36 protein-coding genes and 2 tRNA genes are annotated in these 54,182 nt (G+C 73.8%); 26 read left to right on the top strand and 12 right to left on the bottom strand.

Translation table 11 applies throughout. From position 1 onward, the window contains the following. Positions 1 to 145: 145 nt before the first annotated feature. Positions 146 to 1,015, bottom strand: coding sequence for an alpha/beta hydrolase (locus AB0B83_RS13120; RefSeq protein WP_357578359.1), 870 nt, complete (start codon positions 1,013 to 1,015; stop codon positions 146 to 148). Between the two features lie 282 nt (positions 1,016 to 1,297). Between AB0B83_RS13120 and AB0B83_RS13115 the strand changes: the two genes are divergently transcribed. From AB0B83_RS13115 to AB0B83_RS13105, 3 genes are all read left to right on the top strand, one after another. Then, positions 1,298 to 2,761: an amidase gene (locus AB0B83_RS13115; RefSeq protein ID WP_357578343.1), complete on the top strand. Its 1,464-nt coding sequence runs from the start codon at positions 1,298 to 1,300 to the stop codon at positions 2,759 to 2,761. A gap of 73 nt (positions 2,762 to 2,834) precedes the next feature. After that, the gene (locus tag AB0B83_RS13110; protein ID WP_132239469.1) at positions 2,835 to 3,122 is read left to right on the top strand and encodes a hypothetical protein; all 288 of its coding nucleotides are present in this window, start codon (positions 2,835 to 2,837) and stop codon (positions 3,120 to 3,122) included. Beyond that, entirely contained in the window at positions 3,109 to 3,516 is a 408-nt protein-coding gene (locus AB0B83_RS13105; RefSeq protein WP_357578342.1) for a DUF5130 family protein, read from the top strand. Before AB0B83_RS13110 ends, AB0B83_RS13105 begins: the two co-directional genes overlap by 14 nt. Positions 3,517 to 3,594: 78 nt before the next feature. Here the strand turns inward: AB0B83_RS13105 and pepN are convergent, their stop codons facing one another. Beyond that, positions 3,595 to 6,147, bottom strand: coding sequence for an aminopeptidase N (gene pepN / locus AB0B83_RS13100; RefSeq protein ID WP_357578341.1), 2,553 nt, complete (start codon positions 6,145 to 6,147; stop codon positions 3,595 to 3,597). Positions 6,148 to 6,359: 212 nt separating this feature from the next. Between pepN and AB0B83_RS13095 the strand changes: the two genes are divergently transcribed. From AB0B83_RS13095 to AB0B83_RS13080, 4 genes are all read left to right on the top strand, one after another. Further along, positions 6,360 to 6,983, top strand: a complete 624-nt coding sequence (locus AB0B83_RS13095; RefSeq protein WP_357578340.1) for a disulfide bond formation protein DsbA — start codon at positions 6,360 to 6,362, stop codon at positions 6,981 to 6,983. A 203-nt stretch (positions 6,984 to 7,186) separates the two neighbouring features. Next, the gene (locus AB0B83_RS13090) at positions 7,187 to 7,540 is read left to right on the top strand and encodes a hypothetical protein (protein ID WP_357578339.1); all 354 of its coding nucleotides are present in this window, start codon (positions 7,187 to 7,189) and stop codon (positions 7,538 to 7,540) included. A 93-nt stretch (positions 7,541 to 7,633) separates the two neighbouring features. Further along, entirely contained in the window at positions 7,634 to 8,833 is a 1,200-nt protein-coding gene (locus AB0B83_RS13085) for a DUF1015 family protein (RefSeq protein ID WP_357578338.1), read from the top strand. A 73-nt stretch (positions 8,834 to 8,906) separates the two neighbouring features. Next, positions 8,907 to 9,374, top strand: a complete 468-nt coding sequence (locus AB0B83_RS13080) for a ribose-5-phosphate isomerase (RefSeq protein ID WP_357578337.1) — start codon at positions 8,907 to 8,909, stop codon at positions 9,372 to 9,374. A gap of 48 nt (positions 9,375 to 9,422) precedes the next feature. Here AB0B83_RS13080 and AB0B83_RS13075 read toward each other — a convergent pair whose 3' ends face one another. Further along, positions 9,423 to 9,743, bottom strand: coding sequence for a hypothetical protein (locus AB0B83_RS13075; RefSeq protein WP_357578336.1), 321 nt, complete (start codon positions 9,741 to 9,743; stop codon positions 9,423 to 9,425). Between the two features lie 351 nt (positions 9,744 to 10,094). On the opposite strand from AB0B83_RS13075, the gene AB0B83_RS13070 reads away from it, so the two are divergent. Beyond that, on the top strand, positions 10,095 to 10,640 hold the full coding sequence (locus AB0B83_RS13070; protein ID WP_151457190.1) for a hypothetical protein: 546 nt from the start codon (positions 10,095 to 10,097) through the stop codon (positions 10,638 to 10,640). Between the two features lie 145 nt (positions 10,641 to 10,785). Here the strand turns inward: AB0B83_RS13070 and AB0B83_RS13065 are convergent, their stop codons facing one another. Beyond that, on the bottom strand, positions 10,786 to 11,052 hold the full coding sequence (locus AB0B83_RS13065; protein WP_357578335.1) for a hypothetical protein: 267 nt from the start codon (positions 11,050 to 11,052) through the stop codon (positions 10,786 to 10,788). 193 nt (positions 11,053 to 11,245) lie between these two features. On the opposite strand from AB0B83_RS13065, the gene AB0B83_RS13060 reads away from it, so the two are divergent. Both AB0B83_RS13060 and AB0B83_RS13055 read left to right on the top strand, forming a co-directional pair. Next, a complete protein-coding gene (locus AB0B83_RS13060) occupies positions 11,246 to 12,043 on the top strand; it encodes a serine protease (RefSeq protein ID WP_132239275.1) in 798 nt (265 codons plus the stop codon). Positions 12,044 to 12,591: 548 nt separating this feature from the next. Beyond that, positions 12,592 to 13,413 carry an FG-GAP-like repeat-containing protein gene (locus tag AB0B83_RS13055; RefSeq protein WP_357578334.1) on the top strand — a complete coding sequence of 274 codons (822 nt, stop codon included), beginning with the start codon at positions 12,592 to 12,594 and terminating at the stop codon, positions 13,411 to 13,413. A gap of 831 nt (positions 13,414 to 14,244) precedes the next feature. Here the strand turns inward: AB0B83_RS13055 and AB0B83_RS13050 are convergent. Beyond that, on the bottom strand, positions 14,245 to 27,216 hold the full coding sequence (locus tag AB0B83_RS13050; RefSeq protein ID WP_357578333.1) for an SDR family NAD(P)-dependent oxidoreductase: 12,972 nt from the start codon (positions 27,214 to 27,216) through the stop codon (positions 14,245 to 14,247). A 547-nt stretch (positions 27,217 to 27,763) separates the two neighbouring features. Between AB0B83_RS13050 and AB0B83_RS13045 the strand changes: the two genes are divergently transcribed. From AB0B83_RS13045 to AB0B83_RS13015, 7 genes are all read left to right on the top strand, one after another. Beyond that, positions 27,764 to 27,946, top strand: coding sequence for a hypothetical protein (locus tag AB0B83_RS13045; RefSeq protein ID WP_357578332.1), 183 nt, complete (start codon positions 27,764 to 27,766; stop codon positions 27,944 to 27,946). Between the two features lie 37 nt (positions 27,947 to 27,983). Then, positions 27,984 to 29,552, top strand: coding sequence for a fatty acid--CoA ligase (locus tag AB0B83_RS13040; RefSeq protein WP_357578331.1), 1,569 nt, complete (start codon positions 27,984 to 27,986; stop codon positions 29,550 to 29,552). Positions 29,553 to 30,000: 448 nt separating this feature from the next. Next, positions 30,001 to 33,126 carry a non-ribosomal peptide synthetase gene (locus tag AB0B83_RS13035; protein WP_357578330.1) on the top strand — a complete coding sequence of 1,042 codons (3,126 nt, stop codon included), beginning with the start codon at positions 30,001 to 30,003 and terminating at the stop codon, positions 33,124 to 33,126. 44 nt (positions 33,127 to 33,170) lie between these two features. Beyond that, on the top strand, positions 33,171 to 34,154 hold the full coding sequence (locus AB0B83_RS13030; protein ID WP_357578329.1) for an aldo/keto reductase: 984 nt from the start codon (positions 33,171 to 33,173) through the stop codon (positions 34,152 to 34,154). Positions 34,155 to 34,212: 58 nt separating this feature from the next. Then, positions 34,213 to 34,950 carry a hypothetical protein gene (locus tag AB0B83_RS13025; RefSeq protein WP_357578328.1) on the top strand — a complete coding sequence of 246 codons (738 nt, stop codon included), beginning with the start codon at positions 34,213 to 34,215 and terminating at the stop codon, positions 34,948 to 34,950. Beyond that, positions 34,947 to 35,804 carry a family 3 encapsulin nanocompartment shell protein gene (locus AB0B83_RS13020; RefSeq protein ID WP_357578327.1) on the top strand — a complete coding sequence of 286 codons (858 nt, stop codon included), beginning with the start codon at positions 34,947 to 34,949 and terminating at the stop codon, positions 35,802 to 35,804. Before AB0B83_RS13025 ends, AB0B83_RS13020 begins: the two co-directional genes overlap by 4 nt. A 585-nt stretch (positions 35,805 to 36,389) precedes the next feature. Further along, on the top strand, positions 36,390 to 37,559 hold the full coding sequence (locus tag AB0B83_RS13015) for an MFS transporter (protein WP_357578326.1): 1,170 nt from the start codon (positions 36,390 to 36,392) through the stop codon (positions 37,557 to 37,559). A 126-nt stretch (positions 37,560 to 37,685) separates the two neighbouring features. Here the strand turns inward: AB0B83_RS13015 and AB0B83_RS13010 are convergent, their stop codons facing one another. From AB0B83_RS13010 to AB0B83_RS12995, 4 genes are all read right to left on the bottom strand, one after another. Beyond that, on the bottom strand, positions 37,686 to 38,783 hold the full coding sequence (locus AB0B83_RS13010; RefSeq protein ID WP_357578325.1) for an FAD-binding oxidoreductase: 1,098 nt from the start codon (positions 38,781 to 38,783) through the stop codon (positions 37,686 to 37,688). Between the two features lie 173 nt (positions 38,784 to 38,956). Beyond that, a complete protein-coding gene (locus AB0B83_RS13005) occupies positions 38,957 to 40,180 on the bottom strand; it encodes a S8 family peptidase (RefSeq protein WP_357578324.1) in 1,224 nt (407 codons plus the stop codon). 118 nt (positions 40,181 to 40,298) lie between these two features. Continuing rightward, positions 40,299 to 43,301, bottom strand: a complete 3,003-nt coding sequence (locus AB0B83_RS13000; RefSeq protein ID WP_357578323.1) for a hsp70 family protein — start codon at positions 43,299 to 43,301, stop codon at positions 40,299 to 40,301. Positions 43,302 to 43,407: 106 nt separating this feature from the next. After that, positions 43,408 to 44,274: a sigma-70 family RNA polymerase sigma factor gene (locus AB0B83_RS12995; RefSeq protein WP_357578322.1), complete on the bottom strand. Its 867-nt coding sequence runs from the start codon at positions 44,272 to 44,274 to the stop codon at positions 43,408 to 43,410. A 146-nt stretch (positions 44,275 to 44,420) separates the two neighbouring features. Here AB0B83_RS12995 and AB0B83_RS12990 point away from each other — a divergent pair, with 146 nt between their 5' ends. Next, positions 44,421 to 44,885, top strand: a complete 465-nt coding sequence (locus AB0B83_RS12990; RefSeq protein WP_225852341.1) for a carboxymuconolactone decarboxylase family protein — start codon at positions 44,421 to 44,423, stop codon at positions 44,883 to 44,885. 70 nt (positions 44,886 to 44,955) lie between these two features. Here AB0B83_RS12990 and AB0B83_RS12985 read toward each other — a convergent pair whose 3' ends face one another. Continuing rightward, on the bottom strand, positions 44,956 to 45,375 hold the full coding sequence (locus AB0B83_RS12985; RefSeq protein WP_357578321.1) for an ASCH domain-containing protein: 420 nt from the start codon (positions 45,373 to 45,375) through the stop codon (positions 44,956 to 44,958). A gap of 98 nt (positions 45,376 to 45,473) precedes the next feature. Between AB0B83_RS12985 and AB0B83_RS12980 the strand changes: the two genes are divergently transcribed. Next, entirely contained in the window at positions 45,474 to 46,706 is a 1,233-nt protein-coding gene (locus AB0B83_RS12980; protein WP_357578320.1) for a hypothetical protein, read from the top strand. A 56-nt stretch (positions 46,707 to 46,762) separates the two neighbouring features. After that, positions 46,763 to 47,353 carry an AAA family ATPase gene (locus tag AB0B83_RS12975; protein ID WP_357578319.1) on the top strand — a complete coding sequence of 197 codons (591 nt, stop codon included), beginning with the start codon at positions 46,763 to 46,765 and terminating at the stop codon, positions 47,351 to 47,353. Between the two features lie 163 nt (positions 47,354 to 47,516). Here the strand turns inward: AB0B83_RS12975 and AB0B83_RS12970 are convergent. Beyond that, positions 47,517 to 47,590: transfer RNA gene (locus AB0B83_RS12970), tRNA-Gly, on the bottom strand. A 180-nt stretch (positions 47,591 to 47,770) separates the two neighbouring features. Between AB0B83_RS12970 and AB0B83_RS12965 the strand changes: the two genes are divergently transcribed. From AB0B83_RS12965 to AB0B83_RS12940, 6 genes are all read left to right on the top strand, one after another. Beyond that, positions 47,771 to 47,844: transfer RNA gene (locus AB0B83_RS12965), tRNA-Pro, on the top strand. A gap of 136 nt (positions 47,845 to 47,980) precedes the next feature. Beyond that, positions 47,981 to 49,327 (top strand): trigger factor, encoded by a 1,347-nt coding sequence (gene tig / locus AB0B83_RS12960; RefSeq protein ID WP_132239241.1) that lies wholly within the window; start codon positions 47,981 to 47,983, stop codon positions 49,325 to 49,327. A 169-nt stretch (positions 49,328 to 49,496) separates the two neighbouring features. Beyond that, on the top strand, positions 49,497 to 50,138 hold the full coding sequence (locus tag AB0B83_RS12955) for an ATP-dependent Clp protease proteolytic subunit (RefSeq protein WP_091628855.1): 642 nt from the start codon (positions 49,497 to 49,499) through the stop codon (positions 50,136 to 50,138). 10 nt (positions 50,139 to 50,148) lie between these two features. Beyond that, on the top strand, positions 50,149 to 50,811 hold the full coding sequence (locus tag AB0B83_RS12950; RefSeq protein WP_132239239.1) for an ATP-dependent Clp protease proteolytic subunit: 663 nt from the start codon (positions 50,149 to 50,151) through the stop codon (positions 50,809 to 50,811). A gap of 218 nt (positions 50,812 to 51,029) precedes the next feature. Then, complete coding sequence (gene clpX, locus AB0B83_RS12945) at positions 51,030 to 52,325, top strand: ATP-dependent Clp protease ATP-binding subunit ClpX (RefSeq protein WP_151455911.1); 1,296 nt, start codon at positions 51,030 to 51,032, stop codon at positions 52,323 to 52,325. 148 nt (positions 52,326 to 52,473) lie between these two features. Next, positions 52,474 to 53,271: a carbon-nitrogen hydrolase family protein gene (locus AB0B83_RS12940; protein ID WP_357578318.1), complete on the top strand. Its 798-nt coding sequence runs from the start codon at positions 52,474 to 52,476 to the stop codon at positions 53,269 to 53,271. A 3-nt stretch (positions 53,272 to 53,274) separates the two neighbouring features. Here AB0B83_RS12940 and AB0B83_RS12935 read toward each other — a convergent pair whose 3' ends face one another. Continuing rightward, entirely contained in the window at positions 53,275 to 53,502 is a 228-nt protein-coding gene (locus AB0B83_RS12935; protein ID WP_121399376.1) for a hypothetical protein, read from the bottom strand. Positions 53,503 to 54,182 lie beyond the last annotated feature (680 nt).

Genomic DNA, 54,182 nt, shown 5'->3' with positions numbered 1-54,182 from the left:
GGGGCCACCGGGGGGCGAGCCCGCGCCCCCCCCCCCTCCCGGGCGCGGGGGGGGCGCGGTCCCCGCGGGCCCCCGCGCCGCCCGGCGGGTGGAATCCGGAGCCGTCGCGGCCCCCAGTGCGCGCGACGGCCCCGGAGCATGGGGTTCAGGAGTGCGGGCAGGTGTCCCGGTACTCCTCGATCGCCGAGCCCCGCGGGGCCGGGCAGAGGAACTGCTCGTAGCGGGTGTCGTCGTCGACGAACCGCTTGAGCCAGGAGATGCTGTACTTCGCCACCGTCACGTTCGCCGAGGTGGGCGCGGAGTGGCTCGCCGCGTTCAGCTCCAGGTACGCCTTGTCCAGAGTGGCCGGCAGGCTGGTGTAGAACGGCTCCGAGTGCGACGAGACCGGGGCCACGGTGTCGTTCTCGGCCCCGATGACCAGGGTCGGTACGCGCACCGTGGACCAGCTCTTCTGGGTGTGCCAGCCGGTCAGCGGGATCGCCGCCTGCAACGCGGGCCGGGTGCTGGCCGCCGACAGGCTGCCTCCGCCGCCCATCGAGTGACCCATCACGGCGAGCCGGTTCCTGTCGATCCGGGTGCGGACGGTGCTGGTGTTGGTCAGGTAGTCCAGGGCGGCCAGCAACTGGGTGCCCCGGCTGGCCGGCTGGTCGTAGACGGACCGGGTGTCGATGGTGATGACGACGAAGCCCTGCGAGGCCAGGCGCGGGCCGAGCCACGCGACCGACGTCTGGCGCGCGGTGAAGCCGGGGGAGATGGCGACCGCGCCGAAGGTGCCCTCGGCGGTGCTCGTCGGGTAGTAGATCGTCCCGCCGCCGAAGCCGCTGACGCTGCTGGCGCCCACTGTGGTCTGTGCGGTGGCGAACGGGCCCCGGGTGGCCTCGATGCTGGCCACGGTGGGCGCGGGGCCGCGCTCGTAGGGGTTGGCGGCGAGTGGCGCGGCCGTAGGCAGGTCCCGGGCGCCGGCGGGTGCGGCGGGTGCGGCGGCCAGGCTCGCGCCGACCAGGGCGAGGGCCAGCAGCGGACGGGTGGCGCGCGAGGACCAGCGGCGGCGGGGGACGGGGTGCAGAGCGGGTAGAGGTTGCACGGCGACGCTCCTGCGGGGGTGGGGGTCGGTGGCGGCGTTGCGGGGGGGCCACCGGGTGGACGGTGATCGCCATCGATCGGGTCCATCCTGCGTGCCGGGTGCCGGTGGCCGGTCATCCCGATGTGGTCATGTCCGGGGGGATATGGCGCTCGTCGCACCTCCGGCCGGCCGTGTCGTACGGCACAGTGGCGGCCGGGCGGGCAGGATGAGGGGATGGCCGAGCCGCACGACCTGACCGCGCTGGAGCAGGCCGCCGCGATCGCCCGGGGCGAGCTGTCCAGCGTCGAACTGGTCGAGCACCACCTGACCCGGGTCGACGCGCTCGGCGACACCGTCGGCGCGTTCGTCACGGTCACCGGCGAGCGGGCCCGCGCGGCGGCCCGCGCCGCCGACGCCGTCCCCGCCGACGAGCGCGGCCCGTTGCACGGCGTGCCGACCGCGATCAAGGACCTGACCCTCACCGCCGGGGTGCGCACCACCTTCGGCTCGGCGGCGTTCGCCGACTTCGTGCCGCCCGTGGACGCCGACGTGGTCCGGTTCATGGCGGAGGCCGGGCTGGTGAGCCTGGGCAAGACCACCACCTCCGAGCTGGGCTGTTCGCTCTACTCGGAGGGGCTTGTCGCGCCGCCGGCCCGCAACCCGTGGGACCTGGCGTACACCGCCGGCGGCTCCAGCGGAGGGGCGGCGGCGGCCGTCGCGGCCGGGCTGGTGCCGGTCGCCCAGGGCTCCGACGGCGGCGGCTCGCTGCGCATCCCGGCGTCGCTGTGCGGCCTGGTCGGCTACAAGCCGAGCCGGGGGCTGGTCTCCGGGGGGCCGGTCGGCTCCGGCGCCTTCGGCCTGCCCACCAACGGCCCGATCGGGCGTACGGTCGCCGACGTGGCGGCGCTGCTCGACGTGCTGGCCCGGCCGGTGCCCGGCGAGCCCTACCTGGCGCCCGTCCCGCCCCCGGGCGGCTGGCTCGGCGCGGCCCGCGCGGCCGACCCGGGGCGGCTGCGCGTCGGGCGGTTCACCGCCCCGATGCTCGCCGACGAGCCGGTGCACCCCGACTGCCTCGCCGCCGTGGACCGGGCGGCGGCGCTGCTCACCGCCGCCGGCCACGAGGTGGTCGACGTCCCCGCGCCCCTCGGGCCCGCCGTGTGGCCGCTGTTCGAGATCGTCTGGTACGTGCTGGCGCTCGCGCCCGTGCCGCGCGGGCGGGAGAGCGCGCTGCTGCCGCTGACCCGCCACCTGCGGGCCCGGGGCGCGGAGATCTCCGCCGGCACCCTCACCGCCACGCTCGGCGAACTCCAGGCGCAGGTACGCCTCGGGGTGCGCCGCACCGCCGGCTGCGACCTGCTGCTCTGCCCGACCCTCGCCGCGCCGCAGGCGCCGCTGGGCTGGTTCGCCGAGGGGGGCGACCCGGCCGAGGACTTCGACCGGCAACGCCGGTTCTCGCCGTACTGCGCCGTGTTCAACGTCACGGGTGATCCGTCCGTGTCCCTGCCGGTGGGCGTCACCGCCGAGGGGCTGCCAGTGGGGGTCCTGCTGACCGGCCGGTACGGCGACGACGCGAGGTTGATCGCCACGGCTGCGCAACTGGAGCACTCCAGTGGCGGATGGGATCGCCACCCCGCAATCTGGCGGGCCGTGGGCTCCGCTAACGTGAATGGCAGCGGTGTCGGGAGGTCGGCGCCATGATCGTCCACCCGACCCGGATCCTTGAGGTCTCTTCTTCCGCCTGGGGGCGTTGGGATTGTCTGTAACCGAGACGTTGCTGGTCTTCGTCGGCATCCCGGCGGCCGCGGTGCTGGTGATCGCCGGTCTGGCGTACGCCGGTAGCCGTGGCGGCGGCGGTGGCGGCGCCAAGCGCTACCGGCCGGGCCGGTCCTTCGACTTCACTCCGGTCTGGTTCCTGGGCCGGCCGGAGCAGCTGGCCGACTCGGCCGGCACCGCCCTGGCAGCGGGCGCGCAGGCGCCGGCGCTGACCAGCCGCAAGCAGGAGCAGGCCGGCATCGAGGCGCCGGCCGGTGGAACCGGAGGCGCAAGTGACCGTTGGTGAGAAGCAGGCCGGGACGGGGAATCCGCCCGAGGTGCTGGACGGGCCGTTCTCGACCCGCCAGCTGCTGCGCATCGACGAGGCCCTGCGCCTGGCGGACCAGGGCACCGGCCTGGTCTTCTCGGTCTTCGTCGGCGGCCTCGACGAGCCGGTCCGGGAGCACGCGGAGCGGCTGCACCGCCAGCTCGCCGAGCCCGACCGGTCGGTCCTGATCGCGGTGTCGCCCAACCAGCGGCAGCTGGAGATCGTCACCGGCCGGCACGCCCGCAAGCGCATCCCCGACACCTACGCCCGGCTCGCCGCGCTGTCGATGGTGGCGGCGTTCGGCGGCGGCGACCTGGCCGGCGGCATCATCAACGGCCTCGACCAGCTCGCCAGCCACGCCGGCAAGGGCTGACCGACTCGAGCCCACCCGACGTCCAACGGTGAAGCCCGGTCCGCACCGCGGACCGGGCTTCACCGTGTCGGGCGTACGTCAGGCGCTGCGCGCGTCCCGCTCGCGGGCCCGCAGGGCGCGGACGACGCCGTCGCGGCCCTCGCCCACCAGCCGGCGCAGCGGGGCCGAGTGGCCGTCGCCGGCCAGCCACGCGTCGGTGGCCGCCACGGTCTCGTCGTCCACCAGGTACGCCGGGTACGCCAGCTGCGCGAACTCCTGCGCCGGCTCGCTGTCCCGGCTGCCCCAGACCTGGTCCACCGTGGCGAAGTACGCGTCGCGGTAGGGCACCGTCAGCTCGACCTGCGCCGGGTGGATGAGGCCCTGCAACAGCGCCCGGTTGCGCCAGTTCGGCAGCGACTCCGGGCCGGTCAGCTGAGCCCAGACGGCGGCCTTGTTCTCCGCCGTCGGCACCAGCGCGTGCGCGTACGCGGCCTCGCGCTCGCCACTGGCCGTGCGGTCCCCGGCCAGCTCGGCCTCGATCTCGGCGGGACCGGCCGCGCCGTTGGCGACCAGCGCGTCCAGCACAGCCCAGCGCAGCTCGGTGTCGATGGACAGACCGGCCGGAACGTCGGTGCCGGCCAGCCAGCCCCGCAGGGTGGCCAGGTCCTCGGCCGAGCGGGCCGCCGTGGCGTACGCGCGGGCCCAGGTCAGCTGGAAGCCGCTGCCCGGTTCCGCCGCCGCCAGCGTCGTCCGCGCGGTGCGGGCCAGCTCCGCCCAGCCGGTCGGCGCCCAGGCCGGGTCGGCGTAGAAGGTGAGCGCCGTCTTGGCCTGGCGCAGCGCGGCGTTGACCAGGTTGATGTCGGTCTCGGCGGGCAGCCCCGCCAGCACCAGCGCCACGTAGTCGCGGGCGGCCAACTCGGCGTCGCGGGTCATGTCCCAGGCGGCGGTCCAGCACAGCGCGCGGGCCAGCGACGACTCGAAGCCGGCGATGTGCTGCACCACGGTGGCCATCGACCGCTCGTCGAGGCGCAGCTTGGTGTAGGTGAGGTCGTCGTCGTTGAGCAGCAGCACGTCGGCGGCGGGCACGCCGCGCAGCGCGGTCAGCTCGGTCCGCTCGCCGGCGACGTCGATCTCGTGCCGCTCGCGGCGGACCAGCCGGCCGTCGGTCAGGTCGTAGAGGCCCACGCCGATCCGGTGGGTACGCAGCGTCGGGTGCGCGGTGGGCGCCTCCTGGAGCACGACGACCTGCTCGTAGGTGCCGTCCGCGCCGATCGTCAGCTCCGGCCGCAGGGTGTTGACCTGCGCCGTCTCCAGCCACTGGGCGGCGAACTTGCGCAGCTCCCGGCCGGAGGCCGTCTCCAGCTCGGAGAGCAGGTCGTCGAAGGTGGCGTTGCCCCAGGCGTGCTTGGCGAAGTAGGCCCGCAGGCCGGCCAGGAACGGCTCCTCACCGACGTACGCGACGAGCTGCTTGAGCACGCTCGCGCCCTTGGCGTAGGTGATGCCGTCGAAGTTGACCTCGACCGCCTCCAGGTCCGGCATCTCGCAGTAGACCGGGTGGGTGGAGGAGAGCTGGTCCTGCCGGTAGCCCCAGTTCTTCCGGATGGACAGGAACGTCGTCCAGGCCTCGGTGAAGCGGGTGGCGTGGGTGTTGCACCAGTGGCTGGCCCACTCGGCGAACGACTCGTTGAGCCACAGGTCGTTCCACCAGCGCATGGTGACCAGGTCACCGAACCACATGTGCGCCAGCTCGTGCAGGATCGTGTTGGCCCGCTGCTCGTACTCGTAGTCGGTCACCTGCGAGCGGAAGAGGTAGTGCGACTCGGCGTGCGTGACGCAGCCGAAGTTCTCCATGGCGCCGGCGTTGAAGTCGGGCACCCACAGCTGGTCGTACTTGGGCAGCGGGTAGCGCACGCCGAACTGCTCGTGGAAGAAGTCGAAGCCCTGCTTGGTGACCAGGAAGAGGTCGTCCGAGTCGAGGTGCGGCGCCATCGAGGCCCGGCAGAACGCGCCCAGGTCGATGCCGTCGTGGCTGTCCCGCACCTCGTGGTACGGCCCGGCGCAGAGGGCGGTGATGTAGGTGCTCATCCGCACCGAGGTGGTGAGGTGGACCGTCTTCAGCCCCTCGCCCGCCGCCTCCTCCCGCTCCACCGGCATGTTCGAGACCACCTTCCAGTGGTCCGGGACGGTGGCGTGCCAGGTGTAGACGCTCTTCAGGTCGGGCTGGTCGAAGCAGGCGAAGACCCGCTGGGCGTCGGCCGTCTCGAACTGGCTGTAGAGGTAGGTCTCGCCGTCGACCGGGTCGACGGTGCGGTGCAGGCCCTGCCCGCTGTTCGAGTACGCGAAGTCCGCCTCGACGACGAGCGTGTTCTCGCTGTCCAGTCCCGACAGGGTCAGGCCCTTCTCGGCCGACCAGTCGCCCAGGTCCACCGGGGTCCCGTTCAGCGTCGCGGAGCGCACCGAGTCGGCGGCCAGCTCGATGAAGGTGCTCGCGCCGGGTTCCGCGCACCGGAACCGCACCTCGGTCCTCGAACGGAAGGTGCGAGCCTCGGCCGCCGCCCGTACGGCGGACGAGAGGTCCAGACTGATGTCGTATCCGGTCACGTCGAGCAGGCGGGCCCGCTCGGTGGCCTCGACCTGCGTCAGGTTGCGCACTCCCGGCACTTTTCGTCTCCATCCCGTTTCGCCGCACGCCTTGGTGGCGCCGTCATCGACCGCTCGTGACGGCCGGATTCGAGTCTTCCATGCACGAACACCCTGTGGTGGGCGAGGTCACGCTCTCATTCCGCTGTCGGTCGATACCCGCTGGGGTGAAGATCGCAGGAGGCACCGGGAAGCCGGCGCACCCCGTTTCGAAGGGACCAGCCGTGAGCGAGCGTGCCGCCGTAGACATGTTCTTCGACCCCCTCTGCCCGTGGGCGTGGATCACCTCCCGTTGGCTGCTGGAGGTGGAGCAGGTCCGGGACGTGGACGTCCGGTTCCGTGTGATGAGCCTCTCGGTGCTCAACGAGGGCCGGGACCTGCCGGAGCAGTACCAGGAGCTGATGCGGACCGGCTGGGGCCCGGTGCGGGTCTGCATCGCCGTCGAGCAGCGGTACGGCCAGGACGCCGTCCGGAAGCTCTACACCGCCCTCGGCACCCGGATCCACCTCGGGCAGGAGAAGCTCACGCGGGAGCTGTTCGTCGCCGCGCTGACCGACGTCGGGCTCGACCCGGAGCTGGCCGACGTCGCCGAGGGCACCGCCCACGACGAGGCGCTGCGGGCCAGCCACGAGGCCGGCATGCGTCCGGTCGGCACCGACGTCGGCACCCCGGTGATCCACGCGCCCGGCCCGGACGGCGGCACGGTCGCCTTCTTCGGCCCGGTGGTCACCCCGGCGCCGAAGGGCGAGGCCGCCGGCCGGCTCTGGGACGGCGTCCTGCTGGTCGCCGGCACCCCCGGCTTCTACGAGCTGAAGCGCTCCCGCGACCTCGACCCCATCTTCGACTGACTCCGCTCCTTCGCTTCGGCCCCACCGTGGGCACCTCCCGGGCCGATCAGGGGGTTCGCGTCGTGAACCCCCTGATCGGCGGCGGGCGACGCGGGGCCCGGGGGAGGGCGGGGGCGTCACCGGGGTGGCGGCGGGATCGTTGGCCCGGGTGTCCGCCGCAGCGACCCGCAGGGCCGCACCCGCAGCTCGTGGAGGCAGTTCCGATGGCCAAGCACCGTGTGCCCGGTGACGACCCGTCGACCCGGGAGGGGGTGACCGAGCGCCCGGACGCGGCGTACTGGTCGGTCGACGACTCCCGCTGGCCGGCGGTCCGCCCCGACCTTCCCGCCCACATGGTGGACCTGCTCGCTCCGCCGATCGTGGTCGGCGTCGCCCGCGTGCCGGCCACCTCCCGCCTCACCCCGCCGACCGAGCACCGGCCGGTACCGGCCGCGCCGGGCGGGACCCGGCGGATCGTGCCCGCCGTACCGGGCGTGCCGGGCCGGCGACCGGCGGGCGGCCCCACGCCGGGCGGCCGGCACCGCAGGACTGCGGGACAGTCCGACCGCACCGCCTGAATCCGGCGCCCCGCCCCGGTAGCTCTTTCATCTGGTGGACCCCGCGCGGGTCCCGCGCCGGCGGGACTCGCGTCGCCGGTAGCGTCTCCGCACATGACGGTCGTGCATCCGATCGCCCGGGCCTGGATCACCACTGGCGGCACCGGCGCGCAGAACTACGACGAGTTCGCCGACGACGCGGAGATCACCGCGATCATCGAGGCGAACCCGCACAGTGCCCTCGGCATCGAGATGCCGCACCGGGCCCCGGAGAGCCTGGGCAGGTCCTTCCTCGACGCCCTGCCGGACGCGGTGACCCGGCTCGCCGAGGCCAAGGCCGACGGCAGCTACACGCCGGCCGAGCAGGTCGTGGTCCTCTACCGGATCAGCGCGCCGGGGGAGGAGAACGCGTACGGGCTCTTCGCCATGGTGGACACCGACCAGATCTCCACCCGCGCCGACGAGCCCGGGCTGGTCATCCGCAACGAGGACGTCTTCATCGCGAAGGTGCGGGAGCGGGTGGCGCTCGCCGAGGCGCTGGGGCACCTGCTGTCGCCCGTACTCCTGCTCCAGACCGGGCGCGGCGACGAGCTGCACGCCGCCCTCGCGGCGGCGACCGACGCGGCCGGCGCGCCGGCGGCGACCGACACCGACCAGGCCGGGCGCACCCACGCCATCTGGCTGCTCGGGCCGGGCCCGCGCCAGGACGAGCTGACCGCCCTGGCGGGCGGCGGCGAGCTGGTCGTGGCCGACGGCAACCACCGCAGCCTGGCCGCACAGACCGGCGGGCTGCCGCGCTTCCTGTCCGTGATCACGACGCCGGCCTCGGTGGCGATCCAGCCCTACAACCGGCTGGTCAGCGAGCTGACCACCAGCGCCGACGACCTGCTCGACCGGCTCCGCGCCGCCGGCGCGGAGGTCAGCCCGATCGACGGCCCGGTCGAGGTCCCGGCGACCGGCGGCACCGTGCACCTCCGCCTCGCCGGCCAGGGGTACGCGGTCACCCTGCCGCACGTCGGCGAGAACCGGCTGGAGAACCTGGACCACGCCCTGGTCGAGCGGCTGCTCCTGCGCGACGCGCTCGGGCTCGACCCGGGCGACAAGCGGATCACCTACGTCGGCGGCGACTACCCGGCGAGCTGGCTGACCGGCGAGGTCGACGCGGGCCGGGCCGAGCTGGCGGTGCTGGTCGCCCCGGTGACGGTGGACGACTTCGTCGCGGTCAACCTGGCCCGGGAGAAGATGCCGCGCAAGAGCACCTGGTTCACCCCGAAGGCCCGCGGCGGCCTGGTGGTCGCCGAGCTGTCCCGCTGACCCCTGTGACGAATCCGCCTCCGGGACGCCGCCCGCGCGTCGTCCCGGAGGCGCGCCTGACAGACTGCGCGGTATGCGCGTCTACCTGGGATCCGACCACGCCGGTTTCGAGTTGAAGGTGCACCTGGTCAACCACCTGACCAAGGAGGGGCACGACGTGGTCGACGTCGGCCCGCACGCCTTCGACCCGGACGACGACTACCCGGCCTTCTGCCTGCACACCGGTGACCGGGTGGTGGCTGACGAGGGCAGCCTCGGGGTGGTCATCGGCGGCTCGGGCAACGGCGAGCAGATCGCCGCGAACAAGGTGGCCGGCGTCCGGGCGGCCCTCGCCTGGAGCATCGACACCGCCCAGTTGGCCCGCGAGCACAACGACGCGAACATCGTCGCGGTCGGCGCCCGCCAGCACACGCTGGACGAGGCCACCGCCATCGTCGAGGCTTTCCTGACGACCCCGTTCTCGGGCAACGAGCGGCACGCCCGCCGGATCGCCCAGGTGGCCGACTACGAGAGCACCCGCCAGCTCCCCGCGCTGCCCTGACCGCGTGACTGCCTGATCGCCTGGCCGCCTTCCCGCCAGGGCCGGGGGTCAGCGGCGGGGGAGGTCCTCGCGGGGCGTCCAGTTGCGGCGGATGATCACCACGCGTTCCTCGGCCGCGGCCAGGTCCTCGTCCGTGGGGCGGGAGGCGTCGCGGGCCCGCATCGCGGCGGTCACGCTCACCTGGGAGGAGCCGGGGCCGACGAGACCCCGCAGGCCGCGGTCACCCTCGTCACCCGGGCCGCCCCGGCGGGCACGCGGCGGCTCGGGGCCGTCGTGCACCCCGGCGGTCGTCGCGTTGGGGCCCCCGGTCGCGCCCGCGTCACCGCTCGGGTGCCGTATCCGGCGCCGGCGTCGCTCCGTGTCACCCATCAGCCGACCGTACCGCCCCGACCCGATCGGCGCTGGCTCGCGGACCCGGCGCTGGCTTGCGGGTTCGGTGTCGGCGTGCGGGTCGGCGCTGGTTCACGGGTCCGTGTCGGCTTGCGGGTCGGTGCCGTTTTGCGGGTCCGTGTCGGCTCGCGGGTCCGGCGCGGTGCGGGGAGTGGTCGGTGACCTCGGTCACGACGACCCGGCCGTCAGCGCACGCCGGGTCGGCCGGCCCCGCTGTGGCCAGCGGATCGGGGCCTGCGCCCGGGTGCGGCCTCGGCGACCGGTTTGCGGGCTGGCTACCCTCGGAACGGACGGCGGCCGGTGGTCGCCGTCGTCCAGGGGAGGGACGAGATGGTCGACCAGACGCAGCCGTGGGCCGAGCGGACCGTCGAGGTGCCGCCGCAGCCCGGTGCCGGGGTGCCGCCGCAGCGCGACGCGTACCAGCGGGGGGTGGCCTCGGTCGGGCAGTCCCGTACGACGCGTACCGAGCCGTTCCCCGTCGTCGAGCACGAGCCGACGGGCACCGGGTGGCCCGACGCGCCGGCCCCGCGCCGCCCGCTGAGCTGGCACGTCGAGCAGTTGAAGCGCGGCGGCGAGTGGAGTGCGGCCGGCGCGCTCTTCGCCTTCGTCTGCTGGGGGATCTGGGCCATCTCGGGCGGTGGGAACCTGGGCGGCCCGTTCCTGATCTTCCTGCTGAGCCTGCTGGTGGCCGTCGGCCTCTTCGCGTTGGCCCGGCTGCTCGGCCGGGTGGTGCTGGAGCGGCAGCTGGGTCGGGTGCGGCGCAGCGCGCGCGGGGCGCACCTGGTGACGGCGGTCTTCCTGGCCGGTCTCGGGATCGCCTACCTCCAGCAGACCGAGTGGGTCGTGTCGGCCTGGAACTGGATCAGCAACAACTGACCGTACGCCCGGGCGGGCCGGCCTGCGCCGCCCGCCCGCGCGCCCGGTCGCGGCGTCTCGCGACCTCCGGTCGTTCCACCAGGTCGCCGGCTGCTTACCCGGCCGGCCGCGGTTCATCCGCGCCCGGCCGGAGCTGATCCGCAGCTCAGTGCTTCCCGCCGTGGCCCTCCGCGTCGGCCTTCGGGGAGGCCACCCGGGCCGCCGGGTCCTCGACGCCGGGCTCCCCGCCGTCCGGCGCCACCATTCCGTCGTAGTTGTAGACCGTGCCGTCCTCGCCGTGCTGCTTCGTGGTCCGGACGTAGCGGTGCATCATGCCGTCGATCTCCACCTCGAGCAGGGCGTCGCCGCCCGTGTCGATGGTGCTGCCGTCCCGGGGTCCGCCAACGAGGTGTGCCTTCGTGTTCGTGTCCATGTCCAGGCCGTACCCGGGCGGTCCCGGCGCAAAACGGGCGATGCGCGTCCGGCGCGCCGAATCCTGGTCGGCTGCGGTATGACCGACGCGGGATGTGTCAGGGCATTGCTATCCATCGATAGACATCCATAGGCTCCCGCCATCGGTTTCCGGCGCGCCGCCTCGGCCCGCCGCGAGGGTTCGGGAGGCTCCCATGGTCCGTTGGCGCACACTCGTCGGTCGGTTGGCCGCCGCGTTGGTGGCGGTCACCGCCGGCTCGTTCGTCCTGGCTGTTCCGGCCTCCGCCAAGCCCGGGCCCGAGGTGACCCCGTACGTCGTGGGCGGCACGCTGGCCGCTCAGGGCGAGTTCCCCTTCATGGTCCGGCTCTCCATGGGCTGCGGCGGTTCCCTCTACAGCCCGCGCCTGGTGCTGACGGCCGCGCACTGCGTCGGCGGGACCGGTACGAACACCAGCATCACCGCCACCCTCGGCGTCGTGGACCTCCAGTCGTCGAGCCGGATCCAGGTGCGCTCGAACTACGTCTACCGGGCGCCCGGCTACAACGGCAACGGCAAGGACTGGGCCCTGATCCGGCTGGCCACGCCGGTCACCACGCTCCCGACGCTGAAGATCGCCACCAGCACCGCGTACGACAACGGCACCTTCACGGTCGCCGGCTGGGGCGCCACCCGCGAGGGCGGCGCGCAGCAGCGCTACCTGCGCAAGGCCAGCGTGCCGTTCGTCAGCGACGCGACCTGCAACTCCTACTACGGCGGGCAGATCATCGCGAACGAGGAGATCTGCGCCGGCTACGCCAGCGGCGGCATCGACACCTGCCAGGGGGACTCGGGTGGCCCGATGTTCCGGCGCGACGCGAGCAACGCCTGGATCCAGGTCGGCATCGTGAGCTGGGGCAACGGCTGCGCCCGGCCCTCCTACCCCGGCGTCTACACCCAGGTGAGCACCTTCGCCCCGGCGATCGCCTCGGCGGCGGCGAGCCTCGGCGGCTGACCCGGAACCAACCCTGGGGGCCCGGCCGGCTCGTCCGGCCGGGCCCCCGCGCGTGCTCCGGCTGGCCCGGCCCGGCGCCAGCTCTGCGCGTGCTCCGGCTGGCCTTGCCTGGCGTCGGCCCCGCGCGTGCTCCGGCTGGCCTTGCCTGGCGTCGGCCCCGCGCGTGCTCCGGCTGGCCCTGACCGTGCGCCCGCCCGACGGTTCCGCGCGGCGGGCCGCTCGGGTCGCGGCCTCGACTTCGAGCGACAGAAAGTGAGGTGGCGGAAAGGTGCCTGCTCCCCATCTCCGATCGGTCCCCTAATGTTCGCGGCCGGCGATGGGGCATGGATGGGCGCCGATAGGCGTAGGTCGCTTTGTCGTATGTCGATCCCGCCTGTCGATCGCCGTCTTGCGGGTGGTGAGGGGTGCGGGTAGGGGTTACCGCCCCCAGCCCCTGTTCGTAATGATCGGACTGTCGTGTTTCGGGGCGTACGGGGAGGTAGTTCGTGGCACGCATGGGCGGGAATGGTCACTGCCGTTCGTTCAACGGGAACGGGAGGCTGGACATCATGGCCCGTGACGACGACACGGGTGACCTGCTGGTCTTTCCGCACAGCGGCAGCTTCCGTGGCGGCGAGACATTCGACGAGCCCGTGCTGATCAGCACCGGCTTCCACCCGTATCGCCACCACGGGATGGTCCGTCCCATCGATGTCAACGGCAACGGCTACGCCGACGTGATCGGCGTGAGCATGACGCACATGAACGAAACGCACGGGATCTTCCTCTATCCGAACAGGGGCGGGCTGAACGGTCTCGACACCCTCGGCGAGCCGATCCGGATCTCCGGCGCGCGCGACGACAAGAAGTGGGAGACCCTCGGCATCGCCGACGTGGACCTGGACGGCTGTGACGACATGTTCGGCCGTGAGCAGGACGCGGGCCACGTCGACGCGTTCTTCAACAAGCGCCAGGTCACGCAGAACGAGACGTACGACCGCACCGCGCACCGCCTGGTGACGGTCGACGTCGAGGACTTTCCGCTCGCGATGGCCGACGTCACCGGCACCGGCCGCCCCGACCTGCTGGTCCGCCGCGCCAACGGCGACCTCGACCTGTACGAGTTCGCGCACGACACCTCCGGCGAGGGCCCCTGGTGGCGGGGCGAGGGCCAGTGGTTCACGCTCGGCAAGGGCTGGCAGGAGTTCGCGCACATCACGGTGACCGACATCGACCTCGACGGCCGGCCGGACCTGCTGGCCGTACGCGCCGACGGCACGCTCGTCGTGCACCTGCACAACGGCAAGTTCGATGCGGAGCGGCCCTCGGCCACGTTCTCCGCGCCCGAGGTGCTCGCGACGGGTTGGCAGAAGTACTCGGTGGTGAGCTGACGTAGGCCGGCCGCTGGAGGCCGGACGGCCCGGTGACGCCGGCTTCTGCCCGGTGGAGGCCATCTCGGTGTCCGACGCGCGGACGGGGGCACAGACCGCCCCGACGAGGTGACGGCGGCCGGGTCCCGCGCCCGGCTGCCGGCCACACGGCGACACCACCGTTCCGGCCCGGGCGACATCCCGCACGCGCGGATGACCGGCTGAAGCGCCGGTGACCGCAGGACATCTCGAAACCGCTGCCGCGCCTTCGCGTGAAAGCGCCCGACCGCCCCGCCGCTCGCGTGCGAGCGCCCCTGCCGCCGCGCTTCGCGTGCAACACCCTGCCGCCGCGCTTCCGCGTGGGAGCGCCCCGCCGCCGCGCCTTCGCGCGCGGCCGCCCCGCCGCTCGCGTGCGGCCGCCCAGGTGATCAGGACGCCATGGACGTTATCCGGCCGTTTTAAGGTCCATGGCGTCCTGATCACCATTGGCTGGATCGTCGTAAACACGGCGTTCCCGGAATGCGTCAGTTACCAGCCGGACAATTCGGGCGGGGTGCTGCGGTGCGTCGTCCGCCGTGGAGCGCAGCGCCGACCAGCCCGCCGCGCGTAGTGCGTTGAGCGCCGAGCCACGTCCCGCCGGAAGTGGCTGCGTTCCGGTGGTGGTCACCCTCGTACTCGATCGGCCCGCCAGCCCCGGGTACCCCCCGGGGCCGGTGGGCCTTTCCCGGTCCGGACGGGCTGCTTCCGGTCCGGGCGGATGCGGCCCCGGCGGGTGTCTCGTGCGTCCCGTAACGGACCAGCCCCCCACCCCGACGTGCGTCGGGGTGGGGGGCGGTCGTGGCTCGCCCGGGGTCAGGCGTTGTCCAGCTCGCTGTCCAGGATGTCGAACAGGTCGTCCGCCGTGACCGAGGCGAGGTCCGTGGCCTGGGCCGGGCTGGACTTGTCGCGCCACCTGGTCAGCAGCCGTTGCAGGGCAGCGGCGATGTCCGTCTCCGCCGTCTGCGTCGCGTCCACCAGCTCCAGCGTCGCCTCGACCCTGGCGATGCTGTCGACGAGGGTACGCAGGTTGAGCTGCGCCTGGTTGCCGCCCAGCTCCCCGATCAGGTGCTCCACGAGCGCCGCGGGCGTGGGGTGGTCGAACGTCAGCGTCGCCGGCATCCGCAGGCCGGTGGCCTGGTTGAGCCGGTTGCGCAGCTCCACCGCCGTCAGCGAGTCGAAGCCCAACTGCTTGAACGCCTGGTCCGCCGCGATGGTCTCCACCGAGTCGTGGGCCAGCACGGCGGCCACGTTCGTGCGTACCAGGGTCAGCAGCACCTCGCGCTGCTCCGGCTCGGCGAGGCCGGCCAGCCGGCTGGACAGCGACGCCGCGCTGCCGGCCGAGGAGGCGCGCCGGGGGCGGGTGAAGGAGCGTAGCGGTGCCGGCGCGGACGTGCTCGTGCGCAGGACACCCACGTCCAACCTGATCGGGACCAGGCACGGCTCGTCGGTCCGGCAGGCCGCGTCGAACAGCGCGAGCCCCTCCTCGACGGTGTGCGCCCGCACGCCGGTGCGTCCGATGCGGGCGAGGTCGGCCTCGGTGAGCCCACCGGTCATCGCGCCACCGCTGCGCCACAGGCCCCAGGCCAGCGAGGTCGCCGTGCGGCCGGACGCCCGACGGCGTGCGGCGAGCGCGTCCAGGAAGGCGTTCGCCGCCGCGTAGTTCGCCTGGCCGGCCGTGCCCAGCACCCCGGTCGCCGAGGAGAACAGCACGAACAGCTCGACGTCGCCGGCCAGCTCGTGCAGGTTCAGCGCCGCGTCGACCTTCGCCCGCAGCACCGAGTCCACCCGTTCCGGCGTGAGCGACTCGACCGTACCGTCGTCCAGCACGCCCGCGGCGTGCACGACGCCGACCAGGTCGGGCAGGGACGCCAGGAGTTCCGCCAGCGCGGTCCGGTCGGCGGCGTCGCAGGCGGCGACCGTGATCCTGGCGCCCAGCGACTCCAGCTCGGCCGTCAGCTCCGCGGCGCCCGGCGCGGCCGGGCCACGACGGGAGGTCAGCACGAGGTGCCGCGCACCGTGCGCGGTGACCAGGTGGCGGGCCAGTTCCGCGCCCAGGGCGCCGGTGCCGCCGGTGACGAGCACGGCGCCCGCCGGGTCGAACAGGCGGCGGTCCGAGGTGGCCGCGAAGGTTGCGAGGCGCGGCACGGTCGGCATCCCGTCGCGTACGGCGACCTGCGGCTCGCCGGTCGCGACGGCCGCGCCGACGAGAGCCGGGTCGTCGGTGTCGACGAGGACGAAACGATCGGGATGCTCGGTCTGCGCCGAGCGGACCAGGCCCCAGACCGCCGCGCCCGCCGGGTTCGTGCCGTCGGTCGCACCCTGCGACACGAACACCAGCGGGGAGCGGTCGCCGGGCAGCCACTCCTGGACCGCCGCGAGCGCGTCGTGCACGGCGGCCCGTACCGCCTCGGCGTCCGTGCCGGTCCCGACCTGGAACACGTCGAAGGCGCCAGCGGGGGCCACGGGCGTGGGGACGGGCTGCCACTCCAACCGGTGCAGCCCGTCCGGACCGGCGCTGGAGCGCAGCTGCTCGATGGTCACCGGGCGCGCGACCAGGGACTCGACCGTGGCCACCGGCATGCCGGTGGCGTCGGCGAGCGCCAGGGCGTACGCGTCGCCGGCGGTGGGCGTGATCCGCACCCGCAGGGCCGTCGCCCCGGTGGTCAGCACCCGTACGCCGTGCCAGCTGAACGGCAGGCGCAGCGGACCGTCGGCCCCGGTGGCCAGGGAGATCGGGTGCAGGGCCGCGTCCAGCAGCGCCGGATGCAGTCCGAAGCGGCCCGCCGGCGCGTCGACGGGGAGCGCGACCTCCGCGAGCAGTTCGTCGCCGCGCCGCCAGGCCGCCACCAGTCCCCGGAACGCGGGGCCGTAGTCGACGCCGAGGTCGGCGATGCGGTCGTACAGTTCCTCGACCGGCGCGGGGACGGCGTCGGCGGGGGGCCACTCACCGGCCCAGCCGGTCTCGGGCTCCGCGGCGGTGTCGAGCAGGCCGCTCGCGTGCTGCGTCCACGGCTCGTCGTCGAGCGCGTCCTCGCGCCGGGAGTGCACCCGCAGCGGCCGGCGCCCGGCCTCGTCGGGTTCCCCGACCTCCACCTGCACCCGTACCGCGCCGTCGGCCGGCAGCACCAGCGGCGCGTGCAGGGTCAGCTCCTCGACGCGGTCGAGGTCGACGTGCTCGGCGGCCCGCCGCGCGAGTTCGACGAACGCGGCACCCGGCAGCAGGACCGTACCCAGGACGGCGTGGTCGGCGAGCCAGGGCTGTTCGCGCAGGGAGAGCCGGCCGGTGAGCACGCTCCGCTGGGAGTCGGCGAGCGCCAGCACCGCGCCGAGCAGCGGATGGTCCGCCGCCCCGAGCCCGAGCCCGGCGGCGTCCGCCGGCCCCTCGTCGGGGACCAGCCAGTACCGCTGGTGCTGGAACGGGTACGTCGGCAGCTCCACCTCGCGGGCGCCCGCCCGGTACGCGCCGGCGTCGGGGCCGGCCCCGGCGGTGAAGAGTCGCCCGACGGCCCTGCCGAGGGTCGCGGTCTCGGGTTGTCCCCGGCGGGTGGCGGCGATGGTGGTGGCGTCGCCGGTGGCGGCGGCCGTGGCGAGGACGGTGTCGGGGCCGATCTCGAGGAAGGTGCCGACGTGGTGCGTGCCGGCGAGAGCCTCGACGGCCTCGTGGAAGCGGACGGTGTGGCGCAGTTGGGTGACCCAGTGGTCGGGGGTGGAGCGCAGCGGTCGGCCGTCGACGGTGGAGATGACGGGAACGGTGGGCTCCCGGTGGGTGATGGAGTCGGCGACGGCGCGGTACTCGTCGAGGACGGGGTCCATCAGGTGGGAGTGGAAGGCGTGGGAGACGGTGAGCCGCTTCGTCCGGTGGCCCTGCGCGGCGAGTGCCTCGGCGGCCGCGAGGGTGGCGGCCTCGTCGCCGGAGAGGACGAGGTCGGTGCCGGTGTTGACGGCGGCGACGCCGACCACGTCGGTGAGGTACGGGGTGACCTGTTCCTCGGTGGCCTGCACGGCGACCATGGCGCCCCCGGTGGGGAGGGCCTGCATGAGCGTGGCGCGGGCGGCGACGAGCTTCGCGGCGTCGGCGAGGTCCCAGACGCCGGCGACGTGGGCGGCGGCGAGTTCGCCGATGGAGTGTCCGGCGAGGTGGTCGGGGCGGATGCCCCAGGATTCGAGGAGCCGGTAGAGGGCGACCTCGAAGGCGAACAGGGCGGGTTGGGTGTAGCCGGTCTGGTGCACCTCGTCGGTGTCGATGACCTTGCGCAGCGGTTGGTCGAGGTGCGCGTCGAGGGCGGCGCAGACCTCGTCGAAGGCGGCGGCGAAGACGGGGTACGCGGCGGCGAGTTCGCTGCCCATGCCCAGTCGCTGGGCGCCCTGCCCGGTGAACAGGAACGCCAACCTGCCGGCTCCGGGGGTGCCGGTGACCAGGTTGGCGGCCTCCTGGCCGGCGGCCAGCGCGGCGAGGCCGTCGAGGAGTTCCCGCCTGTCGGTCCCGACGACGGCGGCCCGCTGCGTGAACCGGACCCGGGCGGCCAGGGAGCGCGCGACGTCGGCGTCCGGCAGTTCGGGGCGGGCCGCGAGGTGGTCGTACAGGCGGCGGGCCTGTTCCCGCAGGGCCTGCTCCGAGCGGGCGGACAGCAGCCACGGCAGGGCCTGCGGCGGCGTGCCGGCGTCGGCGCTGTCGGCCTCGGCGGGGGGCTCCTCGATGATCACGTGCGCGTTCGTGCCGCTGACGCCGAACGAGGACACCCCGGCGCGGCGCGGGTGGCCGTTGCGCTGCCACTCGGCCGGCTCGGTCAGCAGCGCGACCGAGCCCGCCGACCAGTCGACCTTCGGCGACGGCTCGTCGACGTGCAGGGTGCGCGGCAGCAGCCCGTGCCGCAGGGCGAGGACCATCTTGATGACCCCGCCGACGCCGGCGGCGGCCTGGGCGTGGCCGATGTTGGACTTGAGCGAGCCCAACCAGAGCGGGCGTTCGCGGTCCTGGCCGTAGGTGGCGAGGATGGCCTGGGCCTCGATGGGGTCGCCCAGGGAAGTGCCGGTGCCGTGCGCCTCGATGGCGTCCACCTGGTCGGCCGACAGCCCGGCGTTGGCCAGCGCCGACCGGATGACCCGCTGCTGCGAGGGCCCGTTGGGGGCGGTGAGCCCGTTGGAGGCGCCGTCCTGGTTGACGGCCGAGCCGCGGACGACCGCCAGGACGCGGTGGCCGTTGCGGCGGGCGTCGGAGAGCCGCTCGACGACCAGCACGCCGACGCCCTCCGCCCAGCCGGTGCCGTCCGCGGCGGCGGCGAACGACTTGCACCGGCCGTCGCGGGCGAGGCCCCGCTGCTTGGAGAACTCGACGTACAGGCTGGGGGTGGACATGACTGTCACGCCGCCGGTCAGCGCGAGGGAGCACTCGCCGGAGCGCAGCGCCTGCACGGCGAGGTGCAGGGCGACCAGCGATGACGAGCAGGCGGTGTCGACGGTGACCGCCGGCCCCTCCAGCCCGAACGTGTACGCCACCCTGCCCGAGGCGACGCTGCCCGCGGTTCCGGTGCCCAGGAACCCCTCGACACCGTCGGGTACGGCGCTCGCCCCGGCGGCGTAGTCGTGCGTCATGAGGCCGGTGAACACGCCGGTGGGTGAGCCGCGCAGCGCGTCCGGCCGGAGGCCTGCGTTCTCCAGCGCCGCCGAGCAGGTCTCCAGGAAGATCCGCTGCTGCGGGTCCATCGCCAGCGCCTCGCGGGGGCTGATGCCGAAGAACTCCGCGTCGAACCCGGCCGCGTCGAGCAGGAACCCGCCCCGGTCGACGTAGCTGGTGCCGGGGGTGTCCGGGTCGGGGTCGAACAGCGTGTCCAGCGACCAGCCGCGGTCGGTCGGGAAGCCGCTGATGCCCTCCCGCCCGTCGAGCAGCAGCTGCCACAGCTCGTCGGGTGAGGTGACGCCGCCGGGGTAGCGGCAGGCCATGCCGACGATCGCGATGGGCTCGTCGGTGGGGCGGGCGGCGACCGCCGCCACGACGGGGCGCGGTTCGTCCTCCCGGTCGCCCAGCTCGCCCCGCAGGTACTCGACGAGGGCGTCCGGGGTGGGGTAGTCGAATGTCAGCGTCGCGGGCAGGCGCAGCCCCGTCGCGGTGTTGAGCCGGTTGCGCAGCTCGACGGCCATCAGCGAGTCGAAGCCGAGCTGGCGGAACGGTTCGGTCACGGAGACGGCGTCCGCGTCCGGCTGGGCGAGCACGGTCGCGACCTGCGTACGCACGATGTCGAGCAGCAGCCCGCGCTGCTCCTCCTCGCTGCGCCCGGCCAGCTCGCGGGCCAGCGCGGTGGCGCCCGGCCGGGTCGCGGCCTGCCGCCGGCGCGGCACCCTGGCCAGGCCGTGCAGCGGCGGCGCGGCGTTCGTGGCGGCGCGTACCGCGGCGACGTCGATGGTGACGGGCACCAGGTGCGCCAGGTCGGAGCGGCACGCGGCGTCGAACAGCGCGAGCCCTTCCTCGACGCTGTGCGGGAGGAGGCCGCCGCGCGCGATGCGGGCCAGGTCGGTCTCGCCGAGCTGGCTGGTCATTGCGCTGGCCTCGCCCCACAGGCCCCAGGACAGCGAGGTGGCGGCCCGGCCCTCGGCCCGGCGCTGTGCGGCCAGGGCGTCGAGGAACGCGTTCGCCGCCGCGTAGTTCGCCTGCCCCGCGGTGCCGATGACGCTCGCGACGGAGGAGTAGAGCACGAACAGGTCGACGTCGCCGGCCAGCTCGTGCAGGTTGAGCGCGGCGTCGAGCTTGGGTCGCAGGACGGCGTCGAGGCGGTCGGGCGTGAGCGACTCCAGGATGCCGTCGTCGAGCACGCCCGCGGTGTGCACCACGCCCACCAGCGGCCGGGCGAGCCCGTCGAGCAGCGCCGACAGCGCCTCGCGGTCGGCGGTGTCGCACGCGACGACGTCGACCGTGATGGCGCCGAGGGCGGTCAGCTCCTCGGCCAACGCGGCGGCGCCCGGCGCGTCCAGGCCCCGGCGGGAGGCGAGGACCAGGTGCTCCGCGCCGTGCCGGGTGACCAGGTGGCGGGCGAGCGCGGCGCCGAGCGTTCCGGTGCCACCGGTGATCAGGACGGACCCCGTCGCGTCGAACAGCGCGCCGTCCGGGGTGGTGGCGGCGTGCCGGGCGAGCCGCGGCACCGTCAGCGCCCCGTCGCGGACGGCGAGCTGCGGCTCCCCGGTGGCGAACGCGGCGGCGAGGGCGCGCTCCGACTTGTCGGTGCCGTCGGTCTCGACGAGGACGAAGCGGTCCGGGTGCTCGGTCTGGGCGGAGCGGACCATGCCCCACGCCGCCGCGCCCGCGAGGTCGCCGCCGCGGGTGACCACGGCCAGCCGCGCGGTGCCGGCCGCGGCCCGCTGAAGCGTCGCCAGCGTGTCGTGGAGGGACTGTCGTACGGCGTCGGCGGTGTCGCCCGCCTCGACCCGGAACACCTCGACGTCGGGCGTGCCGGTGCCGGTCGGGGCGGCCACGGGCACCCAGTCCGTGCGGTACAGCGCGGCGGTGGGGCCGCTCGCGCCGGCCAGGCCGTCCGTCGTGACCGGCCGGACCGCTACCGCGTCGGCGCTCAGCACCGGGTTGCCGTCGTCGTCGGTGGTGCTCACCCGCAGGGTGTTCTCGCCGGCCGGGGTCAGCCGGACCCGCAGCGCCGAGGCCCCCCGGCGGTGCAGCCGCACCCCCCGCCAGGAGAAGGGCAGCCAGGCCCGGCCGCCCGGGTTCCCGCCGCCGTCGAGGTGCAGTACGAGCGGGTGCATGGCGGCGTCGAGCAGCGCCGGGTGTACGCCGTAGCGCACGGCTGCCGGCTCGTCCTCGGTGCGCAGGGTGGCCCGGGCGAACAGCTCGTCGCCGCGCCGCCACACCTCCTGGACGCCCTGGAAGGCGGGCCCGTAGCAGAATCCGCGCGCCAGCAGCCAGCCGTAGAAGTCGCCGACCTCGACGGGCTCCGCGCCGGGTGGCGGCCACTCCTCCAGCACCGGGGCCGGCGCGGGTGCGTCGGCCAGCGTGCCCGAGGCGTGGCACGTCCACTCCGCGCCCGGCGGCTGCCCGGCCGGCTGGGAGTACACGCCGAACTCGCGGCGGCCCTGCTCGTCGGGTCGGCCGACCCACACCTGGAGGTTGACCCGCTGCTCCTCGGTCAGGGTCAGCGGGGTCTGGAGGGTGAGTTCCTCGATCGTGCCGCTGCCGGTGTGCTCGGCGGCGTGCGCGGCCAGTTCGAGGAACGCGGTGCCGGGCAGCAGGACCGTGTCGAGGACGGCGTGGTCGACCAGCCACGGCTGCTCGCGCAGGGAGAGCCGCCCGGTGAGCACGAGCCGGTCGGTGTCGACGACGCCCAGCACCGCGCCGAGCAGCGGGTGGCGCGCCGCGGTGAGGCCGGCCGCGCCCACGTCGCTCCCGGCCGTGGGCCGCAGCCAGTACGACCTCCGCTGGAACGGGTACGTCGGCAGCGGCACCTCGCGAGCGCCGGGGAAGTAGGCGTCGGCGTCCGGGCTCGTCCCGACGGTGAAGAGGTGGCCGACGGCCCGGGCGAGGCTGTGCGTCTCCGGCTGCCCCCGGCGCATGGTGGCGATGCCGGTGGCGTCGCCGGTGGTGGTGGCCAGGACGGTGTCGGGGCCGATCTCGAGGAAGGTCTCGACGCGGCCGTCGGCGGTGAGGGCGGCGACGGCGTCGTGGAAGCGTACGGCCCGGCGGACCTGGGTGACCCAGTGCTCGGGCGTGGAGCGCAGCGGCTGGCCGTCGACCGTGGAGATCAGCCCGATGCGGGGTTCGTGGTGGGTGATGGACGCGGCGACGGCCCGGTAGTCGTCGAGCATCGGGTCCATCAGGTGGGAGTGGGCGCCCAGCGGGATCGGCAGCCGCTTGGTCTTGTGCCCGAGCGCGGCGAGCTGCTCGGCGGCGGCGAGGGTGGCGGCCTCGTCGCCGGAGATGACCAGGTCGGTGGGGGTGTTGATGGCGGCGATGCCGACCTGCTCACTGAGGTACGGGGTGACCTGCTCCTCGGTGGCCTGCACGGCGACCATCACGCCGCCCAGGGGCAGGGCCGCCATGAGGGTGGCGCGGGCGGCGACGAGCTTCGCGGCGTCGGCGAGCGACCAGACCCCGGCCACGTACGCGGCGGAGAGCTCGCCGAGGGAGTGCCCCGCCACGAAGTCGGGGCGGATGCCCCACGACTCGACGAGCCGGTGGAGGGCGACCTCGAAGGCGAACAGGGCCGGCTGCGTGTACGCGAACCGGTGCAGGTCGTCGCTGCGGATGATCTCGCGTACCGGCTTGTCCAGGTGCCGGTCCAGCTCGGCGCAGGCCTCGTCGAAGGCGTCCGCGAAGACGGGGTACGCGGCGGCGAGTTCGGTGCCCATGCCGAGGTACTGGGCGCCCGTACCGGTGAACAGGAACGCCAGCCCGCCGGGGCGGGCGGTGCCGGTGAGCACGTCGGCGGTGCCCTGACCGGCGGCGAGGGCGGCGAGGCCGTCGAGCAGGTCCTGCCGGGTGGCGCCGGTGACCGCGGCCCGGTGGCCGAAGGCGACCCGGGTGGTGACGAGGGACCGGCCGACGTCGGCGACCGACAGCCCGGGCCGGTCGGCGAGGTGCTCGTGCAGCCGGCGGGCCTGCTCCCGTACCGCCTGCTCGGAGCGCGCCGACAGCAGCAACGGCAGCACCGGCGGTGCGGCGGGGGCGTCGGCGGCCGGGGCGTCGGCGGCGGGCGGCTCCTCGATGATCACGTGCGCGTTCGTGCCGCTCATCCCGAACGACGAGACGGCGGCCCGGCGCGGCCGGTCGCCGGCGGGCCACGCGACCGGCTCGGTCAGCAGCGACACCGCGCCGGCCGACCAGTCCACCTTGCGGCTCGGCTCCGAGACGTGCAGGGTGCGCGGCAGCAGCCCGTTGCGCAGGGCGAGGACCATCTTGATCACGCCGCCGACGCCGGCGGCGGCCTGCGTGTGGCCGATGTTGGACTTGAGCGAGCCGAGCCGGAGCGGCTGTTCGCGGCCCTGGCCGTAGGTGGCGAGGATCGCCTGGGCCTCGATGGGGTCGCCCAGGGACGTGCCGGTGCCGTGCGCCTCCAGCGCGTCCACCTCGCCGGGTGCGAGGCCCGCGTTGGCGAGCGCGGCGCGGATGACCCGCTGCTGCGAGGGGCCGTTGGGGGCGGTGAGGCCGTTGGAGGCGCCGTCCTGGTTGACGGCCGAGCCGCGGACGACCGCCAGGACGCGGTGGCCGTTGCGGCGGGCGTCGGAGAGCCGCTCCACCACCAGCACGCCGACGCCCTCGCCCCAGCCGGTGCCGTCGGCGTCGTCGGAGAACGCCTTGCACCGCCCGTCGGGGGAGAGGCCGTTCTGCCGGGAGAACTCGGTGAAGGTCTCCGTGCCGGCCATCACGGTCACGCCGCCCGCCAGGGCCATCGCGCACTCGCCGGAGCGCAGCGCGCGTACGGCCAGGTGCAGGGCGACCAGCGACGCCGAGCAGGCGGTGTCGACGGTCATCGCCTGGCCCTCCAGGCCCAGGGCGTACGCGACCCGGCCGGACGCCACGCTGCTCGCGGTGCCGGTGATGAGGTGGCCGTCGACCCCGTCCTCCTCGCTGTGCCCGAGCCGGCCGTAGTTCTGCACGTGCAGGCCCGTGAAGACGGCGGTGTCGCTGCCGCGCATCGAGGTCGGCGGGATGCCGGCGTGCTCCAGCGCCTCCCACGCGGTCTCCAGGAACACCCGCTGCTGCGGGTCCATCGCCAGCGCCTCGCGGGGGCTGATGCCGAAGAACTCCGCGTCGAACTCGTCCGCGTCGTGCAGGAAGCCGCCGGCGGTCGCGTTGCACGTGCCCGGGCCGTCGCCCGCGAACAGCGCCGCGAGGTCCCAGCCGCGGTTGGTGGGGAACTCGCCGATGACGTCGGTGCCGTCCGCGACCACCCGCCACAGGTCGTCCGGGGAGGTGATGCCGCCCGGGTAGCGGCAGGCCATGCCGACGATCGCGATCGGCTCGCTCTCGTCGTACGACTCGACCGTGGCCGGCGCCGCCTCGGCCGTGCCCAACCCCAGGGCGTCGAGCAGGTGGCTGGCGAGGATGTCCGGCGTCGGGTAGTCGAAGACCAGGCTCGCCGGCAGGCTGAGGCCGGTCGCGGCGCAGAGCCGGTTGCGCAGCTGCACGGCGATGAGCGAGTCGTAGCCGAGCTGGCGGAACGGCGTCTCGCCGTCGATCGTCGCGGGCGCCTGGTCGCCCAGGACCTCGCCGGTCGCGGCCCGTACGAGGTCGCGCAGCAGGCCGAGCCGGTCGTCCGCCGGGGACGCCAGCAGCCGCTCGGCCAGGGCGTTGCCGGCGCCGTCGGTGCCGGCGTCGGCGGCCAGCACGGGGCGCGCGGCGACGACGCAGGGCTCGCCCGCAGCCAGTGCGGCGTCGAGAAGGGCGCTTCGTCGTGCCGCGGGGGGCCGGGCGAAGCCCGGCGCGCTCCACGCCACGGAGACGCCGGGCAGGCCGAGCGCGCGCCGGTGCCGCACCAGCGCGTCGGCGGCGACGGTGGCGGCGACGTCGCGGCCGTCGGTGAGCAGCACGAGGTTGGCCGGGGCGTGCCCGAGCGGCGCGGTGTGCAGGGCCAGCGTCTCGGTGACCGTGAGGTCCACCGCCGCGACGGTGGTGACCGGCCGGTCGCCGAGCACGGCCGCCAGCGTCTCCGGGGCGAACGGCACGTCCGGGTGCACGCAGACCTCGGCGCCGAACGCCGCCAGCTCCGCCGGGGCGCCCGCCGGCACGTCGTCCGGCCCCACCAGGACCAGTTCGCGTACGTCGTGGGCCGCCACGAGGTGGCGGGTGAGCGCCGCGTCGTACGACCGGGCGACGAGCACGACCGTGCCCCGCAGCGGTGCGCCGCCGGGCAGGGCGGGGACGTCCGCGTACCGGGGCACGAGCAGTTCGCCCTCGCGTACGGCCAGCACGTCCTCGCCGCAGGCCACGGCCGCGCGCAGCTCCTCGGCACCGACCCGGTCGGCGTCGACGAGCACGAGCCGGCCGGGGCGGCGGAGCTGGTGGGCCCGCGCGAGCGCCCAGGCGGCGGCCTGCCCGGGGGCCGCCGCGTCGTCGCCGTGCAGGCCGCCCCGGGTCAGTACGACCAGGCGCGAGTCCGCCGGGTGGTCCTCGTCGAGCACCCGCGCCAGCAGCTCGGACAGCGCGGTGTGGTCGGGGTAGCTGTCGACGGTGAGGTCGTCGTCGGTGAGGTCGGCGGTCAGCTCGGGCGGGCCCACGACCGCCCAGGCGAGCCGACCGGGGTCCGATCCGGAGTCGGGTTCCGGTGCCGGCTCCCAGCGCAGCGCGTGCAGCCGGTCGGGCAGCGATCCGGCCGCGCCGATCAGGCGGGCGGGCAGCTCGGGGAGCCGGTGCCGGGCGGGGCTGCCGAGGGCGGTGCGGGGGATCTCCCGCACCAGGTACGTCTCGACCGGCACGGCCGCGGCGGGCAGTTCCGCGCGGCACCGCGCCAGCAGGCCGGCGGCGTCCACGTCGGACCCGACGACGAACGCGACCGGACCGTCGGGCCCGGCGAGGGCCGCCGCGTCGGCCACCCCCGCCGCGGCGCGCAGCACCGCGTCGATCCGGTCCAGCCGGACCCGCTCGCCGTCGACCTCGACCGCGTCGGCCAGCCGGCCGGTGACCGTCAGGTGCCCGGAGTCGTCGCGGCGGGCCAGGTCGCCGGTGCGGTACCAGCCGCCGCGCAGTGCCTCGGCCGTCTCGGCGGCGAGGTCGTGGTAGCCGCCGGCCATCACGTTCGGGCCGCTGACCCAGACCTCACCCTCCTGCCCGGGGCCCAGGTCGGCGCCCGATGCGGGGTCGACCACCCGCACGCTCAGGCCCGGCAGGGGCAGGCAGCGTCGCTCCGCGTCGCCGCCCGGCCAGCTCACCGCGATCAGGCCGGACGTCTCGGTGGTCACGTAGCCGGTGAGCAGCGGCGCGGCGAACGCGGCCTCGAAGGGCCCGCGCAGCGCCGGGTCCACGGGTCCGACGGCCAGCGCGATCCGTACCCCCCGTGGGTCGGGGCCCGGGGCGTCCAGCAGGGCGCGGTGCGTCGCGCCGGCGCCCACCAGCACGGTGCTGCCCTGCGCGGCGAGCGCGGCCCGCAGCTCGTCGGGGGAGAGGCCGCCGGCGAGGCGTACCGACGCCCCCGCCGCGGTGGCGGCGAGGAGCTGCCCGAAGCAGGCGTGCACGGGCAGCATCCACAGCACCCGGTCGTCCGCTGTCCACCCGAGTCCGGCCACGTACGTCGCCGCGGCGGCGGGCCACAGCGCGTTGCGCTGCGTGGACAGCACGCCCTTGCGGCGGCCGGTCGTTCCCGCCGTCCAGGTGAGGAACGCCAGGTCGTCGAGGCCGGCGTCGTCCTGGGGCGGCGACGCCGGGTCGGTCGTCGCCAGCTCCTCGAACGAGTGCCCGTCGCCGTCGTGCCCGCCGTCGACGACGAGGACCGACACGGACACCCGCGCCGCGTTCGCCGCGTCGGTGATGACCGCGTCGGCGCCGGCGTCCTCGACCAGCCGGGCCAGCTCGGCGTCGTCCAGGGCCGGGTCCAGCGGCACCGCGATGCCGCCGGCCCGGACGACGGCGAGGGCGCCCTCCACCGCCGTGACCCCGTCGAGCAGGACGACGACGCGGTCCGCCGGCCACACGCCGAGGTCGGCGAGGTGGCCGGCGAGCCGCGCCGTCCGTATCTCCAGCTCCGCGTGGGTCACGTTCCGCCGCGAGTCGGCGTACGCGACCTGGTTGCCGGACCGGTCGGCGTTGGTCCGGAGCAGTTCGGGCAGGGGCCGGAGCAGATCGGTACGCGGCATGGTTCAACAACCTCTTGTCGGATAGCAGTGGTGATGCGGACCGTGGGTGGGGATGCGCTCAGGACCGTGACCGGAAGGGACACCAGGGCGGGCACCAGCGGCGTACGCCTGACCTTCAGCGACTCCCGGGGGGCGGCGAGGCCGATGTCCGGGAAGCGGGTGCACAGCTCCCGGAGGGCGGGTGGGGGAACCGCTTCGGGGCGTCGTACGCCGCGTACGGGCGCGCGAAGTGGTCGTCGTCCATCAGCTGCCGATGCCCGTGCACCGGGCACGTGTCCGCCATGTCGTCCTCGCTGTGATCGCTCGGAAGGAATCGCTGTCGGATGCGGTGCGCCGGGCGGGAGGGACCGCCCGCGCGCTCATGGTGCCCCCAGCCCGTCCACGCTCGGGTAACTGCCGGGACGACCGCCGTTGGTGCGGGTCACGCCTGCACTCACGGGTACGGGAGGTCCGAATCGGGCCCGTGGGCCAGTTCTTCCGCTGTTACCGGGTGATGGACGCGCGCTGATTACGTTCAGTTCGCACTCGTGCGCAAGGAGAAACGGCGATGACGACGTCGCGGGCCAGGCACAGCGCGGCCGATGGGCTGGCGAGTGCGGAGGGCGAGTCCGTCCAGATCGTCGACCTGCCCCGGCGTCTCCCGGACGACGACGGCGGCATCGCCGGGTGCGAGGTGCGGATGGCGCCGGTCAGCCCGCCCGGCATGCGTTCCCAGGCCGACGCGGCGTGAGCCGCCCCCACCCCGTACGTCCACTGAGGAGGACTTGGTGACCGTTCAGTTGCGCACGCTCGTCGACGTGGCACGCCGGCACGCCGCCCAGCAGCCGGAAGCCGTCGCGATCATCTGCGAGGGCCGGCGCGTCGACTACGCCACCCTGCACCGCGTCAGCAACCAGGTGGCGCGCGGCCTCCAGGCGGCGGGCCTGCGCCCCGGGGACCGCGTCGCCTACCTCGGCAAGGAGTCCGAGCACTTCTACGACCTGCTCTTCGGCGCCGCGAAGATCGGCGTGGTGTTCGTGCCGATCAACTGGCGGTTGGCCGCCGGCGAGGTCGAGCACATCCTGCGTGACTCCGGCGCCGCCCTGCTCTTCGTCGACGCCGATTCGACCCCCGTCGCCGAGAAGCTGGCGCCGGAGCTGCCGATGCTGCGGCAGGTGGTCGCGCTGGACGCCGACGGCGTGGCCCGCGCCGGCTTCGCGGCCTGGGTGTCGGCGCAGCCGGACGCGAACGTGCTGGCCAAGGTCACGTCCGACACGCCGCTGGCGCAGATGTACACCAGCGGCACGACGGGGCTGCCGAAGGGCGTCGTCCTGGCGCACCGCAGCTTCTTCGCGGTACGCGACGGGCTCGCCTCGGAGAACCTGGACTGGCTCGACCTGCGCGAGAGCGACGTCAGCCTGCTCTGCAACGGCGGTTTCCACATCGGCGGCCTGTCGTGGGCGGCGATGGGGTTCGCCGCGGGCGCCACGAACGTCCTGATGCGCGAGTTCAACACTGCGGGCGCGGTCGAGCTGATCAGATCGCTGCGCGTCACCACCATCCTCGCGGTGCCCTCGATGCTGCGACTGCTGCTCGCGGAGCCCGGCGTCACCAAGGCGGGCTTCGCCTCGCTGCGGAAGATCGTCTACGGCAGCGCGCCCATCTCGACGGCGCTGCTGGCCCGCTGCATCGAGGGCTTCGGCTGCGAGTTCGCCCAGATCTACGGTCTGACCGAGACCGGCAACTCCGCCGTCTGCCTGCCCCCGGCCGACCACACCCCGGACGGCGGCAAGATGCAGTCGGCGGGGCTGCCGTACCCGGGCTTCGAGGTCAAGATCGTGGACGACAAGGGCGACCCGCTGCCGGCTGGCGAGGTCGGCGAGGTCTGGCTGCGTTCGCCCGGCGTGATGGTGGAGTACTGGAACCTGCCGGAGGCCACGGCGAAGACGCTTGTCGACGGCTGGGTCGTCACCGGGGACGCCGGCTTGCTGGACGAGGACGGTTACCTGTACATCCGGGACCGGATCAAGGACATGATCATCGTCTCGGGGGAGAACGTCTACCCGGTCGAGGTCGAGAACGTGATCAGCCGACACCCGCTGGTCGCCGAGTCGGCGGTCGTCGGGGTGCCGGACGAACGCTGGGGCGAGGCCGTCTACGCGTTCGTGGTGCCGGTGGAGGGGCAGCAGCTCACCGAACGCGACCTGGCGCTGCACCTGCGCGGCCAGCTCGCCGGCTTCAAGCAGCCGCTGCACTACGAGTTCATCGACCGGGTGCCGCGCAACCCCAGCGGGAAGATCCTGCGCCGCGAGCTGCGGGAGCGTTTCTGGCAGGGGCACGACCGCCGGGTGAGCTGATCGCGATGACGGCGGTGGTCGGCGAGCGGGACACCCGTGACCCGCTGCACCGGCCCGAACGGTCCGCGCGTCACTGGCTACCGTCCGTCATCGAGCCTGCTCGTCGCGTGCCGGGGGCGTCGGTCCGTCCCGCCGGTACGCCTCCGCGCGTGGCCGACGGTCCAGCGTGGAATCTCCGCGTACGCCGCCAGGTGGGCGGAGGATTCCCTGGTGGGAGGCCTGCCCGCCGGACGGGCGGCGCGCGGGGAGCGCGGTCACCACTTCCAAGTGACGGGAATCGATGTAGCAGAAAGTTGCATATTCCCTCCCATCGATCGGCCCTCTAGTGTCCATGACCAGCAGCGAGGGCATCGACCGGCGCCGATAACTACCCTTGCTGCGCGTCGGGTCGGATTCGTCCCGTACGCAGCATGACGACAGGCCTTCGGGCACGGGGACAGGAGGCGTGATGAGGGCGGGCGACACCGGATCCGCGGCGGCGGTTCCCGTCTCCGACGGGCCCACCTGCCGGTGCACCGCCACCACCGCGGGGGCCGCCGGGAAGGCGTACGACGACCGGCCCTTCCTGGCCGTGCCCGGCATGGTCGAGGAGCGCGTCGACCGGCACCCGCACCGCCGGGCGGTGTCGTTCCGGGGCCGCTCGCTGACGTACCGCGAACTCGACGACCTGGCCAACGGCGTCGCCGCCGCCCTCGCGGGGCGGGGCGTCCGGCGGGGCGACGTGGTGCCCGTCCTGATCGCCGACGGGCTCGAACTGCCCGTCGTCGACCTGGCGCTGATGAAGCTCGGCGCGGCCTTCGTGCCCGTCGATCCCGGCTGGCCGGCGGACCGGCTGCACGCCGCGCTGCGGGAGGTGCGGCCCCGGCTCGCGGTGGTACGCGGCACCGGCCCGCGTCCCGACACCGGCGACATCCCCTGCCTGCCCGTCGACCTCGACGAGATCGTCCCGACCCGCCGTCGGCCCGGCGTGCCGATCGGCCCGGCCGACCTGATCTACGGCATCTTCACCTCCGGCACCACCGGCACCCCGAAGTGCGCACTGAACCGGCACGACGGCATCGCCAACCGGCTGCGGTTCATGACGCGGCACTTCGCGGCGACCGGCGACGAGGTGGTGCTCCAGAACAGCCGGCACACCTTCGACTCGTCGGTGTGGCAGATGTTCTGGCCGCTGACCACAGGTGGCCGCACCGTGGTGCCGGTCGAGGGCGGGTTCCTCGACGTCGAGCGGACCATCCGCACCATCGCCGACGAGACCGTCACGATGACCGACTTCGTGCCGAGCGTGCTCGGCGCGCTGGTGTCGGTCCTGGACCGGGACCCGGCGGCCCGGCGCGCCGTCGCCTCGCTGCGCAACGTGATCGTCGGCGGCGAGGAGATCGACCCCTGGGCGGTGCACCGGCTGGTCGAGTTGGTCCCGGGCGTGGCGGTCACCAACGGCTACGGCCCGACCGAGGCGTCGATCGGAATGATCTTCCACACCGTCGCCCGCGGCGACGGTGACGTCATCCCCATCGGCCGCCCCATCGACAACTGCCACGCCGCCGTCGTGGACGACGAGCTGCGCCCCCTGCCGCCGGGGGAGACCGGCGAGATCGTCATCGGCGGCGTCTGCCTGGGCGAGGGCTACCTCGGCGATCCGGCCCGCACCGCCGAGGTGTTCGTGCCCAACCCGCTGCCCGGCATCCCGGGTGCCCGGCTCTACCGCACCGGCGACCTCGGCCGGATCGCCCCCGACGGCCGGCTGCACTTCGCCGGCCGCCGCGACCACCAGCTCAAGGTCAACGGCGTCCGGATCGAGGCGGGCGAGATCGAGACCGCCGCCACCCGGCTGGCCGGCGTACGGCTCGCGAAGGTGCTGCTGGCCCGCGAGCACCGGGGGAAGTCGCTGGCCCTCTTCCTCGCCGCCGACCCCGAGGTGACCGAGCCGCTGGTGCGGGCGCACCTGCGCGGGCTGCTGCCCCGCACCCACGTGCCCCGGCACGTCGTCGTGCGCGACGCGCTGCCGCTGACCGGCAACGGCAAGGTCGACCGGCAGGCGCTGGAGGCATGGCTGGACCGTACGCTCGCCGACCGGACCCGCCCGTCGGCCGCGCCCGCCGAGGCGCGGACGCTGGCCGACCGGGTGCTGGGGGTGTTCCGGACGGTCCTCGGCCGGCCCGACCTCGACCCCGACACCGACTTCCTCGACGCCGGGGGCGACTCGCTCCAGGCCCTCGACGCGGTCACCGCCCTCGGCGCGGACCAGAGCCTGCGCGTCGGCGTGCAGGACCTGTTCACCCACCGCAGCGCCACCCGGCTCGCCCGGGCGCTCGCCGTACGGCTGCGCACGGCCGATCCCACCGAGACCGAGGACGAGCTGGTGGAGCGGGACGCGAAGATCCCGGCCGACCTGCCCGTACGCCCCGTCGGCCGGCGCCGGGCGCCGCGTACGGTCCTGGTCACCGGGGCCACCGGCTTCGTCGGCGCGCGCCTGGTGCACGAGCTGCTCGCCACCACCGACGTCCGGGTGCTGTGCCTGGCCCGCGCGGCCGACGACGCCGAGGCCACCGCCCGCGTCGTCGGCGCGCTGGCCGAGCGGGGCCTGTGGCGGCCCGGCCACGACCCGCGCCTGCACGCGTACGCGGCCGACCTCGGCAGCCCGGCCCTCGGCCTGACCCCGCAGGCGTGGGACCGGCTGGCCCACGACTGCGACCTCGTGCTGCACGCCGGGGCGCTCGTCAACTTCCTGTTCGACTACCGGGCCCACCGCGCCGCGAACGTCCTCGGCACCGCCGAGCTGCTGCGGCTGTGCCTGACGGGACGGCCGAAGCCGCTGCACCACGTCTCCACCCTCGGCGTCCTCGACAGTGAGGCCGCCCGCCATCCGCAGCCGCTGCCCGAGACGTACGACCCGGCCCTCGCCGTCCCGCCGACGAGCGGCTACAGCCGGTCGAAGTGGGTGGCGGAGCGGTACCTCGACGACGCCCGGCGGCGTGGCGCGACCGTCACCGTGCTGCGCCTCGGCGAGGTGATGCCCGCGGCCGACGACGGCCACCCCAACCCCCGGGCCCTGACCCACCTGCTGCTGGCGGCCTGCCACCGGCTGGGGATGCGGCCCGACGCGCCCGTGCGCTCCGACTGGACGCCGGTGGACTGGGCCGCCCGGCGGATCGTCGCCACGGTCGTCGACCCGCGCCAGTGGGGCGGCACGCTGCATGTCCTGCACCCGGTGAGCGTCGACTTCACCGACCTGCCGCTGGGCGGCGCGGACGCCCTGCCCCGGGTGAGCTGCGCGCGGTTCCTGGCGGGGCTGCGCGAGGCGGCGGACGGGGGCGACCGCGACGCCGCCGTGCTGCTGGCCCTCTTCCCGCCCGGCGCGGGCGCCGACGAGGAGCGGCTGCGCGCGGTCTTCGCGACGCTGCTCACCGACAACCCCCGGCTCTTCCGGCGCGACGGCTGCGCCGAGCTGGAACGCCGCCGGGGCTTCACCGACCACCGGCTCGGCCCGTCCGTCGGCGCCTACCGCGCCTGGCTGGGCGCGCACGAGGGGCGGGAGGCCGACCGGCTGCTGCTGCCGGCGGGACCAGGGTGAACGGTCGCGCGCGACGCGATTTCCGGCACGGATGAGGGAGTGGAATGCGATACCGCAGGATGGGTCGGCTCGGCTGGCAGGTCAGCGAGGTCGGGTACGGGATGTGGGGCATCGGGGGCGGACCCGGCGGCTTCACCGGCTGGGACTACGACACCGCGCCGGCCTGCCTGGACGAGGCGGTGGAACGGGGCTGCAACTTCTTCGACACCGCCTGGGTCTACGGGCGGGGCGTCAGTGAGCAGCTCCTCGGCGGCCTGGTGCGCCGGCACCCGGACCGCCGGCTGTACCTGGCCACCAAGATCCCGCCGAAGAACCGCGAGTGGCCGCCCGGCCCCCAGGACACCCTGGACGACGTCTTCCCGGCCGAGCACATCCGCGAGTTCACCCACCGCAGCCTCGAGAACCTCGGCGTGGACCGGATCGACCTGCTCCAGTTCCACGTCTGGGAGGACCGGTGGGCCGCCGACGGCCGCTGGCAGGAGGCCGTCGCGGACCTCAAGCGGGAGGGCGTGGTCGACGGCGTCGGGATCAGCGTCAACCGGTGGGAGCCGACGAACTGCCACGCCGCCCTCGACACCGGCCTGATCGACGTCGTGCAGGTCATCTACAACGTCTTCGACCAGGCGCCGGAGGACGAGCTGTTCCCGCGCGCCCAGCGCGACGACATCGCGATCATCGCCCGCGTCCCGTTCGACGAGGGGACGCTGACCGGCACGCTGACCGCCGACAGCACCTGGCCGGAGGAGGACTGGCGCAGCACGTACTTCGGGCCGGAGAACCTGCTGCCCAGCGTGGAGCGCGCCGAGCGGCTGGCCGCCGACGTGCCGGCGGGGATGACCATGCCGGAGCTGGCGCTGCGGTTCATCCTGCACCACCCGGCGGTGAGCACGGTGATCCCCGGCATGCGCCGCGCCGAGCACGTCCGCGCCAACCTGGCCGTCAGCGACGGCGTACCGCTGGACGCCGGGCTGCTGGACACGCTGCGCGGCCACCGGTGGGACCGCAAGCCGACGTCGTGGTCGCAGTGAGCGCGCCCCACCGCGGCGCCGCCCCACGGCGGCGGGAGACGCGGTACGGGAGGCCGGCATGCCGGTGATCGCCATGTGGGCGCACCCCCGGGCGCTCTCCACCGCGTTCCTGCGCATGATGATCGCCCGCGGCGACGTCACGGTCGTCCACGAGCCCCTGGTCACCCTCGTCGACGAGGGGCACGTCGAGCTGCCAACCGCCGACGGCGGCACCGTCACCGTGACCGACGCGGCCGAGGTCGTCGCGCACCTGACGGAGCTGGGCCGGGACCGGACCGTCTTCGTCAAGGACACGCTCGAATACCGCTACCGGCACCTGTTCGCCGATCCCGGGGCGATCGCCGACGTCACGCACACCTTCATCGTCCGGGAGCCGGCCCGCGCGATCAGCTCGCACTACGCGATCAAGCCGACGGTGACCTGCCCGGAGATCGGCTACGAGCACCAGTGGGAGCTGTACGACCTGGTCAGCCGGACCGCGCACCGGCCGCCGGTGGTGATCCGGGCCGAGGACCTGCTGCGGCACCCGGGGGAGACGGTGTCGGCCTGGTGCGAGGCCGTGGGGCTGCCCTTCCTGCCCGAGGCGCTGAACTGGGCGCCGGGGGAGCGCACCGAGTGGCGGCGTACGCGCAAGTGGCACCTCGACGTCGAACGCACCTCGGGCTTCTCGCCGGTCGAGAAGTCCTTCGAGACGACCGTCGCCAACAACGACACCCTGCGGTCGTACCACGACTACCACCAGCCCTTCTACGAGCGGCTGATCCGGCACGCCATCTCCATCGGGGAGGACTCATGACCATCACCACCGCGCCACCCGTGACCGCGCCGTCGACGCTGTCGCCCGGTGAGCTGTTCGCCCGCGCGTACGCCGACGATCCCGCCGGCGCCGAGGTGCGCTTCGACTACACCATCACGGACGCCTTCCAGCCGACCAAGGAACGCCCCCGGGTGACCGTGCGCAACCTGTTCCGCAAGCGGCCGGTCGGCATGGAGCCGGTCCGGTTCTGGTCCGAGGGCCGGCCCGACGCGGGCGAGGCCGCCGCCGTGCACGAGTCGGTCCTGCGCCGGGAGGCCGCCTTCCGGTTCGGCACCGCCTCCGCCGGGGTGCACCCGATCCGCGCCTGGGTGCGCATCCCCGAGGAGCTCGCCGACGACCCGGAGGCGCTTGCCTCCTTCATCGACTACCGGCTGCTGGTCCGCCTCGCCACGGCCGAGAACCAGGCGCTGACCATCGGCGAGGGCGGCCTGCTGCGGCACCCGGAGATCGGGCGGCTGCCGTACCGGCACGACTGGCTCAGCGGCCTGCTCGCGGCCTGCGACGAGATCGAGCAGACCGGGGCCACCCCGCACGCGATGATCGTCAACCCGCGGGACTACTACACCCACCTGCTCGGGAAGGGCTCCCTCCTGACGGACCTGACCCGCAACGGCGTCCAGATCAGCCGTACGCGGATGGTGGCGCCGGGCGAGGCGGTGGTGGGCGACTTCGCGATGGCGGCCCGTCTGCTGGACGCCGGACGGTCCGCGATCCGCGTCGACACCCCGCCGCCCGGCACCCTGTCGACCGACGGCCCGGCCGTCTGTGCCGAGATCCACGAGGGACTGGCGGTGCACCTGCCGACCCACTTCTTCCACGTAGTACCGGCCTAGCGCCTCGTCATACCGCCTTGGGCGGGTGGTCCGTGCTGCGTGGCCGGTGGTGGCCGCCGAGCCGGTCCGGGGCGGGAGGGTGTGTGTGACGCTGTCGAGCTGAGTCGTCTGTGACATCAGGCGCCGTCCGGGCCAGTGTGGCCCCAGACGGCGGTGAACCGTCTGCGACATCAGCTCGACAGCGTCCCACGTGCGGACACTTCCGCCGACGGACACCATGACGGCTAATCGCGAACACGGCGCCTTGAGGTGCGGGGCTGCTCCGCGCGCATCGCCGCGCTCTACGTGCCGATCGCCCCGGGGCTGCTTCGTCAGCAGGCTGCCGCCGGGGCTGGTGCGTTCGCGGACCCGGTTGAGGGGTCGCGGACCCAGGTGGTGGTGCAGCCGTCGGCGACGGTCTTGAGTCGCCGATTGGATCGTTCCGCTTCGATGCCGCTATCCTGAGCGCGAGGTGCCCGGTCGGCCTCGGTCTGCCTGGTCGTTGGTCGATCCACTGAGGATCTCGACCTGCGTCGGCAACCGCGACGCCGGACCGCCTCACCGCCCAGCAGCGCCTTCGGAACACGGGGCTAGGAGCGTCACCGCATGACCACGACCGGCGGGAAACTATCGTTCTACCGGCCCATCGTCCCGCTCTTCGCCGCGATCTTCCTGTGCCTGCTCGGCGTGGGCGCGTCCCTGGCGGTGCTGCCGTTCTACGTCCTCGACGAGCTGGGCGGCAACCGGGTCCAGGTGGGGGTGGTGATCGCCGCGATCGCGGTCTCCGCCGTGATCGCCCGGCCCATCGCCGGCAGGGTCGGCGACCGGCACGGGTACCGGACGGTGATGCTGGGCGGGGCGGTGGTGTGCGCCGCCGCCGGGGCGGCCTACCTGGTGGCCGGCAACGTCGGCGTGCTTGTCGGCGTCCGGGTCCTGCACGGGATCGGTGAGGCGGCCGTCTACACCGCAGGCGCGGCCTGGCTGGTGGCGCTGGCGCCGGCCGACCGGCGGGGCCGCGTCGTCGGCCTGTACGGCATCTACATGTGGCTGGGCATCACGCTGGGCGCCCTGCTCGGCGCGGTGCTGCTGCGTACCTCCGGTTATCCGGCGGTGTGGCTGTTCGCGGTCCTGGCGGCGGCCGTCGGGGCCGCGCTCGTCGCCACCCGGCCGCGGCCGCAGCAGGCGAGCCCGGCGGGCCGGGCCGGCATCCTGCCGCGCAGCGCGGTGGCGCCCGGCGTCGCGCTCTCCCTGGCCGGGTTCGGCTACGCCGCGCTGGCCGCGTTCGTGGCCCTGCACATGGCGGAGCGGGGCATCGAGAACGGCATCGTCGCGTTCAACGCGTTCGGCTTCACCTACGTGGGGGTCCGGCTCGTCGTGGGCGGGCTGCCCGACAAGCTCGGCGCCGGCCGGGTGGCCGTCGGGTCGGCCCTGGTGGAGGCGGTGGGGCTGCTCCTGGTCGCGGTCGCGCCGAACCTGCTGGTCGCGGTCCTCGGCGGGCTGGTGATCGGCGCCGGGCTCTCGCTGCTCTTCCCGGCGCTGGCACTGTTGGTGATCAACCGTACGGACCCGGCCCACCAGGGGACGGCGCTCGGCGCGTTCACCTCGTTCTGGGACATCGGCCTGGTGGCCGGGGCGCCGCTGGCCGGCCTGGTCGCCAGCATGGCCGGCTATCCGGCGGTCTTCCAGGTGATGCTGCTGGCGGCGCTGCTGTCGGCGGCCCTCTCGGCGTGGACGATGCTGCCCCGCCGCTCCCCGTTGAACCAACACTCCGGCTGACTTCCCGCCCATCCCCATGCTCCGCTGATCATGAGGTTGGCGGCGGAGGCGATCTCCTCGGCTGCCGCCAACCTGATGAAACCGACGCGCGTGGCCGGGCGGCCGAGCGGCGGGGTGCCGGGTCGGTCAGGGGAGGCGGGACGGGGACAGCGGGGTGGGATCGACCGGGGGCGGGGCGTCGACCGCCAGCGCGGCGAGCAGGGCGCCCGCCGCCGGCGAGGTCTGGACGCCGTAGCCGCCGAGCCCGGCCATCCAGAGGAAATCCGGCGCGTCGGGTGCCGGGCCGATCACGGGCACGTCGTCCGGGGCGGAGGTCCGCAGCCCGGCCCAGGGCTGGTGGACGCGGCGGATGTCCAGTGTGGTCGCCGCCTGTACCCGGTCGGCGCCGATCGCCACGTCGAGGTCGTCGGGGCGGGCGTCGCCCGGCGGCACGGGAGTGGTGTCGCACGGGGAGACCAGCAGGCGCCCCGACTCCGGCTTGAAGTAGAAGGTGCCGTCGACGTCGTTGACCATCGGCCAGTCCCCCGCAGGGACGCCGGCCGGCGCGTCCACCAGGAAGGCGGTGCGCCGCAGGGGCGTCAACCCCGCCGGTCGTACGCCGGCCGCCGTCGCGACCTCGTCGGCCCAGGCGCCCGCCGCGTTGACGACGACCCGGGCGCTGAACTCGCCGGCGTCCGTGTCCACCTGCCAACCGTCGCCGCCGCCCCGCAGCCAGCGTACCCGCGCGCCGCACACGACCCGGCCGCCGGCCGCCCGGATGCCGCGCAGGTAGCCCTGGTGCAGCGCGGCGACGTCGAGGTCCCGCACGGCCGGCTTCACCATCGCCCGCCGGCACCACTGCGGCCGCACGACGGGGCAGTGCCGGGGCAGGTCGGCGACGTCGATCTCGCGGGCCGGCGGGTCCACCTCGGCCCCGTCGCGCAGCGCCGCCTCGAAGGCGTCCTCGCTGCCCGGTGGGCAGAGGCTGAGCGTGCCGCGCGGAGTGAGCAGCGGGTGTTCGGCGAACCCCGGCGGCGGCGCGGTGAGGAAGCCCCGGCTGGCCCGGGTCAGCGCGCGCACCGCCGGCCCGCCGTAGTACTCGGAGAACACGGCGGCCGAGCGGCCGGTGGAGTGCTGGCCGGGGGCCTGCTCCATCTCCAGCAGCACCACGGTCCCGTACGCGGCGAGGTGGTGTCCGGCGCTGGCGCCCGCGATTCCGCCGCCGATGACCAGATAGTCGATCATCGATTGAACGGTAGTCGGCGGGCCCTGTGCGGACAAGGCCCGCCGAACATCGATCTCCCGCCGCAGCCGCAGCCGCAGTTCACGGCCGCGACCGCAGCCGCGGCCGCAGCCGGAGTCCACGGCCGCGGCCGCGGGTGAGCCGTGCGGCCCGCCGGTGCGGCGGGCCGCGTGGGTCAGGGGCCGCAGTAGAGCAGGCGGTTCGGCGTACCGCTGACGACGCCCGTCACCACTCCGGTCGTCGCCCTGCCGACCAGGTACGCGGCCACCTGCGCCGGGCTCCAGGTCGGATTGGCCGAGAGGGCGAGCGCGGCGCAGCCGGTGACGTGCGCGGCGGCCATCGAGCTGCCGCTGATGGTGGTCACCGACGCGTCGCCGGTGTGCCAGGTGGAGGTGATGTTGGCGCCGGGGGCGAAGAGGTCGATGCAGCTGCCGTGGTTGCCGCTCGGCATCCGGGCGTCGGTGCTGGTGGTGCCCGCCACGGTGAGCGCCGCCGCGACCCGCGCCGGGGAGTAGTTGCAGGCGTTGGCGTTCGAGCTGCCCGCCGTGACCGCGTAGGTCACCCCGGACGAGATCGACCGGTTCACCGCGGCGTCCAGCGCCGTGCTGGCGCCGCCGCCGAGCGCCAGGAGCGCCACCGCCGGCCGCACGGCGTTCGCGGTGACCCAGTCCACCCCGGCGATCACCTGGGAGAAGGTGCCGCTGCCGGCGCAGTTGAGCACCCGTACCGGCCGCAGCTGGATCTCCTTCGCCACCCCGTGCCGGGTGCCGCCGATGGTGCCGGCGAGGTGGGTGCCGTGGCCGTTGCAGTCGTCCGCCGGGCCGCCGTCGACGAGGTCGACGCCGCCGCCGGCCCGGATGCCGAAGTCGCCGTGCGTGCTCCGGATGCCGGTGTCGATGACGTACGCGTGCACGTTGTGCGCGGTGTTCGGGTAGGCGTACCGGCCGTTGAGCGGGAGGTTGCGCTGGTCGATGCGGTCCAGGCCCCACGAGGGCGGGTTGAGCTGCACGCCCGGCCCGACGAGGGTCACCACCCGGTCGCGCTCCACGTACGCCACGGCCGGGTCGGCGGCGAGCCGCCGGGCGGCCCGCTCCGGCAGGTGCGCCACGAATCCGTTGAGCGCGTGCCCGTAGACGCGGTCGACGGTGGCCCCGTAGCGGTCGGCCAGGCGGCCGGCGGTGTCCGCGACGGTGGCCCGCCGGTCGTCGGCGCGTCCGATCGCGTCGTCCCTGAGCACGACGACGTATCCGTCGGTCACCGCGTTCGGGGCGTCGGCGTGCAGGATCTCGCCGGTGGCCGGGGCGGCCGCCGCGGGGGTGCCCATCGCGGCGACGACCGCGGCGGCGGCGAGTACGCCCACCGTGCGGGCCCGCCATCGCCGGGTACGGGGAAGTGTCATCTGCCGGTCCTCCTCCTGTCGGCCCCGCGCCGGCTCGTGACCGGACGCGGAGCAGCCTGGCCGTTGAGAGGAGGCTATCGGCTATATAGATCCATCTGAATGCCTGTCGGGGTGTCGGCTACCCGGCGAAGCGGTAGAGCACGAATCCGTACGGGGACTCCGCCCCGGCGTCCCCGCTCTGCCTGCCGGCACCGCAGGCGATCACGCTGGTGTTCCACGAGCACGTGTCGCTGCGTACGTCCGCCAGCTGGCCCAGCTCGGCCACCTCACCCGAGCCCACCGAGAGCCCGGCGACGCTGCGGTCGTCCTCGACCGAGCTGGGCGGGTCGGCGAGGAGCAGCAGGTTGCCCGCGTCCAGCCGGACCGCCACCCCGCCACGATCGGCGAGCACGGCGCGACCGTCGGGGCCGAACAGTGTGCCGGCCGACTCCGGGGAGGTCCGCCGGGCGAGCAGGTGCTCGCCGAGCGGCACGAGCCGGGTCGCCCGGGGCGCCTTCCACCGGCTCACCTTCTCCTCGGTGGCCGCCACGACCTCGGTGGTCTCGTCGTCGCCGCCGGTCACCTCCAGCAGGCACGCCCGCCGCTCGCCGCAGGGCACCAGGGCCTCCGGGCGGCGCTTGTCGTCCTCGGCCGTGTACAGCACCTTCGGCTGGGCGTCGCTCGTCAGGTCGTACGCGAGCAACTGGTAACCGGCGTCGTCGCGGGCCACGTAGAGGCGGTCCTCGTGCGCCACCACCAGGTCGTCGTGGTCGGCCACCCCGGCACGGGTGCGGACCACCTGGCCGCTGCCCATGTCGACCAGTCGGACCGACCGGTCCGCGCCCACCTGCACGATGCGGTTGACCTCGCCGCGCCAGGGATCGCGCGGGGAGCCGTCGAGGAAGGCCGGGCCGCCCAGGGCCTTGTCGGTGGTGACCGGGTGGACGCTGGTGCGGGTGTTGTCGTACTCGTCGCGCGGGCTGGGCTGCGACCAGACCTCCCCGCCGTCGCCGAGACGCAGCCCGACGAGCCGCTTGCCGGCGCGGTCCACCTGCACCGCGACGCCGTCGCCGAAGATCACGTCGTCGTTGCCCAGGATCGACCGGCGCCACCGCTGGTCGCCCGAGGCGCCGTCGAGCAGCACGAGGTCCCGGGGGGTGTCGTCGCCGATCGCGTCGGCGAAGACCGCGACCGCGCCGGGCAGGGCGACGATCCCCTTCCACCGGTCGGAGGACACCGCGGTCTGCTTGCGCCACTTCACCGCGCCGGTGCCGGCGTCGACCGCCACCAGCTCCAGCCGCCCGTCGCCGAGCGGATACCCGAGATAGGCCCGCTGCCCGAGGACCGCGGTGAACATGTCCGCCGGTCGTTCCGTGCCGGCGGGCACCCGGGTCAGCTGGTCGACGGTCCGGAACTCCAGGGCGGGATAGCGGTCCCGGATCAGGTACAGCACCGCCGCCGTCGCCACGCCGGCGAGCGCGAGCACGGCGGCGAGCGAGATCCACAGCGCCCGGCGTCGGGGGAGCGCCGGCCCACTCCGGCCGCCGCCGGGCGATGCCGACACCGGCGTGCCGGAGACGGGTACGCCCGGCCACGCCCCCGCGGGACCACCTGGGGGTACGCCCGGCGGTGCGAACGGGTCGGGCGGTGACGGTGCGGCGGGCACGGTCGGGGCGGCCGGCGGCCCGGCGACCATGGTCGGCGTCAGCCCGGCGGGCAGGGCCGGGGTCACGCCCTCCGGTCCGGCGACGGCGGTCGGCGTGGGGGCCGGGCCGGCGGGCACGGTCGGCGCACTGCCGTCCTGGCCGCCGACGCCGTCCCCCGGCGCGGCGGGCGCGTGCGGCGAGCTGCCGGCGGATGCGGGCTGCGCCGGCACGGCGGGCGGTGCCGGTGCGGGGGCCTGCGGTGCCGGCGCGGCGGGATCGGGCGGTGGTGCTCCGGCCGGCTGCGCCGGAGCGGGGGGTGGCGCGGGTGCGGCGAAGGCGTCGGCGGCCCGGGCGCGCCGGGGCAGGGGCAGGTCGGTCAGCGCCCCCTCGGCCACCGGCAGCTCCGGCTGCTCCAGCACGGTCGGGGCGATGCCAAGTTCGGCGTGCAGCAGCCGGGCCACCATCGGCATCCGGGTGGCGCCACCGACCAGGAACAGGCCGGAGAGCTGCTGCGGGTCGAGGCCGGCCGCGCCGATCACGTCGCGGGTCACCGCCACCGCCCGGCACAGCAGCGGCCCGGCCACCCGCTCCAGGTCGGCCCGGGTGAGCGTGACCGCCGCCTCCACCCCCGGCACGGCCACCGGCGCCGCCGGCACCCGCGACAGCATCTCCTTCGCGCCCCGGACGTTCTCCCAGAGCTCGTGCCGCTCCCGCCACTGGGTCGCGGACTCCGGGCGGGTCAGCCGCTCCCAGCGGTCGGGGTGCGCCTCGGCGACCAGCTCGCCGAGCCGGGCCAGCAGGGCGGCGTCCACGTCCAGGCCACCGAGGTCGTCCGCGCCGCCCGCGGTGACGACCGTGAACCCGGAGTCGCCCCACGGGTCGGCGCCCTCGTTGCGCAGCACCGCGACGTCCAGCGTTCCGGCGCCGAAGTCGAAGACCGCGATCGTCCCGCCCACCGGCACCGGGCGGCGCAGCACCTGCGTGTAGTAGCGGGCGGCGGCCACCGGCTCCCGCAGCAGCCGGGTGCCCGGCGGCGTGGGACCGGAGAGCGTGTGCTCGGCCGCCGACGGCCAACCGGCCGTCGCCAGGGCGTCGGCCAGCACCTGGCGGCGGGCGGCGTCCCAGGTCGCCGGGCACGTCAGCACCGCCGGGGGCAGGAACCCGACCGCCTCGACGGCCGCCCGGGCCACCGCGTGCAGCGTCGCGGCCAGCAGTTCGGCCGGCGGATACCGGCGGTCACCCAACACGACGGCGGGCTCGTCGATGCGCCGCTTCGGGTTGGGCTCGTACCGGCCCGGATCGGTGCGGGCCAGCCGCTGGGCGTCCCGGCCGGCGTGCAGCAGCCCGTCCGCGTCGGCGTACACGCCGGAGGGGATGATCGGCTGCCCGTCCACGAGCAGTGCTCGGGTGTGCCCGTCGGGCCGGCGCAGCACGGCGACGGTGTGGGACGTGCCGAGGTCGACGCCGAGGGCGTACCCCTCGTGCTGGCCTGCCATCTGCCGTTACCTCCGCGGGACGAGGGGATGCCCGGCCCCGAATCGTACGCAGCAGCCGCACCAGCGCCGTTCGCGCCCTGACGTGCGACTCAGGCGGCGCGGACCGTCACCCGACGACCAGGTCCAGGCCGGCGATCTGCTCGGGGTCGGCGACCACCTCGATGCCGAGGATCCGGTCGGTGACCACGAAGCTGAGCACCAGGCGGGTACGGCCGTCGACGAGCACCACCGCCCCCGGTGCGCCGTCCACGAACGCCGGGACCGCCCCCTGCGCCTTGCCGGCGAAGAAGCTGGCGACCGTGGCCGAGCCGTGTGCCTCGCCGGCCCCGCCCATCCGCACGGCCGCCGCGTCGGAGCGCAGGACGACGTGCGGGTCGAGCAGGGTGAGCAGGTCGTCGAAGCGCCCCTCGCGGGACGCGGCGAGGAACGCCTCGACGGTCCCACGCTGCCGGGCCCGGTCGGCCTCCGGCGCCGGCGATCCGCCCTGCACACGCCGGCGGGCCCGGCTGGCGATCTGCCGTACGGCGGCCGGGCTGCGGTCGACCACGGGCGCGAGCTCGTCGAAGGAGACCGCGAACATGTCGTGCAGCACGAACACGAGCCGCTCGGTGGGGCCGAGGGTCCGGAGCACCACGTCCAGCGCGCGCCCGACTGACTCCGTGAGCATCGCCTCCCGCTCGGGGTCGGCCTCGCCAGCGTCGGGCGTGGTCGATTCGTCGGCGGCCACGTCGGCGGGCCGCTCGTGCCGCGCGGCGCTGGAGCCCAGCCGGTCGAGGCAGACCCGCCCGACGGTGGTGGTGAGCCAGCCCGGCAGGTTCTCGATGCCGTCGACGTCGGCGCGACTGAGCCGCAGCCAGGTGTCCTGGACCGCGTCGTCGGCCTCGGCCCGGGAGCCGAGCATCCGCTGGGCCACGGAGCGCAGCCGTTGGCGCTGCTCCTCGAAGCGCTCGGCGAGCAGGTCGGTGTCAGTCACGGCCTCGCCATCCCGGTCGGCCTCCGGCCTTCGTGTGGCCCGGGTCACATCTGTCACGTCGCCCCTCCGGCTGTCGACAGCAGGGTGACGAAGAGGAAAGCGCTGCGGCGGGGGCGTCGGCAGCGTAACAGGAAGGACGGCACACGATGTCCGTACAGGCCCGTATGCGGAACCCCGCGACCCTGCTTCCCGACGCGGTGAAGGCGATCAATCTGCTCTACAAGGCGGCCCACTCGGCCGGGGTTCCGGGGAGCACCCTGGAGCTGGTCCACCTGCGGGCCAGCCAGATCAACGGGTGCAGCGCCTGCCTCGACTCCGGCGCCCGCAACGCCCGGAAGGCGGGGGAGACCGAGGAGCGGCTGTTCGCGCTGGCCGCCTGGCGGGAGACGCCGTACTTCACCGACGCCGAGCGGGCCGCGCTCGCGCTCGCCGAGTCCGCGACCCGGCTCGCCGACCGGGCCGACCCCGTGCCCGACGAGGTGTGGGACGAGGCCGCCCGGCACTTCGAGGAGAAGGAACTGGCGGCGCTGGTGCTCTGGCTCGCCACGACCAACTTCTTCAACCGGTTGAACGCCACCACCCGCCAGCCCGCCCCGCAGAACTGGGGCTGAGCGGGCGACCGACCCGGGCGTACGGCGCGTGCCGCCGCACGCCCGGGTCGCCGCGTACGGCAAGGGGCGCTCAGACGGTGTGTACCAGCCGGAAGCGCTCGAGCAGCACCGCGGTGTCGTCGTCGACGGTGAAGCCCGGGTCACCCAGCTCGGCGCGCACCTCCGCGCTGTGCCAGAACGTCTCGTGCCCGGCCCGCCACTGCGCCACCGACTCGTACCCCTCGCCCTCGTCGAGGGCGTGCGGCAGGTCGACGTCGCCGAGCCGGACCACGCGTACCTCGGTCACCTCGATCACCGCGACCCGCCGGCCCGCCGAGTCGACCACCGCCGAGCGCTGACCCACCTCGGGCATCGGCTCGTCCGTCCGCTCGTAGCCGAGCACGAGGCTGGACGTCGACGTCTTCGCACCGGACAGGATCGCGGCCACCAACTGGTCCCGCAGCGGCCCGGGAAAGGCGAACTCCGCAGGAGGAAGATCATCAAGTTCCACGTCCGAAGGGTACGCGCCAGCGCTGCCCGGGGCGGTCGGGTTTTCGTCGCCGCCGTCGGCATCCACCGATGCCTGGCCCCGGCTGGTCTAATGGACCCATGCGCACGCGCCGAGCATCGACCGTCGCGACCTTCCTCGCCGCGGCCACTGTCGTCGTCGCCGCCCAGACGCCCGGCTGGCTCGCCACGCAGCGCGACGCGGCCCCCGCCGAGGCCGTCTCCAGCCGCGTACGGGACCCGTGGCTGTGGCAGGCGACCGTGGGGCAGCACCCGGTCGGCCCGGCCTCGGTGCTCTTCTTCACCGCGCACACCCGCTACTTCGAGTCCACCGGGGTCGTGATCGGTCGGGCCGGCGGCTACCGGCTGTTGCCGATCAGCGTGGGGGAGACGCACGGGATGCTCTCGCCCGACGGCAGGTGGTACCTGCGTGCCGGCACCGGCAGCCTCGTCGACCTGCGGACGGGCGACGAACGGCCCGCGCACCGGCCGGGCCTGCGCCCGCTGGCCTGGTCCCCGCACGGCAGGCAGGTCCTGTTCACCAGGGACAACGACGACGCCGTGATCACGTACGGGCCGGACAACCAGCAGCTCAACGACCCGTCGAAGCCCGACGACGTGCTCACCGTCGACCCCTGGACCGGGGCGGAGCGGGTGCTCCCGGTCGGCACGTTCGCCAGCCACAGCGCGGCGGCCTGGTCGCCCGACGGGTCGCTGCTGGCCGTGGCGGGCCGGGTCGACCCGACCGCAGAGGCTGCCGAGCGGGAACGGCTGGTGGTGGTCGACCCCGTCGGGGGCGGGGTGCGGTGGCAGGTCGAGCTGGGCGAGCAGCGGCAACTGGCCGGCCGGGGCGCCTGGAGCCCCGACGGCCGGCGGATCGCCGTGCTGGCATACGACGGCTGCGCCACGAACCGGTGCGCCGACACCGCCGAGATGCTCCGGCGCTCCTGGCGCATCGAGTATCTCGACGCGGCCACCGGCCGCCCGGTCGGCGACGCCACCCCTGTTCCCGGCTCAGCGGTGGAACTGGTCGCCTGGCGGAACGGTGAACCGGTGGTGGAGCGCCAGTCGCAGGAGCCGGACCATGCGAAGCGGCACACCGTTCTCGCGGCGGTCTCCGCCCAGGGTCGGGAGCAGGTGCTGCTGACCGCTCCGGAGGGCGTCAGCGACGTCGAGGTGCCGGGGGACCTGCTGGCCCGTGCCGCGTACGGGGGCCCGGAGCCGCGTCCGTCTCCGTTCGCCGCGCCGCCGTGGTGGTACGCCACGCTCGCCGTACCGCTGCTGCTGTTCGTCCTGGCCCTGGTACGTCGGCACCGAAGTTCTCGGCATTCGTGACCTCAAGGAGTTCTGGGCCCGTCGACAGCCGGCTGGAGGTTTGCCACCATCGGCGGATGCTCGGAAGGGAGAGGCCGGTGGTGGTTGCCGTCTGCGGATCTCCCGGAGCCGGAAAGACCACGGTCGCCATCGCATCGGCGCGCCGCCTCGGGCTACCGCTCCTGACCCGCGACGAGTTGAAGGCCGGCCTCGGGCTGTCCTCCGCTTCCGTCACCCAGGGTGGCGGCGTCCAGCTCGAATCCGATTTCCACATCGCCGGTGGTCCCTTCAGCCTCCGCGCTGAGGCTGTGATGGCCGACGCGGCCCGGCTGTTCGCGACCGCACGGGTCAGTTTCGTCGTGGAATCCTCGGTGTTGTCGCACACGCTGCTCGATGCGCTGATCACGTGTGGCGCACGAGTGCTCGCTGTGCACGTCGTGGCCGACGAGGCGGTGATCCGCGATCGCCTCCGTGCCAGAGCGGTCAGCGGCACGGCTGTCGACCAACAGCTCGAATCCCAGTTCGAGCGAGGCGAAATGAAGCGGTCGATCTTCGAGCCGCCGGACGGAGTCGACGCCGTCGTCGAAGTGGACACCTCAGACCACGGGGATCCGGTCATCGAACCCATCGAGGAAGCGGTCCTCACCCTGCTTCGGTCAGCGCCCTGACCGTACGTTCCGGTCCAGGCCGGATCGGGCGTTGAAACGGAACGTGGCGCCACCGCAGCTCGCCAGCTGCTACTGGCCCGCCGATGGCACGCAAGATCAAAGAGGGCTGAGACGAGAGCGGCCCAGGCTCGGCGAGAACGCCGCTGACCTGGGCCGGTACTGCTGGAGCGGGCGACGAGAATCGAACTCGCACCGTCAGTTTGGAAGACTGAAGCTCTGCCATTGAGCTACGCCCGCGTGCGCCCCGCCATCGCAGGGCGCGCCGACAGCGTACCGAATGACCCGCGTGCTCCGCGCGGCCGTATCCCCGGCGGGGTGGTGTCGGAGCGTCGGATGTCCGGTTGGTCCCCCTTCGGCGCGTTGAGGGACGCCCCGGGACTTCCGGCGGGTCGCGACGGCATAGACTGCTCGTCGCCACGGGGTGTGGCGCAGCTTGGTAGCGCACTCGCTTTGGGAGCGAGGGGCCGTGGGTTCAAATCCCGCCACCCCGACTGTCGTCCGCGGCCGGTCGCCGGGGTCGCCCTCTGTGCGGTCCCCGGCCGCTGCCGGTGCGTCCGGCCGGCTCGCCTACACTCGATGGGCTAATCACGCCCAGACTAAAACCGAGATCCGTCAAGGAGTACGCCTGTGAAGAGCACCGTCGAGACTCTGAGCCCGACGCGCGTGCGGCTCGCCATCGAGGTGCCGTTCGTCGAGCTCGAGCCGAGCCTCAGGAAGGCGTACCGGGAGATCGGGCAGCAGGTCCAGGTGCCCGGCTTCCGCAAGGGCAAGATTCCTGCGGCCGTGATCGACCAGCGGGTCGGCCGGGGCACCGTCCTCAACGAGGCGGTGCAGGAGGCCATCCCGCAGAACATCCTCGCCGCCGTCCGCGAGCACGACCTGAAGACGCTCGGCCGCCCCGAGGTCGAGATCACCGAGTTCAACGACGGTGACTCGCTGAACTTCACCGCCGAGGTCGACGTCCGCCCGGAGATCACCCTGCCGGACCCGGCCACCATCGAGGTGACCGTCGACGAGCTGCAGATCGACGACAGCGAGATCGACGAGCAGGTGAAGAACCTGCGCGAGCGGTTCGCCACCCTGAAGACCGTCGAGCGGGCCGCCCAGGAGGGCGACTACGTCCAGATCGACCTGAACGCGACCGTCGACGGCGAGGACGTGCCGGGCGGCTCCGCCAGCAACATCTCCCACGAGGTCGGCAGCAAGCAGCTCCTCCCGGGCCTGGATGAGGCCGTCGTCGGCCTGGCCGCCGGCGAGGACACCAGCTTCACCACCCAGCTCGTCGGCGGCGACTTCGCCGGCCGCGACGCCGAGGTGGCGGTGACCGTCCGCACGGTCAAGGAGAAGGAGCTGCCGGAGCTCAACGACGAGTTCGCCCAGATGGCGAGCGAGTTCGACACCATCGAGGAGCTGCGCGGCGACCTGCGGGAGCGGGTCACCCGGGGCAAGCGGGTCGAGCAGATCTACGCCGCCCGCGACAAGGCGCTGGAGCAGATGGTGGCCGCCGCCGAGGTGCCGGCGCCGGAGGGCATCGTCCGCGAGGAGGTCGAGAGCCGCAAGCAGGCGATGGTCGACCAGCTCGAGCGGATCGGCGCCTCGCTGGAGGAATACCTCGCGGCCGAGGAGAAGACCGAGGAGCAGATCGACGCCGAGCTGACCGAGGCGGCGACCGAGGGCGTCAAGGTCCAGCTGCTGCTGGACACCCTGGCCGACGCCGAGGACGTGCAGGTCTCCGACGACGAGTTCGGCCACGAGATCGTGCACCGGGCCCAGCGCGCCGGGATGGCTCCGCAGCAGTACTACGACCAGCTGGTCCGCTCGGGCGCGGCCGGTGCCGTCTTCGGTGACGTGCGGCGGGGCAAGGCCCTGGCCTCGGTCATGGAGCGCATCAAGATCAAGGACTCGGCGGGCAACGAGGTCACCCTCGACGCGCTGCGCGCCGAGAACGAGGCCGAGCACAACCACGAGCACTGACAGTGCGGGGAGGCCGCCGTCCGCCGCCTGCGGTGGACGGCGGCCGATTCCCTTTTCGGGTACGCCTCGGCGGTACTGCGCTGATAGCGAACACTGCCCGGACCGGCGCTCTGCCATCCGGCTGAGCGGTTAGTGTCGGGTAGGACGGTACGGAGAGCGAAGGGCTGCCATGACCGACATGCACATCCAAGCGAAGCCGCTCCGGGCGATCGATGCCCGCGGTGGCGACACCATTGGCAACCTCGACGACTCGGTCTACAACCGGTTGCTCAAGGAACGCATCATCTTCCTGGGCAGCGAGGTGACCGACCAGGTCGCCAACCGCATCTGCGCGCAGCTCCTGCTGCTCGCCGCGGAGGACCCGGACCGCGACATCAACCTCTGGATCAACTCGCCGGGCGGTTCGGTCTACTCCGGCATGGCGATCTACGACACCATGCAGTTCATCGACAACGACGTCTCGACCGTGGCGATGGGCATGGCGGCGTCCATGGGTCAGCTGCTGCTCTGCGCCGGCACCAAGGGCAAGCGCTACGCCCTGCCGCACGCGCGGATCATGATGCACCAGCCCTCCGGCGGTCTGGGCGGCACCGCGTCCGACATCGCCATCCAGGCGGAGCAGATGCTCTACACCAAGCGGATGTTCCAGGAGCGGGTCGCGCACCACACCGGCCAGAGCCAGGCGCAGATCGAGGCGGACTCCGACCGCGACCGCTGGTTCACCGCCCAGGAGGCCCTGGACTACGGCTTCATCGACAAGGTGATCATCGGGGCCGCCCAGGTTCCGGATGGCGCCGGGACCCTGAGCTGAGGAGCTGACGATGACCGACCTGAGCCTGCCGCCCCAGTTCGCGGCCGTGCACAACCGCTACGTCCTGCCGTCGTTCGTCGAGCGCACGTCGTACGGGGTCAAGGAGTCCAACCCCTACAACAAGCTCTTCGAGGACCGGATCATCTTCCTCGGCGTCCAGGTCGACGACGCGTCGGCCAACGACGTGATGGCGCAGCTGCTGACGCTCGAGGGCACCGACCCGGACCGCGACATCATCATGTACATCAACTCGCCCGGCGGTTCGTTCACCGCCATGACGGCGATCTACGACACCATGCAGTACGTCCGGCCGGACATCTCGACGGTCTGCCTCGGCCAGGCCGCCAGCGCGGCGGCCGTGCTGCTGGCCGCCGGCACCCCGGGCAAGCGGATGGCGCTGCCGAACTCGCGGATCATCATCCACCAGCCGGCCACCGAAGGCGGCTACGGGCAGGGCTCGGACATCGAGATCCAGGCCCGGGAGATCCTGCGGATGCGCACGCAGCTCGAGGACATGCTCTCGCGGCACTGCAACCAGCCGATCGAGAAGGTCCGCAAGGACATCGACCGTGACAAGATCATGACGGCCGAGGAGTCCAAGGAGTACGGGCTGGTGGACACCATCCTCACCAGCCGCAAGAAGGGCCTGCTGGCGGCCAACGCCGCCAGCTGAACAGCTCGGGTCGCGGTCGGCCGGGAGTCCGCTCCCGGCCGACCGTCTGACACACCCGTTTTGGGGGTCGGAGAAACCCCCGCCAGCGGGTAACGTCGGGTCTGTGCCGCTCCACCGGTACGCCGGCGGGGTGGACGAGCGGGGTGAAACGAGGCGGACGCTTCCACGTCCGCAGGCGAGGGCCGGGTCTCCGGCCGACGAGTGCAGGGAGAACGTAGGTGGCACGGATCGGTGACGGCGGCGACCTACTGAAATGCTCGTTCTGCGGTAAGTCGCAGAAGCAGGTCAAGAAGCTCATCGCGGGCCCTGGGGTCTACATCTGCGACGAGTGCATCGATCTCTGCAACGAGATCATCGAGGAGGAGTTGGCCGAGTCCGGCGAGGTGAAGTGGGAAGAGCTTCCCAAGCCGATGGAGATCTGCCAGTTCCTCGACACCTACGTCGTCGGGCAGGACCAGGCCAAGAAGGCGCTCGCCGTCGCGGTCTACAACCACTACAAGCGGATCCAGGCCGAGGCGGCCGGCGCGCCGGGCTCCGGCAGTGACGCTGTCGAGCTGGCCAAGTCCAACATCCTGCTGCTCGGCCCGACGGGGTGCGGCAAGACCCACCTGGCGCAGACCCTGGCGCGGATGCTGAACGTGCCGTTCGCCATCGCCGACGCCACCGCGCTCACGGAGGCCGGCTACGTCGGCGAGGACGTGGAGAACATCCTCCTCAAGCTGATCCAGGCCGCCGACTACGACATCAAGCGCGCCGAGACCGGCATCATCTACATCGACGAGGTCGACAAGATCGCCCGCAAGTCGGAGAACCCGTCGATCACGCGGGACGTCTCCGGCGAGGGCGTCCAGCAGGCGCTGCTCAAGATGCTGGAGGGCACGGTGGCCAACGTGCCGCCGCAGGGCGGGCGCAAGCACCCCCACCAGGAGTTCATCCAGATCGACACCACGAACGTGCTGTTCATCTGCGGTGGTGCCTTCGCCGGGCTCGACCAGATCATCGAGGCCCGCACCGGCCACGGCGGCACGGGCTTCGGCGCCCGGCTCCGGTCGGTCTCCGAGCGGTCGACCGATGACATCTTCAGCCAGGTCATGCCGGAGGACATGCTGAAGTTCGGGCTGATCCCCGAGTTCATCGGCCGGCTCCCGGTGATCACCAACGTGCGCAGCCTCGACCGCATCGCCCTGGTGCGCATCCTCACCGAGCCGCGCAACGCCCTGGTCCGGCAGTATCAGCGCCTCTTCGAGCTCGACGGCGTCGAGCTGGAGTTCGAGCCGCCGGCCCTGGAGGCGATCGCCGACCAGGCGATGCTGCGCGGCACGGGCGCCCGCGGCCTGCGCGCGATCATGGAAGAGGTCCTGCTCTCCGTGATGTACGAGGTGCCGAGCAACCCCGACGCCGCCCGGGTGCTGATCACCCGCGAGGTGGTGCTCGAGAACGTCAACCCGACGATCGTTCCCCGCGAGTTCACCGGCCGGCGTGCCCGGCGGGACCGCGAGGAGAAGTCGGCCTGATCCACCGCCGCCGCGCCCGACCGCTCCGGTCGGGCGCGGTGTCATGTCCGGCCCGGCCGACGCCGGAGGCTCGATCCACCCGTGGCCCGGGAGCCCCGCACCGCTTCGACGCTGTCGCCGCGTCCCCTCCGGTCGTACGCTGATCCCCATGCGCGTCGCCGTCTGTCAGCTGAACTCCCGGGACGACCGTAAGGCGAACCTCGCGGCCGCGGAGGCCATGCTGGAACGTGCGGCGGCGGCCGGCGCGGATCTCGCGCTTCTGCCGGAGTTCGTCGACTATCTCGGGCCCGCTGCGGGGCTCCCCGAGCCGGAGCCGGTCGACGGCGAGGTGGGCCAGTTCTTCGCCGGCGTCGCCCGGCGGCTGGGCATGTGGCTGATCGCCGGGTCGATCCACGAGCGCGGGCCGGAACCGGCCCGCACCTGGAACACCTCCCTGGTCTTCGACCGCTCGGGCACGCTCGCCGCCAGCTACCGGAAGATCCACCTGTACGACGTGGAGATCCCCGGCCGGGTCTCCTACCTGGAGTCGGCCACCGTCGCCCCGGGCGACCAGCCGGTGGTCGTCGACGTCGAGGGCCTTCGCGTCGGCCTGTCGATCTGCTACGACCTGCGGTTCCCGGAGCTGTACCGACAGCTCGTGGTCGAGGGCGGCGCCCAGTTGCTCGTGGTGCCGGCGGCCTTCATGGTCCACACCGGGCGGGACCACTGGGAGGTGCTGCTGCGCGCGCGGGCGATCGAGAACCAGTGCTTCGTCGCCGCGGCGGGGCAGGTCGGCGACCACGAGCCGAGCCGGAGCTGTTACGGACGCAGCATGGTGGTCGACCCGTGGGGGACGGTGCTCACCCAGGTGCCCGACGGCCCGGGCCTGGCCGTCGCCGACCTCGATCTCGACCGGCTGCGGACGATCCGCGCCGAGCTGCCGAGCCTCGCGAACCGCCGGCTCTGACGCTCACCCCTGAAGCAGTACGCCCAGCACGGCGAAGCCGGCGATCGCGGCGGCCGTGACCAGGAGTGCCGTCGTCATACGGGACCGACCGCGGCGGGCCAGCCGAGCCACCGAGACCAGGACGACGAAGACCACGAAGGCGCCGATGACCAGCTGCCAGAACGGCAGCAGCAGTCCCGTCAGCGCGTCCTCGGCGAGCACGGTCACCCGGGTACGCGGGAGGTCAGCCATGACAGACACTCTGGCACGCCGGGACCGCCTTCGGACCCACGTGGTCGTCACGAATGCGCGACGCCGGCGGTCGTTCCGGATCTACAGTGACGAACGCCGATTTGCCTTCTCCGGGCGGGCGGCGTAACTTTCTCTCTGCACGCGGGAGGCCGGACAAACCGGCCGACAACGGCACCAGGCTCGTGGCGGAGACGCCGGGCGAGGCTGAGGATCCGGGCGGTGCGAGGACACTCCAAGATGGGGTTGCGATCGCGAGACTGACCGGGTAGAGTTCGGAAGCCGGCAGGAGCCGGGCGGATGGCCACGAAGTGGCGATCGGCCGGTCTGCGGCTCCCCACGACAGCAACGACCGCCGTGAAACGGCGAGCGTCATCGTGGAATTCGGAACACTCCTTGATCACCTCGGACACGAGGTTGACGACGGGAAGCGAACCGAGTAAGGTAAAGAGGTTGCCCCAAGCGGGTTCCCACAATGTGGGACACCCGAGTGGTGTGTGGTTGTTCTTTGAGAACTCAACAGGGTGCTTGATAAGCCAGTGCCAATTATGATTTACACCCCGGACTGGCAAGCCATTTATGGTTTGTTGGTCTTGGATTCCTTTGGCAACACTTTTTGTTGTCGGGACAGTTTTTCAACAAGTTTTTGTTGGAGAGTTTGATCCTGGCTCAGGACGAACGCT

Source organism: Micromonospora sp. NPDC049060 (genome assembly GCF_040649055.1).
GTDB lineage: Bacteria > Actinomycetota > Actinomycetes > Mycobacteriales > Micromonosporaceae > Micromonospora > Micromonospora reichwaldensis.
The sequence above is the reverse complement of the archived record's forward strand: the minus strand, read 5'-3'. Positions and strand labels throughout refer to the sequence as shown.

Excerpts from the sequence above, each read along its gene's own strand:
- AB0B83_RS13115 (WP_357578343.1), top strand. The coding sequence starts at position 1,298 with ATGGCCGAGCCGCACGACCTGACCGCGCTGGAGCAGGCCGCCGCGATC.
- AB0B83_RS13090 (WP_357578339.1), top strand. The coding sequence starts at position 7,187 with ATGGCCAAGCACCGTGTGCCCGGTGACGACCCGTCGACCCGGGAGGGG.
- AB0B83_RS13085 (WP_357578338.1), top strand. The coding sequence starts at position 7,634 with ATGACGGTCGTGCATCCGATCGCCCGGGCCTGGATCACCACTGGCGGC.
- AB0B83_RS13080 (WP_357578337.1), top strand. The coding sequence starts at position 8,907 with ATGCGCGTCTACCTGGGATCCGACCACGCCGGTTTCGAGTTGAAGGTG.
- AB0B83_RS13075 (WP_357578336.1), bottom strand. The coding sequence starts at position 9,743 with ATGGGTGACACGGAGCGACGCCGGCGCCGGATACGGCACCCGAGCGGT.
- AB0B83_RS13070 (WP_151457190.1), top strand. The coding sequence starts at position 10,095 with ATGGTCGACCAGACGCAGCCGTGGGCCGAGCGGACCGTCGAGGTGCCG.
- AB0B83_RS13065 (WP_357578335.1), bottom strand. The coding sequence starts at position 11,052 with ATGGACACGAACACGAAGGCACACCTCGTTGGCGGACCCCGGGACGGC.
- AB0B83_RS13060 (WP_132239275.1), top strand. The coding sequence starts at position 11,246 with ATGGTCCGTTGGCGCACACTCGTCGGTCGGTTGGCCGCCGCGTTGGTG.
- AB0B83_RS13055 (WP_357578334.1), top strand. The coding sequence starts at position 12,592 with ATGGCCCGTGACGACGACACGGGTGACCTGCTGGTCTTTCCGCACAGC.
- AB0B83_RS13050 (WP_357578333.1), bottom strand. The coding sequence starts at position 27,216 with ATGCCGCGTACCGATCTGCTCCGGCCCCTGCCCGAACTGCTCCGGACC.
- AB0B83_RS13045 (WP_357578332.1), top strand. The coding sequence starts at position 27,764 with ATGACGACGTCGCGGGCCAGGCACAGCGCGGCCGATGGGCTGGCGAGT.
- AB0B83_RS13035 (WP_357578330.1), top strand. The coding sequence starts at position 30,001 with ATGAGGGCGGGCGACACCGGATCCGCGGCGGCGGTTCCCGTCTCCGAC.
- AB0B83_RS13030 (WP_357578329.1), top strand. The coding sequence starts at position 33,171 with ATGCGATACCGCAGGATGGGTCGGCTCGGCTGGCAGGTCAGCGAGGTC.
- AB0B83_RS13025 (WP_357578328.1), top strand. The coding sequence starts at position 34,213 with ATGCCGGTGATCGCCATGTGGGCGCACCCCCGGGCGCTCTCCACCGCG.
- AB0B83_RS13020 (WP_357578327.1), top strand. The coding sequence starts at position 34,947 with ATGACCATCACCACCGCGCCACCCGTGACCGCGCCGTCGACGCTGTCG.
- AB0B83_RS13015 (WP_357578326.1), top strand. The coding sequence starts at position 36,390 with ATGACCACGACCGGCGGGAAACTATCGTTCTACCGGCCCATCGTCCCG.
- AB0B83_RS13010 (WP_357578325.1), bottom strand. The coding sequence starts at position 38,783 with ATGATCGACTATCTGGTCATCGGCGGCGGAATCGCGGGCGCCAGCGCC.
- AB0B83_RS13005 (WP_357578324.1), bottom strand. The coding sequence starts at position 40,180 with ATGACACTTCCCCGTACCCGGCGATGGCGGGCCCGCACGGTGGGCGTA.
- AB0B83_RS13000 (WP_357578323.1), bottom strand. The coding sequence starts at position 43,301 with ATGGCAGGCCAGCACGAGGGGTACGCCCTCGGCGTCGACCTCGGCACG.
- AB0B83_RS12990 (WP_225852341.1), top strand. The coding sequence starts at position 44,421 with ATGTCCGTACAGGCCCGTATGCGGAACCCCGCGACCCTGCTTCCCGAC.
- AB0B83_RS12980 (WP_357578320.1), top strand. The coding sequence starts at position 45,474 with ATGCGCACGCGCCGAGCATCGACCGTCGCGACCTTCCTCGCCGCGGCC.
- AB0B83_RS12975 (WP_357578319.1), top strand. The coding sequence starts at position 46,763 with ATGCTCGGAAGGGAGAGGCCGGTGGTGGTTGCCGTCTGCGGATCTCCC.
- AB0B83_RS12955 (WP_091628855.1), top strand. The coding sequence starts at position 49,497 with ATGACCGACATGCACATCCAAGCGAAGCCGCTCCGGGCGATCGATGCC.
- AB0B83_RS12950 (WP_132239239.1), top strand. The coding sequence starts at position 50,149 with ATGACCGACCTGAGCCTGCCGCCCCAGTTCGCGGCCGTGCACAACCGC.
- AB0B83_RS12940 (WP_357578318.1), top strand. The coding sequence starts at position 52,474 with ATGCGCGTCGCCGTCTGTCAGCTGAACTCCCGGGACGACCGTAAGGCG.
- AB0B83_RS12935 (WP_121399376.1), bottom strand. The coding sequence starts at position 53,502 with ATGGCTGACCTCCCGCGTACCCGGGTGACCGTGCTCGCCGAGGACGCG.